Genomic DNA, 57671 nt, shown 5'->3' with positions numbered 1-57671 from the left:
TGTTTGGTTCATTTAAGAAATCAACTACTTCTTCTAGTTCTTCTTTGATTTCTGCAATTCCTGCAACATCTTTAAAAGTTACATTTGAACTTACAGCTACAATATCTGAATTTAAAACTTCATGTGATGTTTGTGCTCTTGACTTTACTAGTTCTTCATTGAAAGCACTATTTTTAACTGAACTTTTGCCTTTATTTTTCTCAATAAATTTTCTAAGTTTTTCTTGATTAAATTTAAGAACTAGTGCAAAAGCTAAAAGAATAAATAAGAAACCTATTCCTAAATAGTAAGAACTATTTTGTATATGTGCACTACTTTTGTAGATTGTATATAAAAAAAGTATTAATAAAACGATGGCAGAAATTGCCATCAACTTAAAGTTTTTATCTAAATTTTTATCTATCTTATTTGAATTTTGCGACATTTTTATTAGCCTTTGCTTCATAGTCATCTATGAAAATCCAATCTCCTACAATATCAACAGGAGATTCGACTTCTATTTGATTAAAAAATTGATCAAGCCCTATGTATTTTCCATTTTTTTCTTGTTCTATTAAAACTTCAAGTCTTTGCTTGTTATTTTGTCTAAAATCAAGATTTTTTTCTTCAATTATTTTAGTTAATTCGTTATAACGTAATTTAGCGATATCACCTTTTATTTCAGGTTTCATTGTAGCACTTGGTGTACCATCTCTTTTTGAGTATGTAAATGCATGAACATGAGTAAGTGGGAATCTATGAAGATTTTCCATAGCTTCTTTCCATAATTCATCAGTCTCACCTGGATGTCCAACAATAAAATCAGTTCCTAAAGCATATCCATTTTCTTTTAAGAATTCAAATAATTCTAAATCAGATAATACTTTATTTCTTCTATTCATAATCTTCAACATATCTTTTGATGTATGTTGCAGTGCAATATGAAGATGTTTTGCCATAAATGGTTCGTTTATGATTTCTTTAAATTCATCATCAATTTGAATAGGTTCAATACTTCCCATTCTAATTCTTCTAACACCTTTGATTTGTGACATTTTTTTAAGTAATTTGGCTAAAGAAGTATGTTGTTTTTTACCATAAGAACCTACATTTGTACCAGTTAAAATAAATTCTCCAAAACCATTTGCAGCTAAAGTCGTTACTTGCTCTAAGATTTTATCTTCTCTATAAGATCTTGCATCACCTCTTACATAAGGAATAATACAGTATGAACATCTAAAATCACAACCTTCTTGGATTTTAATAAATGCCCTACTTTTGCCAACAAATTCTTCAACAATCGTTTCATCAATATGTTCTAAATCACCAGCTTGGAAAAATCTCTCTTCTTGTTTTAAAAGCTCATTAATATTTTCTTTTTCTGAATGCCCAAATAGTGAATCAACTTTTTGCTCTTTAAACAGGCTTTCACCCTTTGTCCAAACACCACAACCTGTAAAAATAACTCTTGGGTCTTTTGGTAATTTTTTTAAAGAGTTTATATATCCTCTAGCAGTTGAATCAGCACCATTTGTAACTGTACATGAATTAATCACAACAACATCTGCTTCTTTTTCATCTTGTGTAATTTCAAAATCTTTTAAATTACTCATCATAACTTGAGTATCAAATACATTTGTTCTACAACCAAAAGTTTTAAAGTATACTCTTGGTTTATCACTTGTAAAATTCATTAAATATTGTTCCTTAATTTATCTTTTTATTATTGCATCTTCAAGTTCACTTGGCACAGTTTTTTTATGTACTGAAACTCCGTATGCATTATCTGTTTTATTAATATTAATTTGTTGAGTTGGATATGCAATATGAATATCATCTTCTTCCATAAATGCACTAATAATCTCAGGAGACATAGTACTTCTTAGCTGTAAAGCAGCATAAGAGTTTGTTAGATACCACCCTGAAATAACCATACCATGTTGTTCTGCAAAAGTAAAAACTCTTGGCTCAACACCTGTTGCTCTTAATTGATATTTATTTCTCATTTTTGATAACTGTTTTCTTGTAATATCAGTATAACCTTTTGAATAATGTTTTAAAATATCTTTTACTATCTTTTGCGCTTTTTTATGGTTTGAATCAAAAGTAATTGTAACATCAATACCATCCCAAACTGTTCTCAATCCTGAATGAGTATAGTTTGCTATCATTTCAGAAAAAATATAGTTATTTGGAATAAAGAAAATTCTACCTGTTCTTCTATTTACTGTATATGATGTGTATGTAATATCTTCTCTTATTGTAATTTTAAATAATGAAATATCAAGTACATCTCCAACTGCTTCTAAACCATTTCTAGTAACTTTGATTCTATCACCTACTTGAATAGAGCCAGATGTTACGATAACCATCCAACCAAATATTGACATAAACCAATCTTTTAAAGCAATAGCAATACCAGCTGATGCAAATCCAAGGATTGTTACTACATAAGATACATTATCAATATATGAAAAAAGTATAACCATAACAACTAAAAAAACAACTGTGAAATTTATCACTTTATTTGTCATATAATAACTCTCGTTTTGAGAGAAATATTTTTTTAGAGTAAGTTTTACTAAAAATGTAATAAGCCATAATAAAACAATAATTGCTAAAATAATTATGATTTTTTGAATTTGTTGAGATATTTGATCTTTAATTTCAAGTATTACTTGTTCTATTTTTCTTGTATAAACAATTTGTGTTGTTGATACAATCTCTAAAACCATATTAAAATCTTTTTTTTGTTTATCTAAAAATGTGATTTTATCTTTATAAATACTTTTTTGATCTAAATTAAAAAGCTCTAAATATAAAATCAATTCTTGATCTAATTTAACAGTTAAAGCTTCAATATCTTTTTCTAATTTCTGAAACTCTTTTTTATTATCTTCAAGCTTTTTAATATGAGATAAAGCATTTATAATCCCAAAAGGATTAGTAACATCTTCATATTCTTCAATTTCAGGAGGATTGATAAGTCCACCAATAGGTGAGCCTTTATACTCTTTGATTAGTTCAAGCTCATTTTCTTTTACTTTGATTTTATTATGTAATTGAAAAAGTTTCTCTTCATTATGAATTCTTTTTTTATATGCTAAATCTTTTTTTAGATTAGCTAATTCTGTAGAAATTTTACTATACGAAATATAATTTGAATATCTTTTTAATAGAATATTATCTTTTAATTCTAAATCAATTTTTTTAATTTTATCTAGTAAAACATTTATTTTAGCAAGATTTTGCATATCAATTTCTCTTGCTTTTTTTTCTGCTAATTCTCTTGCTTTTTTTGCTTCAAGCTCTTTTTGAGCTTCATCAAATCGTTCTTTTATTATCTTTTGTTCAATTTCATCAACAACAGCTTTATCTTCAGGTGCAATTGTACTAGATGTTTCTGTTACTTGTGAAAAAGAAAGAGAAAAAGCAAAAAAAGAAGACAATAATATTTTTTTAATCAATTTAAAAGTCCTTTAAAATCTCTATTACATCACTCTTACTAACTTCGTCTGTTATAACACAGTTTCCAATACCCTTTGGTAAAATAAACTTAATTTTATTATCCAATGATTTTTTATCTAAGAAAAAATGTTCATAAAAATCTTCAACATCTTTAATTTTATAAGAAGTTGGAATATTATATTTTTCAAGTAAATTCTTTACTTTTAAAGCCTCTTCTTCTTTCATAAGACCAACTTTAACAGCTAGGTTATTTGCCATAACCATTCCAATTCCCACAGCTTCTCCATGTAAATATGTATCGTAATTTGTTTCATTTTCTATTACATGACCAAAAGTATGCCCATAATTAAGAGCAGCTCTAATACCATGTTCTTTTTCATCTTTTGATACAACATCTGCTTTTGTTTCTACAGACTTAGCAATAGCAATTTTTATATTTTCATCATCTGTTAAATCATTTTGTTCTAACCACTCAAAGAATTCACTATTAAAAGTAACAGCCATTTTAACTATTTCTGCAACTCCTGCACCAAACTCTCTTTTTGGTAAAGTCTTTAGCATACTAGGATCAATAAGTACTGCTTTTGGCTGATGAAATGCTCCTATAAGATTTTTCCCATATTTATTGTTTATTCCCGTTTTTCCACCTACACTAGCATCAACTTGAGAAAGTAAAGTTGTAGGAACTTGCACAAAATTTATACCTCTTTGATAAATAGAAGCAGCAAAACCTGTCATATCACCAATTACTCCACCACCAAATGCAACAAGTAATGATTTTCTATCAAGCCTATGTTCAAAACAATGATTTAAAATCATATCAATAGTATTCATATTTTTGTATTCTTCCCCATCAGGGATAGTTACAATACTTAATTCTTTTGCACTTAAGTGTTTTTTTAAATACTCTAAATGAAAACCACTAACTGTTGGGTTTGTAACAATTACAACTTTTGTATCAAAATATATATCGTTTAATTTATCAATCGTAATATCATAAGATGTACTATCTGGTAAAGTAATATTTACTATCATATAAAATCCATTTAATCTAATTTGATAGATTTTATCTAAAAAAATCTAATTATAGGTTTAAAAGTTCTATAAAATCGGACTTTATTAACTGTCATTTAAGATTCATTTGTTAGTGTAAAGAAATAATAATTAAATTTTTTTAGGAGCAATAATGAATATATCAAGTTTTGGCTTTTTTAAAGGTATGAATAAAAATATGTCTGTATTTACTATGCTGATAATTTTAATTGCAGTTTTCTTAACAGGTTATTTTCCTGTAAAAAGTTCTGAGATTTTTGTAACTATAAGACAAGTTCTTAATCCTTTTTTAGAATGGTATTATGTTTTAATTGTTGCATTTTTACTGTTTTTTATGATTTGGCTTGGAATGGGAAGATATAAAAATGTAAGATTAGGTGGAGATTTAGAGCAACCTGAATTTACTTTCTTTTCATGGGTTTCTATGCTTTTTGCAGCAGGTACTGGAGTGGGTATACTTTTTTGGTCAGTAGCACAACCTATCATTCAGTTTCAAAATAATCCATTTACAGGAACACAAATGACCCCAGAAGCTGCTATTACAGGAATGAGTTTAAGTTATTTTCACTGGGGTTTAAATGGATGGGCGATATTTTCATTTATTGCTATTACAATGGCATATTTTTCATTTAGACATAATTATCCTTTAACAATACGTTCTGCACTTTATCCTATTTTAGGAAGGTATACAGATGGTATTATTGGAGATTTTGTTGATGTGTTAGCAGTAATAGGTACTATTTTTGGTATTGCTACAACTCTTGGTTTAGGTGTTGAACAAATGAACTCAGGATTAAAAGAAGTTCTTAATATAAACACTTCAACTACACTACAATTAATAGTTATGGCAGTTATTATGTTAATTGCTACTATATCAGTTTTATCAGGTGTAAATAAAGGTGTTAAATTACTCTCTGTAGGAAACTTTTGGCTAAGTATTATTGCATTAGGATTTTTATTGATTTTTGGTCCTACTCAATACCTTATTGGATTAACAGTAGAATCTACAGGAGATTATATTCAAAATATTTTAAGAATGACTTTCCATACTAATGTAACACATAACACAGATTGGCAAGCAGTTTGGACGGTATTTTTTTGGGGTTGGTGGATTGCTTGGTCACCGTTTGTTGGTATGTTTATCGCAAGAATTTCAAGAGGTAGAACATTTGGAGAATTTGTTGCAGGAGTACTTTTAACACCAACTCTTATTACTATTATATGGATTGGATTATTTGGTGGTACTGCTTTATATGAAGAATTATTTATGAATAAAGATATAGTAAGTGCAGTTAATGCTGATGTATCAGGAGCACTTTTTATAATGCTTGAAAATCTAAATCTTGGTATCTTAGGCAACATCACGTCATTTTTAATGATAGTTTTAATTGCTACATATTTAATAACATCAGCAAATGCAGGAACCCTAGTAATTACTACAATATTAGCAGCAGGTTCAACAGCACCTCCATCATTACATAGAGCTTTATGGGGAATTATCTTAACACTATTAACAGGTGTTTTAATTGTAGCTGGTGGCTTAGAAACTCTACAAGCAGCAGTTATTACAGCAGCATTACCTTTTTCAATTATTATAATCATCATGATAGCTGGACTACTAAAAAGCTTAAGTTTAGAAGAAACGCCTGTAAGATCAGGTAATGAATCTTTAAGTGCAAGAGAACCTTGGATATTAGAAAAAGATGTAGGAGAAAAAGGAACTATAATAGATGAATTAAATCCTAATGTAAAAAAACTAAAGGAACCTGAATATAAATAAGTTTGAAATAAAAGGCTATTTATTTCAAAAAATATAGATTATATGAAGCTAAATTATACACTAAATATAAAAATAATTTTGATGTGTTAAAATTAGCTTCTGATAGAAAAAATGGACAGTTAAGGATTTATATAATGTATGATAAAATTTAATCTTATTAAAACTAAAGGTATATAGTGAGTGTTTACTCTGAACGATTAGCAAAATTAAAAAAAGATATTAAAGCTATAGAATCTGCAAGAAAAAAGAAAAGATGGAAACCTAATCAAAAAATTGTTATTGACTTTGTAAATGGTGTTAGCAAAAATGCAGTGTTTTTAATAAATGATCAAAAAGTTATCTTAAGATTAGGAGATAACAAAAAAGGCTTCAAACATATAATAGAAAGACATTACTGCAAAGGTTGTCCTGGAGAACTTGAAACATTAGATATTATAAATATCACTGAAGTATTTTCAAGAGGATTAAAACTAAATAATATTGGTGTATCAAACACTAACTTAGAAGTATATCAACTAAATAAAAATGGGAAAATTTTAAAACTTGTTTTGGATTCTAAAAAAGATGGGGAATTAATAGTAACTTTTTACAATATATAATGGAAGCAGGACGATAACAGTATTCAACCATCGTGGGCTTACTAAACGCTCTGTATCGTAGCCCCGCTTCACTCTAAGCAGACATTTCTGTCATCAAATACACAATATATGTACTCTATGCCAAAAACAATTTATAAAATTATAGCAAATATCAAACAAATTTGTCAAGACATAATAATGTTTAATCGTCTTAGATTTACTAAGTTCAATAATAAACCCTTATTAAAAACTATCTCTTATTGCCTTAAAATTTATTAATGAGTTTTCAATATTTTCAATAATTTCATCAATTAATATTTCAGGTTCAGACAAGTTTTCAATATCTATTAAGCTATCATCTTTTAACCAAGTTATATCTAAATTGGTATCATCTCTTAATAATATTTCATCAATTTTGTATTCTCTCCATCTTCCTATGCTATTCTTTTCATCCCATTTTTCAGTAGTATTATTTCTATCTTTTAATTTATAGCAATTTACAAAATTTTGGAGATCTTTATATTTTAGAGGATTAGTCTTAGGGGTGTGCCTTACATTTGTTCTATAGTCATAAAACCAAATAGACTCTGTTTTAGGCTTTTGTTTATCAAAAAACAATACATTTGATTTTACACCTTGAGCATAAAATATACCATTTGGTAATTTTAAAATAGTATGGAGATTATATTCTTCTAATAATTTTTTTCTTATTATTTCTCCTGCTCCACCTTCAAATAATACATTATCAGGTAATACAACAGCAACTCTTCCTTTTTCATTAATCATTGTCATTATATGTTGTAAAAATGCTAATTGTTTATTACTTGTTGTTGTAATAAAATCTTTTCTTAAAAAGTAACCATCTTTTTCTGACAACTTAATATCCATAGTAGGAATATCACTACTACTTCTTCCAAAAGGAGGATTTGCTAAAACAATATCTACTTTTTCTTTTACTTCATTTTTTAAACTGTCTGTTACTTCTATAGAGGGAGTATCTTTTAAATTACCAATTCCATGTAAAAATAAATTCATTAAACAAAGTCGAGCTGTAGATGTTTCTATTTCCCAGCCTTTAAATGTTTTAAATTTTAAAAATTGTTGTTGCACTTTTGTTAATTTGTTTTTTGATATATGCTCTAGCGCACTTAAGAAGAAACCTCCAGTACCACATGAAGGATCAGATATTGTTTCATTGGGTTTTGGATCAATACATTGTACTATTGCTTCAATTACTGCTCTTGGTGTAAAGTATTGTCCAGAACCACTACTTTCAGCATTTTTTTGTAGTAATGATTCATATATATCACCTTTTATATCAGAATCACTTGTTGTCCAATTCTCCTCATTAATTAATAAAATAAGTTTTTTTAGTTTAAATGAATCATGGATTTTATTACGGGCATTTTTAAATATTTTAGTTAACATACCCCCTGATCTTCCAAGTGTATTTAAAATAACTTCATATTGAGTTATCAGTTCTCCTTTTTCTAATCCAAGCAACTCTTTCCAATTACATATTTTTGGTAAATCATATTCATTTTCTTTTTCATCTGCCATTTTAAGAAATAATAAATATGTTAGTTGCTCTAAATAATCGCCATATCCTAAGCCATCATCTCTTAAAGTATCACAATATGACCATATTTTTGTTACTAATGTATTTGTTCTCATTTTAATTTCCTATTCACTTATGCTGTACAGATTAAATCTTCTATCCAACTATATTCTCTTTTACCCATTATTATTCTACGTGCAAATACAGATAATTCACTTGATGGTTGCATAAATCTTTGTAAATCACTTTGCATTGAAGGAGAAGGTTCTAAACCAGGATTTTCTTCTAAAAATAAATTAATTTCATCAATCTTTTTATATATTTCTAAAGCTAGATCATTTCTTTTTGTTACAAGTAAATTATGATCTAAATGATAAAGTTTAATAGATTTTAAAACACGTTCTTTTTTTTCATCACTAATATTGGATTTAGGACAAGGTAACCCTTGATATGTAAAGTCTAATAATTGAACATCATTTATTTTACATGGATCTATTAAAATAGGTTTTTCTAATCTTATATTATCCACTTCTCTATAAGCTCTTTTTGTTTCATCTATAAGAGGAAACTCATCACCCTTTCCTTCTGTTTCATTTGTATCAGGATTTTTTCTTTTGCTGTTACAAAATGTACAAGAATAACGATAGTTATTGTAGTCAAAAGCCAACCAAGTATAACCATTATGCTCAGGGTCTGTATTTGCTACACGATTTTTGGGTCGAAAGTGATCTACTGCATTATCTGAACGCTCTTGTTTACATTCACAGTACCAGCATTTATCAAAAGAAAGTTGAGCTAAGTTATCTTTTAATTCCCTCCATACATCACTTAATTCATTAATTTGTTTTTCTCCTGATTCGACTTTTCTTTTAGCTTCAATTGCTCTGTCTTGCCAATTATCTGGAAATATTAGATGTATATTATCTATATATCTCATGATTTTATTTTACTTCTTTTCTTAAATTTTTCTTTTAAACATTCTTCAATATCAGGAAAACGTTTATCATAATTAAGTCCAAAACTCTCTAATTCATTATTTATGTCTTTTAATCTTTCTCTTTCTTTCTCAGTTAATTTTCTGTCTATTATTGTTATTTCCATTTTTTCATTTATTAGTGACATAGTATAAGGATCTAAAGTTGTAGATAATCCAAATAATTCACTAGTTAATATTCCTGCAACTCCTAATCCTCTAGGATCTATATCAGGCTCTACAGTTTCTATTATTCCATTAATATTTTTAAATATTCTTACTTCTTCTTTAGTAAGATTACCGATAACTAATGGATCATGTGTATTAATAATTATTTGTGTTGAATTATGATTTTTAACAACTTTATCTAAAAACTCAAAATATTGCCATTTCCAAAGAGGGTTTAAGTGTGTATCAGGCTCATCTAAAAGAATTAAAGAATCTTCATCTTTAGTAAATTTTAATAATCCAAGAACTGTTAATAGTTGCTGTTCACCTTCACTTAATTCTTTGAATGTAATACTTCCATCAGTATTCTCTTTTTTTACTTTTATTCTTACCTCTTCCATAAGCTTTGAGATATACGTACTTTCTAAAGCTTTAAAAAATTCAGTATTTGATTTATAATTATTGGCTAGCTTCTTTAATTTTTCTTTTGAACTAATATAAAGATACAATCTATCTTGTTTAGTTTCTTCTCTAAAGTCAGTTTTTATTGGTTCTTGATGGTATATTGGGGCTAATGAATTTTCCCATAAAAAATTTAAAAAATTTCTAACTAAACCATTTGCATTCCAAAATCTATCATTAGGATTGTCTTTATCTCTATCTCCCCATGTTGGTTTTTTTAAGATAAACAATATAGATTCTATATCTTTAATATTTAATACTTCACTTAAAAACTGAATTGATTCTTTTTCTTCTTCTTCAAATGAAAAATATGCTAACAAAACAAAATAAGAATGTACTAATTGAACATAAAATAGTTTTCTTAAAGAATCTAATTCTTTATCATTAAAATTTTTATCAATGATTTTTTCATAAAACTTCTCTTGATGATCCCAAAAATGTTCTTTTAATCTATTACTTAAACCAGAATAATAAGTAAATACATACTTAGGCTGAAATATTTTTTTTGACTCATCAGAAAAAAAATTTTTATATGTTTCATCTTTTGAATTATTGTTAATATTTATTTTATAGTTTTTATTTTCATGGTCACAATTAATATTAATTATATTGTTTTTTATTTCATAGTTAATTGTATAAGAAAATAGAGGAAAATCTCTTTTATTACTTGTACTTAAATCCAAAAATTTAAAAATTAAAAGTACAGCTTCTATAAAATTTGATTTTCCAGATGCATTTTGCCCTAATAATACTGTTTTCATTTTAGATTTATCAAAATTAATTTCAAAATCTTTAAGATTTTTAAAATCTTGTATAATAACTTTATTAATTCTCATTTTTTATCCTAATTAATGAATCTTTATTATTATTTTCAATAACTATTTTATCCTCTATTTTTTTTAGTTCAGAATAAAACTCTTCTATATTATTGTTATATTTTGATTGTAAAAATAAATCTTTTGCAAGTACACCATTATCTGATTTTTTAACAATTTCTAATATGGATAAATCTTTATTCACTGTTTTCCCTTTTTTTGGTTGCTTTTTAAGTTCATTTTTTTTCTCTTTAAGATACTCTTTTTTTTCATTTTGAATTTTCTCAAATAATAACTTTGCAGATTCTTGACTTTCTTCTATACTTATTAATTTTCCTTTAAATGCATTATCAAGTATTTTAATTTTTGTTAGTTTTAGCTTTTCCATTAGCTGTTGTACTGTATATTCTAAATTATCTATAATTGAAAATTTAGATTCAATTTCTTGAGTAGTAGTTTTTTGTTCATCTAAACTGTAATAAATAAAATCTAATTCAGAAAATTTAGTTTTATTAATTATAGGAATTGTTGTAGCAGATGTATTTTCTTTTATAAGCTGTTGGAAATCAAGTGAAAGAACTTGATAAAAAATAAATTCTGGAATAAATTCATCAGAAGGAATAATTGCATTAATTTGCTGATTAAAAGCTCCTTCCTTTTTTACTAAAGATACTTTTCCTATTGTACCAATACAAGTTACTAATATGGAATTTACAGGCACTTTTTTTGAAGTTAAGTAACCCTCGTTTGATAACATTTCATTAGATTTTGAAATTTTATCACCCCAATTAAAGTCTGAAGGTTTATAAAAATTATATTTCATTCCATATAAATTGGAATCAGATTTTGTAGGTGTACTTCCTGTAAGAATATTACCTAAATCTTTTATTTTGATTATTTTTCTACTATTGGACTTTTTAGTAAAAATTTTATGAAGAAATGAATACTTATAAATTTCTAATTTTTTTAAAATATTATTTATTTCTTTTTCTTGATGTTCAAAAATAATAAATAACTCATTTATTCTATTGACAATTTTTATCTGTTCATTTAATGGTGGTAGAGGAAAAGGTAATTTTGAGAATTTTTGCGCAGATAATTCAAGAAAAGTAGTTCCACTTGCAATTTTTTCGGCTAATGGTTTTAACGTCTTAAAATAGTAATACACATATTCACTATTTAAAGATTTTGTAGTAACTAAATTTTTAAATCCTTGATTTGTTGATAATTCTTTTTGTGCAATAGCTGTATACCCAATTGGTGCTCTTGAAGAAAAAAGTACTGTGCCTTTAGGTAATAATTTTGCAGAAGAATTATTTAAACCTTCTATTGTAATATTTCTTTTACCTTCTGAAATAAATTTATTAGTATATTTTGATAAATCAGTAGGTGTAATCCAAGATACTTCTCCTCCAAAATATTCTGTTTTTTTTGTAGAAGGTGTTCCTCCACTCATAACTATACCAATCTCACCTATTGTCGTTAAAAACCAGTTACTTGGCAACACATTCTTTTTAATCAAAATTTAATATTTTCCTTTATTCAAATAATTGGAATTATATCTAAAATCTCATATTTTAACTTTAAACATTAATAGTTTTTTTAAGGAATTACCCTTTAAATACTGCTATTTATTTGAAAAGAGTATTTGAATCAAAAAAATAATCAAATAGTGAAAACTTCATTATCAAAAACATCTTTATAGATACATTATAATAAAAACCACAATTTAAAAGATAATATTAATATACATAAAGAAACATAAAAAGATTACTTTATCAAATTTGCCTATCCTAATTACTCTTATGACTAATTATAATATATGCCTACTAGCATTATTAGCTATTTCTTAAAACCTAAAAAATAATATTTTAAAATATATAATGAAAGATTATTTGCTAATTCTAGTCTTTAAAATCTACTTAGATTTAGTATTTACCAAGATATAACAATTAAAGCAAGACTAATTCTAACAAAGATTTGTAATATTTATTGAATTAGTAAATTAAGTTATCTTTTATTGAGTAACTTAATAAATTGTATAAATGAAGTAAAATTGAAAAGATTTAAAATAAGACGAAATAGTTGGCGACCCCAGTGTGATTCGAACACACGTCTTCAGGAGGAAATCCTGACGTCCTTGGCCACTAGACGAAGAGGTCATATTTTGAGAGTGCAATTATATTCAAATTATTATTGAAGTATTCTTAAAATTTATATTTTAATCTAAATTGTTTATTTTTAAGAAATTAGCAGATCTTTGATGACCTAATGCTTTTGCTTTTCTAAGCCATATTGTAGCTTCATTTTTATTTTTTAATACTCCATAACCATTATAATAAAAAAGGCCGACATAATACATAGCTTTTGTTCGACCTTTTTTAGCTGCTTTTAAATAATACTTAAAAGCTTTAGAATAATCCTGAGCTACATCATTCCCTATTCTATATATATCAGCTATTTTTAATTGTGCGTTTATATTTCCACTATTTGCTGCTTTTGATAATAAATCAAGTGCTCTATCCGTATTTTTTTGGATACCATCCCCTACTAAATAAATAACACCTAAATTAAATTGTGCAGCTTCATTATTTGCTTTGACAGAACGTTCATACCAATAAATAGCTTTTTTTATATTTTTTTTTACACCTTTACCATAATAATACATTGAAGCTAAATTATTTTGAGCTATTATTACTCCTTGTTTTGCAGCTTCTTTATACCAGAAATATGCTTCTTTTAAATTCTTTTCTTTTGGAGACAATTCATAAAGCATAGCAAGATTTAATTGTGCTAAAGCATAACCTTGTTTTGCAGACATAAGATAATACTCTTTAGCTTTATGTTTATCTTTTTTTACACCCTTACCTAAAAAGTATATATGAGCTAAATTATTTTGTGCTTGTGGATTTCCGTTTTTAGAAGCTTTTTCATACCAAAAAACTGCTAAATCATAGTTTTTTTCTACACCTAAGCCTTTATAATTCATAAGACCTAGGTTGTATTGTGCCTGATGATTGTTATTCGCAGCTAATATTAAAAGTTCCTCATAAGCTTGAAAATATTTTTTTTCTTTTAAACTTTTAGCAGCATCATCAAAAGTAACTGCATTAAGATTTATAAAAATGAATATTAAAAAAAATAAGAGTTTTTTCATTTTAAATGCCTTTATAATATTTACTCTTTTTTATTATCTTTTATTATCTCTTCAGTTGTTTTTATCTTATCTAATGTTGTATCAATATTTTCATTGACTTCTTTATTTAGTTTATCAATTTCAGAATCAATAATATCTAAACTTTTTTCATTAATTTTTTCATTTAAACTATCTTCTTGCAATAAAATATCCGTACTTGTATCTTCTTCAACACTTAGTTCAATATCTTTTGCTAAAATATCATCTCCATATTGATCTATATTTCTTACTTTCATTTTATCAGCAAAAGATATATTTTTTAACACATCATATTTATTTGGAGTAACTTTATCCCAAAGATCACCATCACACATAGCAGAATCTGAAACATTGTATTCATTACAAGTTGGCCAATTTTTATTTAATCCAAGCATAAAATCAAGTCTTTTCCAAAAGAAAATATATAAGTCTTTTTTGAAATATTTTGGTTCATTTTTCTTAAAATCTACTATTCTTTGTATATGTAATTTTACATGTGTCTCTTTATTTTTTTCTTCAACTTGTATTGACCAATTATCTTCTGTAGTATAAGCATCAAAAATATTTACAACAAGTTTAGGTTTGATTATATGAACACTGTCCCTATATGAATCAATAATAAAATCTCTATTACCTGAATACATAAAAATTTTTTTAGAAGCTTCTAAAATTGCATCTTTATTTATATCTTTATAGACTCTTTTTGTATATTCTTGTCCTTTATTCAAATTTTCACTACTTACAGAACAAGCTGTAAAAAATAAAACTATAAAAAAAACAAATAAACTTCTAAAATTTTTAATATTATTTACTAGTACCATACGCACCTAACCTATCTAATAATTCATAATCTAAATCTAATTTAACACTATCTGCTATTATATTTATATTATGTAATTGACCAAAAATTAAAGTATTTTTTACTTTATGTTTTTTTACCACATCATTAGCAAAACCTGTCGTATAATCCTTATGCATTCTAATATAAGTTATAGGTAGATTTTCTAATTGTTCTAAAGGATACTCTTCATTTTTATATCTTTTTAAAATAGTATTTAGCTTCATTTCATTTGCACTAGTTATAAATCTTATAAAATCGGCTTTATGTAAATATGCACTATATGCCGTAATACTAAATACAATCTGCTCTCGTAGTATTTTATTTTCTTTTGCATATTCATCTAACCATTTCATAAAATAATCATCTTTTATTGAACTAAAAGATAGATTTACTGCTAATTGATATGTACAATTATTTGACTCAATATATTCAAGAGCCTTTCTTATTACTTGTTTATCAAACTCTTTAATAATTCCAAGTTTTTCTGCAACAGACACAAAAGAACCTATTAAAAGTTTTTCATTATTATGATCAAATAATTGAGGAGAAACTTCTTTCATTATAATTTTTTGTGGGTCTTCAAAAGAATAAGTATCTAAAACAAAATCAATATCAAAATTTGACTTTTCAATAATTTCTTTTACATTATTATCAATTTTTTCATAGTTTTTAGCAACATCTTCTTCTGTAATAACATAAAAACTATTTAGTCCAATTTCTTTTGATTTATCATAAGCTTCATTAGCAGAATTTAAAACACTTTCAATTGTTCCATAAAGATCAATAGAAGTTGTACCAACTTGAATAAGTTCATTTGGAACATCAAAGTTCTTAGACATTTTTTCCACAATATTTGAAACTAAAGCCTGAGATATTTCCTTTGCTTCATTTGCATCAATATTCTTAGAAATTACAGCAAATTGAGAGCCATAAAATCTATATATTTTATTTTCTGATTTACTATGAGAATAAACTACATTTTTAATAATACTTGAATAATGCTCTATAAAATTATTTACATAACCTGTATCATGCTTTTTACTTATTGAAGCTAAGCCATCAATTTTTATTAAAAATATATACCCAGGAATTGTAGTAACAAACATATTTTTCAAATCAAAATCAAATATTTTTTTATTAGGTAGTCCCGTTAAAGTATCTGTAGAGACTTTTAATTCAAGAGATTCTTTATTCATATTTAACTCATTAGTTAAAGAAGCTATTTTAGAAGACATTTTTGATACTTTTTTAGTCAATTCTATAATCTCAGGAGTTCCTTCAAATCTATTTTTTTCTATATTAGAGTATTTATTTCCAATAATATTATCAAGATATTTATTTAAATATAAAATTGGTTTATTAACATATTTTTTAAATACATAATTATGATAAAAACCTACAACAAAAACAATAGGAAAGGTCATTACAATAGTAAAAATAGCAAGTTTAAATAAAAATATTTCTAACTCTTTTTTTACAAAATGATTATTCATTTCATAAGTAACTTTTGCTATTTTATTATTTTCAATTATTAAATCATAGGTTTTATTTGAAAAATTTAAATCTATTAGAGAATCTATGCTTGAAAAAAACGATTCATCTTCTTTTTTATCTCGTTTTAGTAAAAGGTTAGAAAAATTTATTTGAGTTAAAAAGTTTTTAATTTCACCTTTTTTATAAAGCTGAAATCTTATTTGTAAAGGAGTTTCTTGATTAAAATTATTTGAAGGAATAAATTCAAAAAAAGAACTATTTTGCATTTGTTTAATTGTTCCATAATTTATATCAACTAAAGTTTCTGTAATTTTCCACGATTTATCATTAAAAGTACTTATTGATTCAATTAATGAATTCTTATCAAAAATAAACTTATAATAATCAACTTTTATTTTATTAAATAATTCTATATTTACAGAGTCATCTATCATTCGTATAGTATTTTCTCTATTTATAAGAAGATTATCTTTAAAGTAATTATTTAAAAAATTTATATTTAAAGTTAAGTTATTTTTTGTTCTTTCAACCAAATTATTTTTGTAGTTTTTATAAAAAATATATGAAGAACTAAAAAAAAGTATAATAAATATTAATGATAATATTAAAATATTTCTAATATTGTTATTTGAATATCTATTTAAAACTTTTTTCATGATTTTATTTACCTAGCTTTTCAATCTTAGGATTAAGCTTTGGATGTATCCCCTCTGTAGCAATAACAGCTTCCTCACTACTTATAAACTTATCATAATAAATAGTTGTTGTACTTATATTTTGATTTAAAATAACTTTAGATTTATCTAATCCATATCTATGAATAAACCAAGTCACTTTATTACTACTTATAGTTCCTAGATTTATAGTGTACTTATATTTTGCTTTTTCTTCTTCAAGCTTTCTTTGTTCTTCAAGTCTTGCTTGTTCTTTTGCTTTTTCTTCTTCAAGTTTTCTTTGCTCTTCAAGTTTTGCTTGTTCTTTTGCTTTTTCTTCTTCAAGCTTTCTTTGCTCTTCAAGTCTTGCTTGTTCTTTTGCTTTTTCTTCTTCAAGCTTTCTTTGTTCTTCAAGTCTTGCTTGCTCTTTTGCTTTTTGTTCTTCAACTGTAGTTTCTTCTAATTTCTCTTCAAATAATACTATTTCTTCTTTTCTTTGTTCTTCTAAATTCTGTTTTTTATTAGCCAATTCTTTTGCTTCTTTTATAACTTTTAATAATTTATTCGAAGTTTCATTAGAAGAGTCTTTTTCATTGATTTCAGTGCTACTATTATCTTTTAAATTATTTTTTAAGTATGACTCTTGTGTTCTAAAAATCTTTTGTATTATTGGCTTATTTCTTAAAATAAACTCTGGTAAAGAAGCTTTTTTATTTTTTGCGATGTCTAAAGTTTCATAAATTCCATACATTATCATAATTTTTCCACTATTAGATACAACTAAAATTGTCTTATCTTCTATATTATTTTTTTCGACATATTCTCTTGCTAAAGACATATTTTCAAATGCAGCAATATTTAAACTATAGTAATTTCTATTTGCAGATAAAAACTCTTTTGTAAAATCTGTTTGAGTTTCCAAATTAATATTATTTTTGATATTTTCTTTTGTTTTGATATCTTTATCTTTAATATCTACTACTTTTTTATTTACATATTCATATTCAACTTCTTCTTTTTTAGAAATATTAAACTCTTTATTCTCATTATAAAGTTTAATCACCGAGTTAGTATTTTGTATAACTGGATAAATATTTTCACCTTTTATTCCAGAATATTGTAAATAATCTTGAGCATTTTTATAAGTATCAAAAATTCCATAATATACTTTTATTAATTCTCCATTATCTCCTGCTCTAAAGAAAAAAGTATCTTTATAAATTTTATTAGTTTTTACTATGTTTTCAACTTCTTGTAATTTTGTAAAAGTACTTACATTAATTGTATATTCATTATTTTTCAAAGCTAAAAATTTATCTTTAAACTCTTTATTAGTAGTAAAAATTTCTTTTTCTTTTGGCTTTAAAAACTTCTCAACAACTTTTACTTTTACCTTTACCTCAGGCTTAGGTTTTTTGATTTCAAGCCCAGATAAATAAGCTAAATAACTCTCTTTTATATTTGAAACTTTTTTAATTTCAGTATTTCTATTAATAAAGTTTGCTTTGTTTTTTATTAAATATTGTTTTGCTTGCTCTTGTGTCTCAAAATTGTTATGAGCAATTTTAGTCTCAATTTTTAAATTATTTATAACATCATAAACTAAAGAGTTATCTTCAATATTATTTTCTTTTATAAAAGAAAAAGATTCAAATAAATTTTTAAAACTACTTATCTCAATCATGTAACTATTTTCATCAAAATTATTAAATTTCTCAATAAATTCTTTAATTTTATCTTCAAGTGATTTTTTAACTTCAACTAAAACATCTTTTTTAGGTTCTTTTATTTCTAATTCTTGTTTAGTTTTCTCTTTCTTTTCTTTTTCTAATTTATTAAAATCTAACCCTGGGGAACTAACATCTTTTTTAGGATAAATAGTATCCATATAATCACTTTTTGAAAAATCAATAAATTTTTGACTTGAAGGATCTATTTCAAAGAAACTTGAAAGATCTCCAGTAAGTTCTAAAATATCAAAAAAGTCCGTAACTTGTTGTTTTTCAAAATTTACAAGTTCAGTTTCAGCTGAATTTAGCAGTCTTTGTCCTTGAAGAAGTGTTGGTAAATCTTGCTCACCTAGTTTAAAAGCATCCCAATATGAACTAATCATTTTTCTTGAAGCAATAACTTCTTCTATCGTACTTTCTAAAGCTTGTGATACCGATTGTACAGAAGTATATAGTTTAGATAAATTCCATTTAATCTTTTTCTTTTCTTCTTCTAATTTATAATTATACTCTCTAATAGCACTATTTACCTCTAAAACTTTATTTTGATCTTTTCCACCATTATAAAGATTATATTTTAACTTTATTTTTCCATTATAATAAGATTCGTGCTCTTCTAAATCTTCTTTATCATTAACTTTTTTATATGACATTTCAAAATCAACTGTAGGTTTAAAAGCAGATTGTGCACTTTTAATTCTATATTTTTCAGCATCAATTGATTTATAATAATTAATCAACTCTTTATTATTATTTATTGCTCTTTTAAATAATTGATCAAAATCATCAATTTTTACATCAAAACTTTTCTCAAAAGGTAATGTTTTCTCAAATCTTGTTCCAACAATATATTCATAGTATCTTAAAGCCTCTATGTATTTAGATTTCACTTTTACAAGTTTCGTCATTGCATTAGCAACACTTGCTTTTATTGATGTTAAATCTCCAATAGAAGCAGCACCATTATCATATTTAACTGTTACAATATCAAGAATTTTTCTTAATTTTTTCATATTTCTTTCATTTACAAGAACTGAACGTTTTGTAAATACAACTTGAAAATAGGCTTTTATTGCTTTTTTGATTTCTGAATCTAATGAAATTTCATATTGATTTTGAGAAACTTCTAGCTTTTTTACTAAATTATTAACATCATTAGTAATTTTTCCACCTGAATATAAATTTTGTCTTAATACAATTCTATAATTATTATCTTTGTATTCTTTATATAATTTGTTGTCTTCTTCACTAGGCTTTTTTAATGTTTTACCATAATTATATTCTAAGTCTATTTTAGGATAATTTTCAGCAAAAGCATTTTTAACTTTTAATTCATTTTGAATTACTTTTTCTCTTTTTGCCTTTAAGATTTCACTTCGTGATATAGTTTCTAATACTACATCTATTAGCCTTACTTTTCTATATCCTTTTGTATCGATAGCATCTTTATACTTATCATTTTTCTCTTTTGTTTTATCAAGTTTTGTATCATCTAAATCTTTTTTTACTAAATCAATATTTGACTTAATACCCTCAACTATATTTAGTTTTTTAATTTTTTCTAAATTTAAATTTGATTTTGCGATATCTTTATTTGTTAATTTAACTTCTTCATCATTTTGAGCAGCAAATAAAGAGGAAACACTCAACAATATTAAACTACATCTAAATACTTTTTTCACTATCTCTTAATCCTAATAACTAAATATCCATTTTGTTTATCAATTTTTTCTTTAACTTCTGTACTTGCTAATAAATCTATTCTTACATCTTTTTTATCATAACCAAATTTTCTAATAAGATTTCTAGTTCCTAAAGATCTTGCTAGTGATATTTGTTTTGCTACTGTTGCACTTGCTTGACCCTGAACATCTGCTGCTGTGATAAGAATCTTATGATTCTTATATTTTTTCTTAATATCTAAAATAAATGATTTTAACTCTTTTGCGATTTTATTATCAAGAAAAATTTCATTTCCTTTATAAGTTATAATAAAATACTCTTCATTTTGTAATAAAACTTGTTTAGAGTCATTATCATCATCTTTTACATCAGCAACATCAACCCCTCCTGATTCAATTTCAGCTTCTTCTTTTTCTTCTGCTTTTACAGTTCTTTCTTCAACAATTTTTCTTAATCTTACAATTTCCTGTTGCATTTTTTGGATATTTTGAGTTTCTTTACTCTCTTCTTGTTCTTCTTTCTTTTCAAGAATTTCATTTATTTTTATTTCTTTAGGATTTGTATTTAGAATTAATTCATCTGTTGCTATCGTTCCTGTATATGAAATTTTAAATTTAAATTGTGCGTAATATCCTAAGTTTACTAATAATACTAATAAAAATAGCAACATAACCAAAATCACTGATGAAAAAATATCAACAAATGATGGCCATGGGTTAAACTCATCTTCACACTTTCTACTCATTTAAAATCCGCTACTTTTTTTCTAATTTATCAATTCTATTATTTAAAGATTCAACTAACTGCAATAATATTCTATTGCTTTCTTCTTGTAGTTCTAGGTTTCTTTTCATTGTTCTATGTTCTGACATAATAACATTAGAAATTTCTTGTAATGATTCCTCCATCATTGATGCATTTGAAAATTGATTTACATTTAATTCTCTTAAATTATTTACAATATCTTCAAGTAACATTGTTTCTTTTTCATCATTTTTATTACTTGAAGATAAGTTATCATTGATGATTTTATACATCTCTTCTGTTGTAGAGTTTGACTTTTCAAGTTTTTCAGTAAAATTACCCATTGTGTCTATAAATACATCTAAAAAGCCAGCCCCTGGTGATGCAACAGCATTTGATGAACTTCCTTGATTTACTATCATTTGAGGTAATCCACTCTCTTCTAAAGCTTCAGAAGATTGCGATTCGATTATTTTACCTTTCATCCAATCTTCAACATCATGTAAGAATGCCGCTTGATTTCTTGTAAGAATATATTGCATTACATTCAAAATAACTGCTGAAGCAACACCAAATAAAGATGAAGCAAATCCAACTGACATACCACCAAGAGGACCTGAGAAACTTGTCATAACTTCACCTAAATCTATATCATCTCCACCAAATGATAAAATAATTGCACCCATTTCATCAATCGCTACAAGTAAACCTGTAAATGTACCAAAAAGACCAAGCATTAATGATGTTCCAACAAAAAAGTTAGTATAACCTTTTTGATTAAAAAACTGATCAGCTAACCAATCACTAACATCTTTTGCTTCATTTTGTGTAAAATAAAGAACACCTTTTTTAGCTCTTTTATTAAACATGTGAGCAATAGTTGCAGGAAATACACCTGTAATTCCTTGGAGATAAAACTCTAAAGCTTTACCTTTTTTATAAGCTAATATACCAAATGTACCCGAAAGCATTGTAAGTTTTATAGCTGCTTGATATAAAATCAATAATCCAATTGAAAAGATTGTAAGAATCGCTACGTTAAAAGTAAGTGTAGCAAAAAAGAAAGTACTAATTAACTGAATATTAGAAAAAACAAGGAAAACTAAAAATAGTAAAAAAATGAAATAAATCTTTAAAATTTTAATACGTCTCATCAGCTAACCTCTTAAAACATAAATAATAGAATTGAAATAACTAAACCTAAAGCAACTGTTGTTACAGTCTTTGTCATTTTATCTACAATATTTACAAAAGAACCACTATTAGCAACTGTTTGACCTATAATTACAACACCTATTACATTTCCATTAAGATCAGAAACTTCTCTAACTGATCTATAAAACTGATCATCTACAGAATAACTTACATCCATCATTTTTGTAAATTCTTCTTTTCCATTTTCAATAATTTTTGCAAAAAACTGTCCATCATATCTAGCTTCTTCAACATATAAATCATTAACTACTTCTCTGTATTTACCATTTCTTGCTTTTATTGATAATTTGTTTAACATTCTACTTTCAAGTAAAAATAAAAAAATCGAATCTTCTTTTGTATATACATCTTTAAAAACATGTAATTCTTCTTTAAGTTCTAAAATACCAACGATTTTATCTTCTAAGATTATAGGTTGAATATAAACTAAATATATTCCATCAAATAAAACTTCCAGTCCAAAAGTTTTATTTTTCGTTGTAATTACTGAATTGATTGTATTTCTATATTGGTTTACTTGATTAATTACTGGGTAAAAACTAAGTTGTAAAGTTTCAAAACCACTATCTTTAAAGCTTTTATTATACTCTTCTATGTTATTACCTACGGCTATTAAATTATTAACTTGAATTTCATTTATAAGATTTTTGTTAGAATTAACAGATAAAAGTATTTTTTTAAACTCTAATTCTTTTTCATAAAACTTATTTTTTAAGTTTTTATCATACGATGAAGCAATATTTGTATAAACTTCTTTTGAAGCATTTTGTGTCATGTGTGTTAATAGATATAAGGAAAGAAAAATACCTGTAATTGATAAAACAGCTAAAACTGTAAACCACAAACCTTTATTTTGCTTAAGGTTTTTAATACTATTTTGAATAAACTTAAAGAAACTAAACATTTAAACCTCTCAATTACTACATAACAGATATGTTACACTAAATAAACTTTTAATAAAATAAAGATTTATTAACTTTTAAATAACTATTATCTTTTATTTTTCACTTAGTGCATTTTTTCTTATATCTTTTAAGGGTTTTATTATATATTCAAGTATTGTTTTTTTACCTGTTAATATATTTACATTTGCTACCATCCCCGGTAAAATAGGTAAATCTGGTGCAAATTGGTTTGTCTTAGCTTCAATTTTCCCAAGATAATATACATTACCATTTCTATCTTCAAAAGAATCAGCAGAAATTGAAGTTAACACACCTTCAAGTAAGCCATATTTAGAAAAATCATAGGCTGTAACTTCTATTGAAACACTTTGTCCCTCCCAAATTAAAGCTCTATCTGATGTTTTTATCTTAGCTTCAATTGTCAAAGAATCCTCAAGTGGAGTTATTTCAGCCATTTTATCTCCAGGTTTTACTATTCCACCTATAGTATAAAAATATAATTTATTTACAATACCATTTACAGGAGAAATAACTTCTTTTCTAAGTTCTCTATCTGTATTAGCTTTATTTTTTTCAATTAATTTATTTATTTCAGTTTTTATAGTTGAATATTTATTTAAATATTTACTTCTTTGTTCTGATTTAACCTCTTCAATTCTTTTTTTTGCTTCTTCAATTTCTTCTTTTATAATAGGAATACTACTTCTAGTATCAGAAAGCTTTGTAACTATATTTTGTTTTTTTGATAGTTCACTAATGTACTCTTTTTTTGATACTGCATTTTTTTTGTATAATTGCTCCAAAATTTTCATATTAACTTGAGCTAAATTTAGTTCAATAGATAAGTTTTCATATTTTCTTTGAGCTTCTTTTAGTTTTAATCTCTTTTGATTTAATTTGTCTTTATAAATATTTATTTTATTTTTGACATTCATTAAATCTTCATCAAATAATCTTTTTTCATTTTCAACTATATCAGGAATTTTTTCTATAAACTCATCTGGAAAATTCAACTCTTTTTCTTCATTTATAAAGGCTTTTAATCTAATTTCACTTGCTTTGTAAGCCAATAAATCAATCTCTTTTGATTTTAAATCTGCCTTAAAAAATTCATTTGACAAAGTATAAATTACTTGTCCTTTTTTAACAGTTTGTCCTTCTTTTACATTTATAAAAGAAACAATACCTCCTTCAAGATTTTGAAGTACTTTTGTTTGACTTGAAGGTACAACTTTTCCAACACCTCTTACAACTTCATCAATTTGACTAAAAGCTGCCCATGAAATAAATGCAACAATAAAAAGCATAATTGGAACTACTGATACATAATAATTCCATTTTTTTTCTTCAAAAAATCTACTATCCATAAAATCCTACTTTTTTTGTTGCAGAGCAGCTAAGACTTGGTTTTTAGGTCCATCTGCTACTATTTTTCCATTATTTAAAACAATCACTCTATCTACTAACTCTAAAGCTGCGAACCTATGTGTAATAACTATTAGTGTTTTTTCTTCTAAAAGTTTTTTAATATGAGTAATTAAAGTCTTTTCTAAACCAATGTCCATACCAGTAGTAGGCTCATCTAAAATTACAACTGATGGGTCATTTAAAATGGCTCTTGCTAAAGCAACAAGGTGTCTTTGACCTACTGATAAATTAGTTCCTCTTTCCCCTACTTGAAGTGCATCTCCTTGACCTGATTTTTTCACTAATTCATTTAAACCTGTAAGTTTAATAATTGACATCAATTTTTCTTTACTTATTGGATTTGATAACTCAATATTTTCTTTTAAAGTTCCTGAAAATAAAAAAGGTTCTTGAGGCATAACACCAATATTCTGTCTTACTTCAACAGGATGAATTGTAGAAATTTCATGATTATCTAAATATACACTTCCTTTAGTTGCTGTATCAAGTCCAGTTAAAAGTCTCATAAAAGTAGTTTTACCTGCACCTGTTTGTCCAATAATACCTACTTTTTCTCCTGCATTTATTTTTAAATTACATTCACTTATAGAAGGATATTTACTATTTTTATAAAAAAATTCAACATCTTTAAACTCAATTTCACCTTTTAATTTTCCAAGACCAATATCAGGTTTTTTCTCATTTTCTAAGGGAAGATGCCAAAACTCATTTATATTATTAAGAGACTCTTTAATCTCTTTAAATTTAATAACCATCATAGAAGTTTGAATAACAGGAACCATAGCTCTACTTGAAAGTATTGTAACTGCAATAAGACCTCCAACTGTTAAGTTTTTATTAGCAATTTCAAAAACTCCCACAACAATTACAGCCATTGTTACAAATTGAACAACTGTTTGTGATAAATTCATTGAAAATACGTTTAAAGACTGTATTTTTTGAGTAATAGAATCAGTTACAGCAACTAAATTTCTCCAATTAAATAGTTTTGTTGATGTTGCATTTGATAGTTTGATAATCTCACTACCTTGAATAGTCTCTACTAAATAGCTATTTTTTGATTGAATATTCTCAACATTTTTCTTACTTAAAGTTGATATTGGTATTTGCATAAAAATATTAAATATTACAATTAAAATAGCAACAATAATAGGTACTGCTGCAACTGTTGGAGAAATAAGAAATATTACAAATACAGCTATAAAGAAAAATGGTAAATCAATTACCTGTAGTATAGATTTTGTAGCAAAAAAATCTTTTATCTGGGCTAATTCTCTAAATAAATTTGCTTTTGAACCTACAAGTGTTGTATCATATTCAGATTTTATAGTAAGCATTCTTTTCATAAGCTCTTCTTCTAAATAAACTCCAAGCTTTTTCCCAACTTTCTCTATAATATGATTTCTAACACTTTTAAAATATACATCAAAAAGAAGTATTATCACAACTCCACTAGCTAATACAAATAAGGTTTCTGTTGCATTATTTGGAACTACTCTATCGTAAACACTCATTGTAAACAAAGGAACAGCTAATGCAAAGATATTTATAAAAAGTGTTAAAAATCCAACTTCAATATAAGACCGCCAAAAGGTTTTTACAGGATTCCAAAACCAACTTTTATCTCTTGGCTTTTCTAGAGTCTCTTTTTTATTTGGGTTTCTAAAAACAAGTATTGCTTTTTTAAAATTTTTTAAAAAAACAGGAGATTCTTGAACTTGTTTTTGTGTTATTGGGTCAAAAAGATAAACGTCTCTATCTTTTTTTAAATATATATAAGGCTTATCATTTTCATCTATGATAATACATGGGAAAAAATGATTTGGGATATCTAAAGCATTTATATTTTTATATACAGCACTAAGCCCTACTTCATGAATGACATCTATTGCTATTTCTTCTGTAAATCCATTTGAACTAGTAGCACAAAGATTTAAAATAGTATCAATAGATATTTCACCAAAATAAAAGTCTAAAATATACTTCAAAGAGTAAAGTAAAGGATACTCTTCTCTTTGACTTATTTCATTATTATTTTCTATATTTTCATTTGTATTTAAAGTCTCTTCCAATTACTTACCTATAACTAAACTTTTATTTTAAAATTAGAAAAAAGTTTATCATAAATAGACTGAAATACGCTATCCCATACTCTATTTGTTTTTTGTCTAAATAGTTTTGCACTTGGATACCATAAAGATTTTTCACCTTTATTTTGCCATCTCCAATCAGGTATTTTTTGTAGTGGAACCCAGATTGGTTTATTTAAAGCACCAGTTAAATGAGCAACAGAAGTATCAGAAGAGATTACTAAATCAAGTTCATTTATCAAACTAGCTGTTTTAGAAAAGTCTGTTAACTGTTCTGTTAAATCTATAATATCATTTTCAAAGCCAAGTTTTTTAATATCTTCTTTTTCAGGCCCCACTTGAAGTGAGTAAACATTTACTTTTTTACTTTTAACAAGCTTTTCTAAATAACTTAAATCAAAAACCTTTCCATCATAACTCTCACCTGTTACAGAAGCACTCCAACAAATACCAATATTTAAAGTTCCTTTTTTCTTTGTAACTTTAAAAGTATCATCTTTTTTTGCTTTTAGGTATCCTTTGTGTTGTTTTAACTCTTTTATATTTTTAATACCTAATACATAAGGCATACTCATCATAGGTAAATGATAATCAAATGAAGGTGTATTTTCACTTCTGTCTGTTAAAATATCAATCTCTTCTAAACACTTAAATAGCTCTTTTAACTCATCTCTACATTTTACAGCTATCTTACAAGAAAACTTTTCTTTTATATCAGCTACAAATCTAATAAACTGTAATGAATCACCAAAGCCTTGCTCAGAATGAATTAAAAGTGTTTTATCTTTTATATCTTCTTTACCTGTAAACATAGGCTTTGAGAAAATATCTTTATTATTAAAAATATGACTTTTCATCTCATCTTTTTGAAATCTATACTCATACTCTTTAAAACCATTTTCATAATCACCCTTTGCTAAATACATAGTTGCTAAATCAAAGTGAGCATTTACAAAATTTGGGTCAAGTTCAATTGCTTTTTTATATGACTCTATTGCTTTATTTGCTTGGTTTAAATATTTATATGAAGTTCCTACATTACTGTAAGCATTTACTCCATTGGGAGCTAATTCAATAGATTTTTCATGTAACTTTGCAGCTTTCTTATACTCATGGATTTTATTGTATACATTTCCTAAATTTGTATAAGCTCCTGCATTTTGTGGGTCTTTTTCTATTGCTAAGTTTAAAGAGCTAATAGCTTCATCATATTTTTTTAGTTTATTTAAACAAGCTCCAATATTACTATGTAATTCATGATAGTCTTTATCTATATTTAGTGCAATTTTAAATATTTGTATTGCTTCTTCATACTTTTCTTGTTTATAAAGTATTACTCCTATATTATTTACAGCTTTTGAAAAGTTTGGATTTATTCTTACTGCTTCTTTATAGGCCCATATTGCTTTGTTTTTATCGCCTAATGCTTCAAAAGTAATTCCTAAGTTATTATAAGCACTTGAATTTTTTGGATCTCTTTTTATACAATCACTAAAAGCTTGAATGGCTCTTTTGTAATCTTTTATATCTTTTAAAGCATTTCCTAAATTATTGTATGTCAAAGCATTATGAGGGTTTATTTTTATTGCTTTGATATAGTAATTTATAGCTTCTTTACTATTTCCTAAGGCTTTTGAGACAACTCCTAAATTTCCTAGTGCATCTTCATTGTTTTCTTCAATCTCTAAAACTTTTAAATAAAATTTTTTACAAGCTTCAAGATTTCCTTTTTTATATTCTTGTAAAGCTTGGTTTGTTAAATCTATAACTTCTTTATTTGACGAAATAGTTTTAAAACCTTTTGAATTTCTAAGAAGACTTATAAAAGTAAGTTTTGATATTTTTTCATCTGCTATTTTTATAGGTAGTGAGCTTTCATGAAGTTGTTCAAATCTTAGCTTTAAAATTTCATGGATATTTACTCCATTATTTTTCCAACCTTTATTTGTTGGAACTGCACTTATTTTATTATTTAATACATAAAATAAAGCATCTTTTTTTAATGCTCTTCTAATCGTATCTATTTCCATTTGAGGAGATAAACAATGTTGTAAAACCCAAATACTATATGAAGCATCAAATCTAAAGCCTTTAGCAATATTTACTTCCAAATCTTGTGGAGATATAGCTTTAAAATTTTCGCTATTTACATACTCTTTTGCCATATCTCTCATAGAATTAGAAATATCAACTCCTATTACTTTACAAGATGTTTTTTCAATAAGACCTTTAGCTACTCTTCCTATACCACAACCAAAATCTAAAAGTGTCATGTTTTCATTTACTTGTAATTTTTCTATAATATCATTTACTATGAAAGGTGTCTCTTTTTCCCATCTTTCTTCACTTTTTAAATCACCCTCATTTGTAAGGATGATTTTTTTCGCTTTGTCAATATTTTCTTGTTCAAAAATATTTGGATTATAAACTATTTTACTCATTATGCTCCCTATTACACATCTATTAAATCAATTGTTAAAGTTGTATCACCTAAATCATACGTTTGATTATCAGTTACTGTATTTGCATTTCCATCATAAACTATATCATCTCCTGTACCAGGAGTATTATCTGCACCAACTGCTGTAAATTTGATTTTATCTGCTTGGGCACTATTTAATTTTAAAGTTAAATTATTACTTGCATCTGTCCAAGACTTGATAAGATCATCTGTTAATTCAAACTCTACATTTGTTCCTGTTGTATTTAAAGTTAAGCTAGAAATATCTAAAGCTTCAATATTACTAAAGTCATTATTATCCCCTAATAAAGTATCACTTGATATATCTGTTCCAGTATTACCTGTTAAGTTAACTTCATCAGTATCTGCACCACCATCAATAGAGAATGAGTCTAAATTACTAAAGTCAAGTGAAAAGTCATCATTTCCACCATTTCCATCAATAATATCAGAAGTTCCCTCAATAGCTTGTGCTGTTTCACTTCCTAAACTAACTGTATCAGCTCCATTAGCAAAATCTACTCTATCAAGATTTGAAATATTTGTGAAATCTAAATCAGTTATTGTTCCTGAATCATTAAATGTTAAAGTATCACTATCTCCTACTCCAAAGTTAATATTATCAGCACTTGTTAAATCATCAATATCAATATTTATATTATCACTTCCACCAGCTAAATTAATACTATTATAATCATAAGTTCCTAAATTCATAGTATCACTTCCGGCTGTCCCTGTTACATCTACAGAATCACTAGCATGGAATGAAATACCTGAATTTGCTTCTGCAACACTTACACTTAAAGAGTTTGAAGTAGAATCAACTACATCAACACCTTGTGCATATAAAGCACTTAAATCAGCTCCCTCAATAGTGCCTTGTGCATCAGATAATGTTACTGTATCTCCTGCTGTAAATGAAATACCTTTTGTTGTATCATCAACACTTACAGTTAATACATTATCAATTGCATCTACTGTATCAACTCCAATATCAACCATATCTTGGAATGTTACACTTCCTATATTTGCACCTGTATCATTAAATGTAACATTATCACCTGAATCAAAAGATATTCCATAAGTTTTAACATCTGTAACTTGTGTTTTATCTAGTGTAATTGTTCCGGTACCACTTGCATTGATACTATCTATATTTGTATTTAATGCTGAATAATTAGCCGAACTTAAATTTGAAACAGAATCGATTAATGTTACATTATTTGAACTAGTAAAGGCAATACCTGCTGTTGTTGCTTGAGCAACATTAACATTTAAGCTTCCTGTATTTGAATCAATAACTACATCGTTTGTACTTAAATTTGAAAGATTAGTAAAGTTTGCACTTTGAATATTTGTTGCACTATCATTTACAGTTACAGTATCACTTCCATCAAAACTAATTCCATAAGTATTAATATCACTTGCTTGTGCAGTTGTTAAACTAACTGTGTTATTAGATGAATTAATAGAATCTATATTTGCTCCAAGAGAAGAATAATCAGCACTATTTAATACAGCTGCTGTATCAACTAAAGTTACAGTATTCCCTGATGTAAAGTCTAAACCTGATGTAGCTTGAGAATATGAAATATCTAAGTTATTATCAGTTGAATTTACAGTTGTAATACCAGCACTTACAAAACTTGTAAAGTTTGAAGCTTCTAAAGTTGCTTTTGTATCACTCACTATTACTGTTGTATCTACAAACTCTAAACCTGCAAGGGCTTGAGTTGCATTTACTGTAATAGTTGAAGAACCACTTACATCTACTTTATCTACATTTTTAGAAACTAATGAAGCAAAATCTACTCCTGTAATATTCCCTTGTGTATCACTAAGTGTCACTTCATTTGAAGCAGTAAAAGAAATACCAGCAGTTGTTGCTTGAGACACACTTACATTTAAAGTAGTGTTTGTTGAGTTTATTATATCAACACCTGCATTTGCTAAATTTGTAAAGTTAGCAGCTTCTATAGCTACTTGTGTATCACTAAGTGTCACTGTAGAGTCTACAAAATTTATTCCCGATAAAGCTTGTGCTGTATTTACAGTAATAGCATCAACACCTGAAACATCAACTAAATCAACTCCTATATTTTGAAGTGTTGTAAAGTTTGCACCATTTATGTTTGCTTGTGTATCTACTACTGTTACGTTATTTCCTGCTACAAATTTTGTATTATTTGTATTTAATGTATTTGCTTGGGCTACACTTAAACTTACATTTGTATCGCTTGCATTTAATTCATCTACGTTTGCTCCATAAGAACCTATATTTGTAACTATATTATTTGCTGTATCTACTACTGTTACTGCATCACCTGTTACAAAATCAATTCCTGCTGTTGCTTGTGTTGTATTTATATTTAATATATCATTATTTGAATCTACTATATCTACACCTGCTGTTTTTAGTGCTACAAAGTCTGCATTTTGTATTGCTGTTTGTGTATCACTTACTATTACTGTTGTATCTACAAACTCTAAACCTGCAAGTGCTTGAGTAATATCTACAGTTATTGTAGTTGCTCCACTTATATCAACTTTATCAATACCTTTTGTTTTTAATGCCACAAAATCTGCTGTATTTATATTAGCTTGTGTATCTGTAAGAGTTACAACATCTCCTGCTACAAATGATATTCCTGCTGTTGAGGCTTGTGTTAAACTTACATTTAATATATCACTTGTTGAATCTACAATATCTACACCTTTACTTACTAAGTCTGTAAAGTTGGCTGCTTCTATTGCTGTTTTACTATCAAGTACTGTTACTGTTGAATCTACAAATGTTAAACCTACATTTGCTTGTGCAACTGTTACACTTATTGCATCAACACCTGAAACATCAACTGAATCAACTCCTATATTTTGAAGTGTTGTAAAGTTTGCACCATTTATGTTTGCTTGTGTATCTACTACTGTTACGTTATTTCCTGCTACAAATTTTGTATTATTTGTATTTAATGTATTTGCTTGGGCTACACTTAAACTTACATTTGTATCGCTTGCATTTAATTCATCTACGTTTGCTCCATAAGAACCTATATTTGTAACTAAGTTATTTGCTGTATCTACTACTGTTACTGCATCACCTGTTACAAAATCAATTCCTGCTGTTGCTTGTGTTGTATTTATATTTAATATATCATTATTTGAATCTACTATATCTACACCTGCTGTTTTTAGTGCTACAAAGTCTGCATTTTGTATTGCTGTTTGTGTATCACTTACTATCACTGTTGTATCTACAAATGCGATATTTGATAAAGCTTGTGATACATCAACAGTAATACTATTTCCTGTTGATTCATCAACCCTATCAATTCCTTTTGCTTTTAATGCTACGAAATCAACTCCTACAAAATTAGCATTTGTATCACTTAGAGTGATATTATCACCAGTTGTAAACTTCATAGCTGATGTAGCCTCTGCTACTGTTACATCTAAGTTTGTATCACTTGCATCTACTGTATCAACACCACTTGCTAATAATGAGATTATATTTCCTTCAATATTACTTGCTGTATCTAAAACAGTAATTTCAAAACCATTTTTAGTGATATTTCCGTTAAATTGGTTTACTTGATTTACTGTCATAGTTGTATCTGCACTTAATGAAATACTCGTAGCATCACTTAAATCATTTGATGTGATATTTCCATTTACATTAGTTAAAGCAATATTATCATCACTTCCTTTTGTAATATTTGAACTTCCTAAAGCATTGTATTGAGCTAGCGTCATTGTTGCTGTAATAGAAGAAGAACCATTGTTATTATTTACATCTAAACTATTTACATCACTTAAATCATAAGCACTTAAATCATTTGTCGCTTGAATATCTAAAATCTCTACATTTGATAAAGAACCTATTGTAGCTGTAGTAGTTACATTTAAAGTATCGCTATTTCCAGCACCACCATTAATCGATGTAACGTTTTGAGCTAAATTAATAGTATCATTACCATCTGCTGTATCTACACTATCACTTCCACCTGCATTTAGATTAACTGTTTCTGCTGCATTTGTACCTGTAATAGTATCTGTATTAGATGAGTCATTTATTGTTAAAGTACCTGTTAAGTTATTTGTAATAGAACTTAAATTTGTAACACCACTTGCATTAACTGTGATATTTCCAGCTCCTGTAATAGTTTGATTATTTAATTGACTACCATCTAAAATCAATGTTCCTGAAACAACTTCAATAGTATCTGTGTCTGAAAGTGTACCACCTGTAAAGTTTGTATTTCCACTAAACCTTGCTGTTTCACTTCCACTAACATTTAAGCTTGTTAAATCTGTATTATTACTTCCACTTGTCATAGTAATTATTGCATTACCTGAACCATCAATAGTTTTTGTACCCATAATAGCATCAGAAACTGTTAGAGTAACTCCTGTATTTACAGTAGTTGATACTGTATCATCTAAAGTACCTGTAAATGTTAAAGATTCATTTACAGTTACAGTTGATAAAGCATTTCCTGCTATTGTTGTTAAATCTGCATTATTTTGACCTGCTGCGTCTATTAATGTAACATTTAAAGTACCACTATTTATTTGGTTTATTTCTTGTCCAGTTACAATATCAGCTGCTGCTATTACTGAAACGGCATTGATTGTAGTTACAACTGAATTTAAATTACCTGTAAAAGTTTGATTTTCAGTTATTGTTGCTTTTTGACCTGCTGTTCCATTTATAGTTGATAAATCTGCATTTGAATTTGCTGCTGTTATTTCTATTTCAACTTCACCTGTAGTTCCAGTTTCATTTATAGTAAAGCCTGTTAATTTTGAATAGTCTGCACTTAAAGTAGCTCCATCATCAACTTGAATAACTGTTCCACTTGCGAATGTTCCTGTAAAATCACTATTTGCTGTAACTGTTACTACTTTTGTACTTGAATTAAGATGTGTTAAATCAGCACTTGAGTTACCATCCATTAATACTTCAACTTCACCTGAACCATTTATTGTTGTAAATGAAACTGCTTGCTCATCAGTGATTACTAGTCGTGAACCACTATTTACAGTTAATGTTTCAATAGCATTAATAGTTTGTGAACTCATATCTATAGTTCCTAAACTTGAAGCAACAACTAATGTATCATTATTTGCTCCCCCATCAATACTTGTAACTGCATGGTTAATTGTAATAGTATCATTACCACCTAGTGCATTTATTATATCACTACCTGCGCCTGTTACATTGATAATATCATCAGAAGTTGTAGTTGTAATATTATCATCAAGTGCTGAATCATTGATTGTAAAGTTACCTGTAATACTATTTGTTAATGAACTTAAATCTACTGTACCAGAGGCATTTACTGTCATGTTTCCAGCACCACTAATTGTAGTTGTTTTACCATCTAGTTTATCGCCAGTTGTTACTACTGTAACACCTGAATTAATATCTATATTTGAATCAGCAAAATTCCCTGTAAATGTAGAGTTTCCTGTAAACTTTATTGTTTCATTTGTATTATTATCTAAAGCTAAAATAGATGTAAAGTCTGTAGATGTATCTGAATTTACCTCAACAACTGCACTTCCTGCACCACTTACAACAACTGTACCACTTGTAACTTGTGTTTCACTTAGTGTTACAACTCCGCTTGTAACTTCAATACCATCTATGATATTGTTCACTCCATTTATATCATGTCCTGTTAAATCAACACTTTGATTTACTATTAGATTTATAGTTCCATTTCCTACTTTAGTAATTGCATCAAAATCATGATCAGCTGGAGTATCTGTAGCAATGATATTTAGAACACCAGTATTATTTGTATTTATTGTAAGGGTTTCATCATCTAAGTTTGTTGCACTTATTGTTGCTGTGTTACCATCTTCAACTGAAATGTCTTCAAAATTAAGTAGTGTAACACCACTTAAATCTACACTACCTGATAGAGATAAGCTATCTGTACCAGCTCCTGCATCAAGAGTATCTATATTTGGAGAGCCTGTATAGTTATATGTATCATCACCATTTCCAGTTTTGATAACCTCAACACTTGTAAGTGTATCTGTATTTGTTGTATCACTTACAGTTATAGGATTAGTGCCATTAATAGTTACTGTTAAATCTGTATTATCTGTAATATTATAATCAATAGTATCACTACTTCCTGCACCATCAAAAGTAATATTTGAAACAGCAGTAGTATTTAATGTATCATTTTGTGCTGACCCTTCAAAATTTTCAAAACTCTCAAATGTATCTGTACCAATACTAGAACCTGTTGTTGTTCCGTTTTTATTTATAGTATCTGTTAAATCAATAGTTACATTACTAGTTGCGTGAGCTACACTTAATGTATCATTTCCATCTCCACCTATTAAACTATTATTATAAACATTACCTTTTACAACATCATCACCATCTCCCATTTGAAGATGTTCAATATTTTCAATAGTATCATCTCCATTACCAGTGGCTGTTTTATTTGCTAAATCCACATTAATGTTAATATTATTTGGTGTATCACTATAGTCTAACCAGTCACCTGTTGTATCATTTCCACCATCTATATTATCAATTCCACTTCCAGCAAAGATTCTATCATTTCCAGCTCCACCTTGAAGGTCATCATTTCCTGCTTCACCTCTTAGAGTATCATCTCCTCCAAGTCCTTCTAAAGTGTTGTTCTCACTATTACCTTGTATTGAATCTCCTTGAGTATTTGAACCTCTTAGGTTTTCAATTTCTGTTAAAGTATCAGTTCCATCAATACTTACAGTTGCATCTCCACTTGCTCCTAATGTAACATTTAAAGAAGCATTTACAGAACTATAATCAACTGTATCACTATCACTACCACCATCTATTACATCATCTCCAGCAGTTGTAATAAATGAATCATCTCCAGTTCCACCATATAACTCATCATTTCCAATACCACCATCGATATAATCATTATCAGCATCACCATAAATAGTGTCATTTCCATCTAGTCCATAAAGACTATCAGAACCTGAATTTCCTTTTATCTCATTTTCTCCATCTGAACCATAGATAGTATCTTGACTTGTAGAACCTATAACATTTTCAAAACCACTTAAAGTATCATTTCCTTCGCCTGTTGCAGTATTTGCAGCAATTCCATCATGAGCTGATGTTGAGTCTATATTTATTTTTACACCTGTTAATGAGCTATCATAAACAACCCAGTCATCTAAGCTTGTATCAGTAGTATCATCACCACCAAACATAATATCATCACCTAATCCACCTTCAATAGTATCATTACCATCTCCACCTAAAAGATAATCATTTCCTGCTAAGCCTTCTATAGAGTCATTACCTGATAATCCATTGATTGTATTATCAGTATCTAAAGTTTTAGTTCCTATGATTCTATCATCTTTATCACTACCATTTACATTTTCAATACCTAATAATGATTGATTATATTGTGTTCCCCCTACGCTGAATACAGCATTATCTTGGTCTTCTAAATCAATATTATTATCAATTACACTATCATTGGCTGTTCCATCAATTGTAATTTCAGAGAAGTCAATTAAGTCTTCACTTCCACTATCACCTTGAATTTTATCATCCCCTATTGAGATATAGAAAGTATCATCTAAATCTCCACCAATTAAAGTATTTTCAGAATCATTACCTCTAAATGTATCATTAAATGCTGTACCTGTAACATTTTCAATATTTCTTATAGTTTCTGTATTTCCATAAGAATCAGTTGAGGCATTAGTTGTTCCATCTAAATCTACAACTACACCTTGTGTTCCACCAACATAGAATAAATCATCTATTTCAGTACCACCATCTATTACATCAGCTCCATCTTCATTATAAATAGTATCAAGACCAGAATCACCATTTACATCATCATTTCCTGTTCCTGTATAAATAATATCATTACCTGAGCCACCACGGATATTATCATTATCCGCACCACCATTAAGATAATCATTAGATGAACCACCATTTATATTGTCATCACCATTTTCTCCATAAATAGTATCATTATCTGATTCTCCATTAAGTGTGTCAGCACCTTCTCCACCATAAATTAAGTCAGCTCCATTATGTCCATCAATTCTATCATCTCCACCCATACCAAGAACAATATCATTTCCTTCATAAGCCTCAACATAGTTAGCAGCTTCATCACCAACCATTGTATCTGCTCTAGTAGACAAATAAAATTCTTCAAAGTCTGATGTTAAATCATTTTTTTGATAAATATAATCAGTAAAACCTCTTCCATCTGTAATTTGATAGAATGTATAATCTCCATTGGCTAAAGTATTTAAACCTTCTAATGTTAAAGTTGTTGTAGATGAAGTTACACTTAAATCACCAACATTATCATTATTTGTATCAATATTAGCATTTTGTAAGATTATTTTTGCCCCTTGTGTTGAACCAAAATGATTTCTATAATCAAGTCTATCTGTACCATCACCACCAATTAAAGTATCATTTCCATAATTAGCTGATGCTCTATCATCTCCTGTTCCTAAATCATAAACATCATCACCTTGTCTACCTAAAACATGGTCATTACCATCATACATGATAAATGTATTATCAACTGTTGATCCCCACACAGTTCTATTAGAGCCTGTTTGTTTATCTAAAATATTTTCAATATTATAAATACCATTTGAACCTGAGTTTAAATCAACATTTACTATATAATATTCTAAGCTTAACCAGTCACTTCCTTCTTCTCCATCTACATAGTTATTTCCTATAGAACTAGAATGGAAAATAGTATCATCCCCTTCACCTGCTAAAATAGAATTGTCTTCACCATTTTTTCCACCTAAAATATCTGCGTGATCTGTACCGATAATATTTTCGATTTGTGAGATTAAATCAAAATCTGTAGGAGTATCATTGTTTATAACTTTTGTATATGTTCCATCTAAAGTATCATTTGCACTATCTAATACATAAGTTGAATTAGCAACATTTCCACTTAAATCAACAGTAATAGCACTTGATGAAGTAGAATAATCAATCCAATCTTCCTCCACATCACTTCCACCTGCAATATCACCAAATAAAACAGCTTTATCAAAACTTCCTATAATAGTATCAACACCTTCTTGTCCAAATACTACATCTTCACTACTATCATCTGTATCAGTACCTGAATAAATTCTATCTGTTCCAGTTCCACCATAAATAGTATCAAAACCACCTTGTCCATTTATAGTATCATTTCCACCATAACCATAAATAGTATTGTTTTGATTATCACCTGTTAAATTATCATCATGGTTTAATGTACCTACAATATTCTCTACATCTGTAATTGCACCTGATTCTGTATTTCCAAATCCATCATCATTTACAGTTGAACTTGATAAGTCAACATCTACAGAAGCCCCTACATTATAGAAACTAATAGTATCATTATCATCTCCCCCATCATAAGTGTCAATTCCATCTCCACCTATTAAAGTATCATTTCCTGTATTTCCAAGTAAATGGTCAGATCCTGCTCCTCCATCTATTACATCATTACCACTATTTCCATCAAGTGAGTTATTATTTGCATCACCTGTTAAAGCGTCATTTAGAGTAGTTCCATATAAATTTTCAATTTCTGTAATATTTGTAGTACCTAAACCACCTGTGATAGTTCCATTTTGCATAGCTGCATCAACTGCTGTTCCTAAAGCTTGGAAACTAAGCCAGTCTCCACCACCTACACCAGTTGTATTACCACCACCATCAATTTCGTCAGAACCTAATGTAGCTATAATAGTATCATCACCAAGTCCAGATTTAATAGTATTAGTATTTGCATCACCTTTAATAGTATCAGCGTAACTTGAACCTATTACTTTTTCAACATCAGTAACTTGATCTTTTGTTCCAAAACCATCTTCCATTACTTCATGAGTTACAGAATTGTTATCTTCATCTGTACTATCTAAGAATACTTTTACTCCTGTATTTGCATCAGCAAAATCAATTGTATCAGCTCCTGCTCCACCATCAATACTATCATTACCAGCTTGACCTCTTAGTGTATCTATTCCATTTCCACCAAATAAGGTATCATCTCCAATACCACCATAAATACTATCTCCTGAACCATTTCCATATAAAGTGTCATTATAATCACTTCCCTGATCAGTTCCGTTATATCCTAAAATAACATCTGCATTTGTAGAACCTTTGATGATTTCTATATGATCACCTAAAGTATCTGTATTAGCTCCGTTTACGATAGTACCAAAGTCATTAGAAACTCCACTTCCAAGATTTACTGTAATACCATTTGCTGTAACTTGTTCATAAGTTAAAGTATCTATATCAGCGCCACCTGTAATAGAGTCATCTCCTTCACCTGAATAAATGATATCATCTCCACTTCCTGCATCAATAGTATCATCTCCATCACCTTGAAGTTTTTCTATTTCATCATTTCCTGCTCCACCATAAATAGAGTCATTTCCTGCTCCACCTTGTAGAACATCATTTCCATCTTCTCCTAAAAGTGTATCTTTTTGAGAACCACCATATAAACTATCATTATTATCTCCACCTTCAAGTAAATCAGCACCATCAGCACCTCTTATAGTATCTTTACCACTTCCACCTATTAAAGTATTTGCTTCACTACTTCCTATTAACTCATCATCACCATTAGTACCAATAACTACTTCTATATCTGAAACTATATCAACTACAGCTGTTCCTGCATTTCTATATCCATCATCAGTAACTTGTCCTAAACCTAAATCAACAATTACAGCATTTCCATCATCATCAGTTGTACCAGTTGAAGCATTTGTATCAATCTTACTAAAGTCTAAAGTATCAATACCATCTCCACCTATAAACTCATCTACACCTTTTGAAGCAATAAATGAGTCATTTCCTTTATAACCATCAAGTACATTTACTTCATTGTAATCATCACTACCTTTTAAAGTATCATCATTTTTTGTAGCAACAATATTTTCAATACCTTCAACACTATCAGCATTTGTAGCATTTCCAACTTCTTTGATTTCTGACTCATTATTTGTATCATTATTTCCATCATCCAATGATAAATCAGCATTTATAGCAGTTGTACTTGTGATATAACTATAATCAACTGTATCAGTTCCATCATCTGTATGTGTAGTTCCACTTAATGAACCACCATAAATAACATCAGAATCTAAGCCACCTAAAATAGTATCATTGTCATTTCCACCTATTAATACATCAGCTCCACCTGAACCAATTAGTAAATCATTTCCACCTTGACCTAAAAGTGAGTTAGTATTTTCATCTCCAACTATAGTATCAGCAAGATTTGAACCTATTACATCTTGAATATCATATAATCTATCAGTACCTTCACCAACAGCTGTTTGTGTTCCTAAAGTAGTTGAAGTTTCTCTTGAAAGCTCAATATTACTATCTGATGAAGAAAGATTTAATAAAATTGAATTTGAAGCACTTGTATAATCAACAACATCTCTACTAGAATCCGAACTTGAAACTAATGAGTCATTACCATAAATAATATCATCACCTGCTCCACCTTTAAATGTATCAGCACCTGTTTGACCTACTAAAATATCTTTTCCATCTCCACCTGAGATAGTATCATCATCAGAACCACCATCTAGTAAGTTGTTATTATCATCACCTGTAATAATATCTTTTGAATTAGTTCCTATAATATTTTCAATACCATCAACAAACTCTTTATTCCCAAAACCATCATCTTGAACTCTATATGTAGTGTTGTCATTTATATTTTGTGTAGTACTAAGGTTAATATTAATACCTTGTGTACCATCACTAAAGTTAATTGTATCAGCAGTTCCTTCACCACCATCTATATAATCAACTCCTTGTAAACCTCTAAATGTATCATTGTCTTCACCACCAAAAAGTGTATTATTGTTTTCATCACCTGTGATATTATCAACTCTACTTGTACCAATTACATTTTCAATATTTTTAAGAGTATCTGTTTTACCATTTGATAAAGCAGTACCCTCAGCTGTATTTCCAATATTATTATCTGTATCTAAATCAACAGTTACTCCATAAGCTAAATCAGAGAAGTCAGCTGTATCTTCATTATCTCCACCATCAATTACATCTGCATCAGCTCCACCTCTAATAGTATCATTTCCTGCTCCTGTAATAATAGTATTTGATAAAGCATCTCCATAAATAGTATCATCACCAGCACCTGTGATAATATTTTCAACACCATCTAAGAACTCTTTATTTCCAAAGCCATCATTTTGCACTCTATATGTATCACTACTTCCATCTGTTTGAGGAGTATTCATATTTACTATAACTTTTTGAGAACCTGCTGTAAAGTCAACTGTATCAACTCCACTTCCACCAATAAGTTTATCAGCTCCATCAAGACCTACAAGATAGTCATTTCCTGATCTTCCTTCTAATGTATTATTAGAATTATTTCCAGAAATATAATCACCTTTATTTGAACCAATTACATTTTCAATATTTGTAATAGTATCAGTTCCATACTCATTATGAATTCTTTGAGCATTTGTATTAGATAAATCAACTTCTATACCTAAATATGCATCAACACCTGTCGTATCAATACCAGCGCCATCTACATCTCTAGTATCACCTGTATCATCATTTATTGAAATAGCATTGTAATTTAAAGTATCAGAAGTACCATTAGTAGTTCCAGAGTCTGTATCATCTCCATCAATAATATCATCACCAGCACCTGCTGTGATATAATCATTTCCAGCTCCACCTTCAATAGTATCATCTCCACCCATTTCAGAGATTGTATCATCTCCTGCTAAACCTTTTAAGATATTATTTCCATTATCCCCTGTAATATCATCACCAACACCACCTAAATTTGTTCCTGTAATGTTTTCTATTGAATTAAAGATATCTGTTCCTATAGATGTACCAATAGCAAAAGAACTTGAAATATTTGCTTGAACTGTTGAGCTTTCATTACTATAATCAGCTGTATCTCCTATAGTCTCACCTGTAGTACCTCCAACTAAATTATCATTTCCAGCTCCACCTATTAAAGTATCATCACCTGAACCACCTTCGATTCTATCATCACCAGATCCACCATCTAAAGTATCATTTTGTTCATCACCATAAAGTTTATCATCATCATTTCCACCTAAGATATGATCAACACCTTCTCCACCATAAATAGTATCTAATCCAATTCCACCTATTAATGTTTCTGTGCCAGTAGTATTTGCTCCACCTTCTATATAGTCATTTCCACCAGCACCATCTATATAATCAGTCCCATCATTACCTAATAAACTATTTGCATCTTCATCACCTATTATATTATCAGCTAAAGAAGTACCATATATATTTTCAATATTTACTAAGGTATGATTATTTGCATTTGAGTTAACTGTTACATTTGCTATAGTTGAGTTATTTAATGTTACATCAATACCTGTAGTCATACCTGATGTATTTAAATTACTATAATCAACTGTATCACTTCCTCTTGATGAGTCATCTTCATTTCCTCCATCAATAGTATCACTTGTAAAATCATCACCCTTAAATAAATCATTTCCTGATGAACCAAACATTTTATCAGCACCAGCTCCACCTGTGATAATATCATCATCTGCTCCACCATCTATGTAGTCATTTCCACCAGCTCCTAATAATTCATCATCTCCTTGACTTCCAAGTAATGTATTATCTAAAGAGTCCCCAGTAATTGAGTCATTTCTTGAACTTCCTGTAACATTTTCAATATTTCTAATTTGATCATTTGAATCGCCATTTATATCTACTGTTGCTAATGTTGATCCATTTAATGTTACATTTATGGCATTATTTCTTGAACTATAATCAATAGTATCACCATTTGTTTCATTTGTATTTGTAGTTCCACCATCAATTACATTTGAAACTCCTGTTGCTGTTACAAAATTATCATCATAACTTGAACCTAAAATATTTTCAATAGAAGTTAAAGTATCAACAATACCACCTGTTTCGGTTGCCATGTTGTTTTCTAAGTCTACACTAATACCTGCACCATTGTCATAATCATATCGAACCTCATCTATACCATTTGCACCATTTAAAGTATTTTGTAATGCACTTCCTGTAAAAGTATCATTTCCTGCTGTACCTATTACATTTTCAATTCCATTGATTGTATCATCATCACCTGTTAATACATCAACTGTAGTATCTCCTGTAGCAGCTAGTTCAACAACAATTTTATTTGAATTGTCAGTGATTATACTGTAGTCAATAGTATCATTATTCGCTCCACCAATAATAGAATCACTTCCATCACTTGCAGAAGTAGCTATGAAAGTATCATTACCATCATTACCTAGTAATCTATCATCACCTTCATCTCCATAGATAATATCATCACCTTCATCTGCATTAATACTATCATTGTCAGCTCCACCATGTAATTGGTCATTATCAGCTCCACCATAAAGTGTATCATCACCTGCTTCACCATAAATAATATCAGCTCCACCATTACCACTTAAAGTATTTGTTACATTATTTCCAGTGATATTATCAGCTTCTAAGTTTGAACCTGAAATATTTTCAATTCCATATAATTCATCATTACCTTGATCTGCACTACTTGCTGTTCCTTTTGCATTACCATTAGCTAAGTTTACAGTCATTCCTTTAATAGCTTGTGAATAATCAACTGTATCAACCCCACTATCTGCTGCTGCATCTCCACCATAAACTATATCAATTTTATTATCTGCTTGCTCAAATGAGATAACATCATCACCAGTTCCAGCATAGATTGTATCTGCACCTAAACCACCGTTTATATCATCATTATTTGCTCCACCATAAATGATATCATCTTCTGATTCTCCACGTATTACATCAACACCATCTTCACCATAAATAGTATCTTTTCCTGTACCACCTCTTAGATCATCATCTCCATCACCACCTCTAATAAAGTCATCTCCTGCTTTACCATCAATAGTATCATCACCCGAACCTGCACTATTTTCTTCTTGAGCACCACCATATAAGAAGTCAGAACCTGCTTGACCATAAATTTCATCACTTCCACCCATACCTTGAACTCTATTTAGATTTGCATCTCCTGTTAGAGTATCAACTTGGTTTGTTCCTATTAAATGCTCAATTCCATTTAAAGTATGTGTTTGTCCATTTATTTCAACTGTTACTGTTGAACCTGATTCTAAATCAACTGTTACACCACTTCCTGAAATACCACTATAATCAACTGTATCAAAATCAGCTCCACCAATTATTTCATCACCACTATTTGTTATATCACTATCATCTACAATAAATAAATCATCTCCACTTGAACCTTCAAGTTTATCAGCTCCTTCTTTTCCTTGTAGAGTATCATTTCCAGCATTTCCAATAAATGTATTGTTTGAAGCATTTCCTGTTAATTCATCATTATTATTTGTAGCTTTAATATTTTCTATATCGTATAATCTATCAGTATAAACATTTGAATCATTAGTATTTAATAAAATATTAGCATTACTATAATCATTTGTTCCATCATTTGATGTAGTTGTTAAATCAACAATAAGTCTATTATTATCATTTATAGTATTACTATAATCAGCCATATCTCCTGATGTATGGCTATCTGTATGTAATCCAGCATTATCTAAAGTTCCTCCATAAAGGAAGTCATTTTGAAGAGAACTTATAAAAGTATCATCTCCTCCTGCACCTTGAAGTTTATTTATTTGTGAACTACCTGTGATTTTATCTGCAAGACTTCCACCAATAGCATTTTCAATGCTCACTAAAGTATCACTATCATTTGCATCAATAATAGCTGTACCTGCACTTAAATCAATAACAGCTGATTTTGAAGTTAAATAGCTGTATGTAACAGTATCATACTCTACACTTGATTCACTTTGTCCTTTTTTAAATCCATAAATAGTGTCAATACCTTCATTACCAGATAAAGTATCAGCTCCTGCTCCACCTTGAAGTTCATTTACAGTACTATTAGCAATAATAGTATCATCACCTGCTCCACCTATGATGTTTTCAACATTTTTTATAATATCATTATCACCATTTGTTACACTTACTTCCCAAGAGTCATTTCCTCCAAGTCCATCAAAGTCATGAGTTGCATTAGTACTTAAATCAATACTAATTGCATTTGATGAACCTAAAGCTGAGTAATCAACTGTGTCATTCTTATCTCCACCATCATAATAATCAACTCCATCATTTGCATTTGTAGAAACAATAGTATCATTTCCTTTTCCTGTAATTACAGTATCATTTCCACCTCTAGCTTCAATATAATCATCTTCAGCTTGACTTGTAATAACATTTTTAGAACTATTTCCATAAATAGTATCTTTTGCAAAGTTTGAACCTATAATATTTTCAATTCCATAAAGTTCATCTATTCCTTGACCTTGTGCTCCTGTAGAACCTACTGATTTTCCTTCAATAGAACCATCAGCAGCTAAACCACCAGTTGCAGCTAAGTCTAAGTCAATAGTTAAAGTTTCTAGGGCATTTGTATAATCTACTGTATCAACTCCACTATCAGAGTTGTCATCACCACCATAGATTTTATCACTTCCTAAACTTCCTGTTAATGAGTCATCTCCAGCTTCTCCCATAAGTGTATCATCACCTGCTCCACCTAATAGGGTATCGTTATCATTTCCACCATAAAGTCTGTCGGTTCCACCTTCACCTTCTAAAATATCATTTCCATCATTTCCAACTAAAGAGTTGTTTTGAACATCCCCTTTAATTGAGTCATCATCTTGTGTACCTTTGATATTTTCGATATTTAAAATTCTATCAGTTGAACCACCTTTTACAGTTACATTTTTGGGATTTGCACTATCTAAAGTAAGTGAAATACCATTATTTCCACCATCATTTTCAATTATAGAGTAATCAATCCAATCTTGTGTACCTGCTCCACCATCAAAGTAATCAGCTCCGTCATCACTCCAAGAATCAATTGTTCCGTCATTATCTACATCAACACCCGCAATAATAGTGTCATTTCCTTCACCAGCTTTTATTGTGTTAGCTAAAGATGAACCTATAAACTTATCATCATTTGAAGTTCCTATTATATGTTCTATATTTGAAATAGTATCAATATCATCATCACTTACATTATCAACTACTGTTTGTGCAAGTGTTGTACTTAGGTTTACATTTACACCATTTGATGTGTAATTAACATAAGATATTGTGTCATTAACACTTCCTTTACCATCAATAATATTATCAACATTATCTTCATTCATAATAAAAGTATCTTTTGCTGTTCCACCAATGGCATTTTCAATACTTACTAAAGTATCTATTTGAGTAGATGTTGAAGCTTCATTATTTTTAAAATCAACTTTTACTGAAACTGATTTATCTTCATAAGTTACTGTATCACTACCAGTTCCACCATCAAGGTAGTTATTAGATTCTTTTCCACTTAATAAGTCATCACCTGCTAAACCTTTTAGAGTATTGCTATCGCTATCACCTGTTAAAGTGTCATTTCCTGCACTACCTGTTATATTTTCAATATCTTTTAAATAATCAGTTGTAGTAAGTACTCCGTCTTGATAAATCTGTGCAGCGAAATATCCATCTGAATCTGGTGTACCTGATAGATTTACAATTACTTTATCATTTGCTTCATCATTTGTATCTACATTTACATTTTCATAAGAGATACTATCTCCATTTGTTTCATTTCCTGAACTACCATCAAATTTATTTGAAACATCAAGTTTTGAAACAAAAGTATCATCATAAGCAGAACCTATTGCATTTTCAATTCCATATAAAGTATCAGTTCCTTCACCTGTGGCTTGATTATTTACAAAATCAACAGTTACTCCATTTGCAGCGTTTTCATAAGTTACAGTATCATTATCTCCATAAATTGCATTATCATAATCTGTATTTCCCGAAATACCACCATAAATTTCATCATTATTAGCTCCTCCACTTATAGTGTCATTTCCATATCCACCATAAATAGTATCAGCTCCATCTTCACCATTGATAATATCATCACCATCATTACTACTATTTAGTGTATCACCACCATGAATTATATCAGCTTCACTTCCACCTGAAATTCTATCAGCTCCACTTCCACCGTAGATTAAATCTTCTCCAGCATCACCTCTAATATTATCATCATCAGCTCCACCATAAATACTATCTACTCCTGAACCACCTTGAATGATATCATTTCCAGCTTCACCAAATAAAGTATCTTTTCCATCATCTGAACCACCAATAATAGAGTCATTTCCAGCTCCACCATAAATAGTATCAGCACCTTCTCCTCCATCTAAGTATTCATAAATAGTTGAAGATGTACTATTATCTGTATTATCTCCACCATTTATTATGTCATCATCACCTTCACCATAAATAGTATCAGTTCCATTTGCACCACTTAAAATATTTTTAGAAGTATTACCTCTTATAGTATCTTCACCAGCAGTTCCCGTTATATCTTCAATATTTCTTACAATATCACTATCAACTGAGGTATCATCACTTGATTGCTTGATTACTAATGAATTATTTGATAAATCTGCATCTAAATAGTAAGTGTTAGAAATAGCACTATAATCTATCTCATCTCTTAAACCATCATTTCCAGCAGATGTATCCCCTTCTATTACATCATCGCCATTATTTACACTTGTGATTAAGAATTTGTCATTCCCTGCTCCACCAATAAGTGAGTTATCACCAGCATTACCTGTGAAAGTATCATTTCCATCAGTTCCTTGTACATGCTCAATATTGATTAAGTTATCTGTAACACTTCCACCAATTACTACAGTTCCAGCTGTTAAATCTGCAACAATTGTGTTTGTAGAGTCAGAATAATCAACTTTATCATTTTCATCATTTGTATGCTCAGAATTTGGGTTTGAAAGATCAGTAATACCACCGTTAAATGTATTTGATACAGTATTGTTACCTTTAAAAGTATCTGCTTGTTGAGAACCTATTACATTCTCAATTGAGTTTAAAGTATCTGTTCCTGCACTTGCACTAATAAACTGTGCAACACCATCTAAACCTAGATTTACATTTACACCATCTAATGAACTTGAATAATTTACAGTATCTCCTGCAACTGTGTTAAGTCCACCATCGATGTTATCATCTCCACCAGCCCCATCAATAATATCATCACCTGCTCCACCTTTTAGAATATTATTCTTAATATCTCCTGTTAAAGTGTCATTCCCATCACTTGCTATAATATTTTCTATTGATGTAAAGCTATCATTTGCTGTTGTAGGTGTAGTAGATGAACTACCTGTAACAGTAGCTCCACTCATTGTAGCAACAACTTTATCAACTGTTGCGTCATCAACATCTAATGAACTGTAATCAACTGTATCACTTCCTGTATTACCATCAAAAGAGTTATCTTTATTATAATTTGTTTTGAAAGAATCATCATGAGTTGAGCCTTTAACATTCTCTATACCAATTAAAGTATCACTTCCTTGATCTGCTCCAATTGCCTGAGCTGTTCCATCAATACCTAAATCTACAGTAATACCTGCATTTGCGCTTGAATAATCAGCTGTATCAATATCACCTCCACCATCAAGTCTATCATTTCCAACTCCACCTGATAAAATGTCGTTTCCTAATCTACCTTCTAAAGTATTATTTGAAGCATCACCAGATATTAAATCACCTAATTGTGTTCCTATTACATTTTCAATTTTAGAGATTGTATCGTCATTTCCACTTCCACTCACATCTACTGTTGTAGAGTTAGAACCAGATAAAGTAACTGCTATTGAATTTGAAGTTAAATTACTATAATCAATAGTATCAATATCATCTCCACCATCAATATCATCAGAACCATCTGTTGCACTTGTTGCAACAAAAGTATCTTTTCCATCACCACCTAATAAAATATCATCGCCATCTTTGGCTTCTATATAATCATCACCATCTAAAGCTTTTATATAGTCTGAACCAGAATGTCCTAAGAAACTATCATGACTATTAGTACCTGTAGCAGTTGTAATGCCATAAAGTCTATCAGTTGAAGTTGAATAGTCATTATCATTTAATAATGAGTCCGATTTATAAGCTTGAGCATAAGTATTACCATTTGCATCTGTAAAAGTATTACTTAAATCAACAAATACTTTTGCTACTGTACCTGCTCCATCGTTATAATAATCAACTTTTCCAAAATCACCTAAATCATTATGAATATCATTTACTACACTTCCTGAATAAAAAGTATCATTTCCTGCTGAACCATAGAATTTATCATATTCATCTCCACCAACAAAAATATTGTCATTTCCATCACCTACAAATGAATCTTGATAATCTGACCCAATTACTCTTTCTATAGAGATTAAATTATCTGCTCCACCATCTCCATCTTGAGTTACCTCAGAAGCAGTATTTGTCATATCAACTATTACAGCACTTGCTGCACTTGTATAATCAGCTGTATCAATACCTGAACCACCATTTAGAGTATCATTTCCTTGAGCACCATATAAGGTATCATTTCCTGCACTACCATCTAAGATATTAGCACTTGAATCACCTTTGATAATATCAGCACCAGCACTTCCTATGATGTTTTCTATATTTTTGATATAGTCATTTGAACCATTGTTTACGCTAACTGTTGTAACATCTGTAAAGCCTGCTGTGTCAGATGTAATTGATAAATCTACATTAATATTGTGAGTATTATCAAAAGCAGAGTAATCTAATGTATCTCCATTATTATCCTCTTGACCTTCTTCTCCATCATAATAATCAACTCCATCATCACCACTTTCTAAAGTTTTATCTCCATTCTCATCAAGTCCAGCCTTAAAAGTATCGTCACCATCTCCACCGATTAATGTATCATTTCCTTTGGCACCAACTAGTGTATCATCTCCAATATTTCCTTTTAATATATTCTTGTCATTATCTCCACCAATATAATCATTACCAATAGTTCCTGTGATATTTTCTATATTTTTAAGTTTATCTTGCTCTGTTCCAAGTGAAGCTGTTGCATAGTCATTTGCATCTGTATTCATTAAGTTTACATCTACAAAAATAGATTTTGAAGAGTAGTTAATAGTATCTCCACCATTTGTCTCTTCTCCTTCTCCTCCATCAATAGTATCATTTCCATCACCACCACTTAAAAGATCACTTCCTACTCCACCATAAAGAGTATCATCATCATCTCCACCTGATAGTTCATCATCTCCATCTCTTCCATAAATAGTATCATCACCTGCTTCACCATTTATAGTGTCATCACCTGTGTTTGACTCAATAGTATCTTCATCATGAGTTTCATCTCCACCATAAAGAATATCGTTGTTATCACCACCTCTAATGAAGTCATTATCTGCTCCACCTTTGATAATATCATTACCACTATCACCTCTTAAGTCATCAGCTCCAATTCCACCTTCAATAGTATCAGCAGAAGCTCCACCTTCAATAGTATCATCACCTGCATTACCAATAATAGTATTTTTAAGTCCATCACCTACTATATTATCATCACCTGCTCCACCAATAACATTTTCAATATTTTTAATAGAGTCATTTTCACCATTTGTAATACTTACAGTAACACTTGAATCTGTATCTAATGAAACATTTATTCCTTGATTTGAAGCAAGAGAAGAGTAATCAATAATATCTTTACTACCACTACCTCCATCAACACTATCTTCACCATCATTTGCACCCATAATAAAGCTATCATTACCAGCCTCACCATTTAATACATCATTTCCTGCAAGTCCATCAATAATATCTGTACCACTACCACCATTTATAGTATTAATATCACTGTTTCCTACTAAAATGTCATCAAAAGTAGAACCTGTAAGATTTTTAAAGTTATTAATAGTATCTGTGTCATTTGTACCATTTGAATCTGCGTCAGTTGCTGTTGAGATAGCACTATTAGAACTTAACGTTTGTGTATCATAAGTATAATCACTACTTGAAAGATTTACATTTACACCAGAACTTACACTTGTAAAAGAAACTGTATTATTTCCAGCACCACCATCTAAGAAATCATCACCATCAGCACCATCAATTGTATCATTTCCACCAAGTCCTAAGATAGTATTTACAGAACTATTTCCCGTTAGATTATCAACTGCACTATTTGAACCTGTAATATTTTCAATGTTTGCTATAGTATGATTTGTTGTATCAACTCCAACTTGAACAGTTGTATTTGAACCATCTTCTTCTAAATTTACAGTAATTCCTGAAGTTACTGCACTATAATCAACTGTATCACCACTTGTTTCATCAGTATTTCCACCATTGATTATGTCATCTTTAAAATCACTACCTTTAAAAGTGTCATTTCCTGCACCACCTTGAAGCTCATCGGCACCTGCATTTCCTGTAATTTCATCATCACCTCCTTGTCCATCAAGGATATTTGACTCTGAGTTTCCTACTAAAATATCATTATTATTTGTACCTTTGATATTTTCTATATTTCTTAAAGTATCACTTTGATTTACTGTAATACCATCAGTAACTATTGCATTTGCTGTACTTGTATTTGATAAATCTACATTTACATAGTTTGCTCCACCAATAGAGCTAAAATCAACTTTATCTTTATTTGAGCTATCATCTGTATCTGTTTGTGAGTCTACATAACCATCAATAATATCATTTCCATCGCCTAATTTTACAGTAAAAGTGTCATTTCCTAAACCACCATATAAGAAGTCATTTCCATTTGCACCATCAATTACATCATCTCCACTAAGTCCTGAAATTGTGTTTGTATTTGCATCTCCTGTTAAATTATCTGCTAAATTAGAACCCTCTAAGTTCTCAAAGTTTTTGATAGTATCTGTTCCATCACTACCTGTATTATTTGTTTCAACACCTAAGTTTACAGTAACACCAGCAAGAGCATTTTTATAAGTTAAAGTATCAACTCCATCACCACCATCTAAGATATTATCACTTACATTACCTTCTATAGTATCGTTGTTTGAAGAACCTATTACATTCTCAATAGAATCATATCTATCTGTATTTCCATAACCATCTGTACCAATTACATTTCTTAAGCTAACATCAATAGAGCCTGTATCAAGAGAATAAGAAACCGTGTCATTTCCTGTTCCACCTATTAAGCTATCAGAACCCTCACCACCAACTAAAATATCATCATTTGCTCCACCATCAAGTGTATTATCTCCACTATCACCTACAATAGTATCACTGTTTACACTACCTTTTACATCATCAAAATTTGTAATAGTATCTGTTCCTGTAGTAGCTCCTACTGCTGTTGTAGCATTGATATTATCAGCTGTACCATCACCTGTAATATCACTTGAAATACTTGAACCTAAGTTTACATATACAGAACTTGAAGCATTTTCAAAAGATAAAGTATCATTTGTACCTGTATGGGCGTTTAAAATATTATCAGCATTATCTCCTTCAATAGTATCAGTTCCTGATGTACCAATGATATTTTCTATATTAGATAATTGGTGATCATTTGAAGAGTTAGCTACTGTAACCCCTGCTACTCCTGTATCGTTTAAAGATACTTTTATTCCATTTGCATCACTTAAAGCACTATAATCAACTGTATCACTACCTCTTGAACCATCTGTGTTACTACCACCATTTATAACATCTCCTGTAGTATCTCCTATAGTTTGAATAAATGTGTCATTTCCTTCATTTCCATAAAGATTATCAGCTCCTGCATTTCCTGTGATTTTATCATCGCCTTCTTTTCCTTTGATAATGTTTCCTTGGTTATCACCAATTAGACTATCTGCAAAGTTTGAACCTTCTAAATTTTCAATACTAACTAAAGTATCACTACCTAAGTTACCACCTACATTTTGAGCATTTGTATCTGATAAATCAACTGTAACCCCCGAACCTGTTGCATCTAAATAGCTTGCAGTATCATTTCCAGCACCACCATTTATATAGTCATCACCAGCTCCACCTGTGATAGTATCATCATCATTTTCTCCATAAAGACTATCATTTGAGCCTCTACCTTTAATAATATCATTACCATCACCACCTTTTAAAGTGTTTGAAGCTCCATCGCCTATAAAGTTATCAGCACTATCCGTTCCTTGGATGATTTGGATATTTTCTAAAGTATCACTTCCACCTGCTGTTTTTGTAACTTGTTGGGCATTATTTAAATTTACATTTATGGCTGAACTTTGGTTTGAATAATCAGCAATATTTTCAGTTCCATTTCCACCATTTAAAATATCATTTCCAGCACTTGATTTTAAAATATCATTTTCATCTGCACCAAATAATGAGTTATCTTTATTACTTCCTGTAATATCATCAGCTTCGCTTGAACCAATAACATTTTCTATTGAGTTTAAAGTATCTAATTGTGAGTTATCACCAAATACATTTTGAGCTGTATTATCTGATAAATCTACTGTTACAGCTTTAGAACCTGAGTAATCAACTGTATCATCTCCTTCATCTCCTATTAAAGAGTTAGAACCTGCTCCACCTATAAAAGTATCATCACCAAGTCCACCATCTAAATAGTCATCACCACTTCCACCATCAAGTGTATCATCTCCATCATTTCCATATAATTCATCATTGTCAGCTCCACCTGATAACTTATCAAAACCTGCACCACCATTTAAAATATCCTCACCAGCAGCTCCATCAATAGAGTCATCACCTGCAAGACCATTTATAGTGTTATCTGAAATATTTCCAACAATTACATCTTCAATAGTATTATTATCACCGTCATTGTAATTAGTAGCATTTATATTTTCAATATCTGTTAAACTATCACTATCTCCACCTTGAACAGTAACATCACCTGTAGTTAGATTTGCATTGATTTTATGTCCATCAAAATCACTTCCACTGTAATCTACAGTATCAGTATTTACTCCACCATCTATAGTATCATTTACAGTATCATCAAGATCTTCATTACTTGCTTGGAAGTTTGCAGTAATGATATCATTACCAGCCCCACCATCAATAACATCATCACCAGCATCACCTGATAACTTATCATTATCATCTCCACCTAATAACTCATCATCTCCTGTTCCACCAAATAAAGTATCTTCTCCAGATTCACCACTTAAGGTATCATCACCTGCATTACCTCTTAAAGTATCATCTCCACCTCTTGAGATAAATATATCTTTTTGACTGTCACCAGTCATAGTATCATCAAAGTTTGTAGCAATAATAGTTTCTGTATTTTTTACACTATCAGTTCCGTTTGAGCCTTTACTTACGCTATATTCATTTGTACCTGTGTTTGTTGTAAGTATGATCTTTTGAGTTTGATTTGAGTAATCAGCTGTATCATCATGAGCTCCACCATCAAGAATATCATCTCCTGCACTTGATTTTAAAGAATCATCTCCATCTGCACCAAATAATGAGTTACCTTTAATATTTCCAGTTATTTCATCAGTTGATGTAGAACCAGTTACATTCTCAATTGAACTTAATTTATCATTTTGAGTACCATCACCAAATACATCTTGTGAAGATAAAATAGATAAATCAACAGTTACAGCCTTAGAACCTGAATAATCAACTGTATCAACTCCATCATTTCCTACTAGTGAGTTTGAACCTGCACCACCTTTAAGTGTATCATTTCCTGCTCCACCTTCTAAGTAGTCATCATTATCTCCACCATCTAATACATCATCATCTGCATTTCCATATAGTGAATCTTCTCCTGTTCCTCCAAGAATTAAATCATTTCCGGCATCTCCGTATAGTGTATCATTATCTGCTCCACCATCTATAGTATCATAGCCTGTTCCACCTCGGATAATATCGTCATTATCATTTCCTACTAGTGAATCATCTCCTGCCATTCCATTTATACTATTGGCTTTATTATCTCCTATGATAATATCATCTATTGTATTTATATCTGAATCATCATAGTTTGTTCCTATGATATTCTCTACATTTGTTACAGTATCACTATCTGCTCCATCTGCTGTGATTGTATTTGTTGACAAGTTCGCATTTATCTTATGACTATCAAATTCACTTCCACTATAATCTATTGTATCATTATTTGCTCCACCATCGATAATATCATTTATATTATCTGCATCTTCTCCTGATGTTTGGTAGCTTGCTATTATCTTATCATTACCTGTTCCACCTTGGATATTATCATCGCCTTCATCTCCATAGATTACATCATCATCTGCTCCTGCTGTGATTGTATCATCACCTGCATTTCCATGAATTATATCTGCTCCTGCTCCACCATCTATTGAGTCATCTCCTGCATTCGCATTTATTACATCTGCTCCTGCATTTCCTAAGAATGTATCTGCATTATCACTTCCTGTTAAGTTATCATCACCTTGTGAAGCACTAATAATCTCTATATTTTTTAACTCATCTGCAAAGCCTTGTCCATCATTCGTTACTTGATTTCCATTTGCATCTGGTGTTTTTAGATTTACTGTTATTGCATTTGCTTGATTTGAGTAATCAGCTATATCTTCAAGTCCATCTCCACCATCTAAAATATCATTTCCGGCATTTCCTATTAATGTATCATTCTCAGCTCCACCAAATAGTGAGTTATGGTCTGAATCACCTTTGATAATATCTTTTTGGTTTGAACCAATTACATTTTCTATACTATTTAAAATAACATCATCATCTGCTGTACCACCAACATCTTGTGCTGAACTATTTGATAAATCTACATTAATAGTTGTAGTTGCATCTTCGAAACTTACTGTATCTGTATCAGCTCCACCATTTAATTCATCTAATCCCTCAGTTGTACTTCCAAATAAAGTATCATCTCCTGCTTCTCCTAATAATGAATCATCTCCTGCTCCACCTTTAAGTGTATCATTCCCTGCTCCACCATCTAAGTAGTCATCATTATCTCCACCATCTAATACATCATCATCTGCATTTCCATATAGTGAATCTTCTCCTGTTCCTCCAAGAATTAAATCATTTCCGGCATCTCCGTATAGTGTATCATTATCTGCTCCACCATCTATAGTATCATAGCCTGCTCCACCTCGGATAATATCGTCATTATCATTTCCTACTAGTGAATCATCTCCTGCCATTCCATTTATACTATTGGCTTTATTATCTCCTATGATAATATCATCTATTGTATTTATATCTGAATCATCATAGTTTGTTCCTATGATATTCTCTACATTTGTTACAGTATCACTATCTGCTCCATCTGCTGTGATTGTATTTGTTGACAAGTTAGCATTTATCTTATGACTATCAAATTCACTTCCACTATAATCTATTGTATCATTATTTGCTCCACCATCGATAATATCATTTATATTATCTGCATCTTCTCCTGATGCTTGGTAGCTTGCTATTATCTTATCATTACCTGTTCCACCTTGGATATTATCATCGCCAGCTTCTCCGCTTAAAGTATCAGCTCCTGCTCCACCTTCAATTAAATCCTCGCCAGTTCCTCCATAAAGTGAATCATCACCATCTTGTCCTTGTAAAGTGTCATTTCCAGCTTCACCTCTTAGAGTATCTGCTTCATCTCCTGCAATGAAAATATCATCATTAGAACCACCTGTCATAGTATCTTTGTAATCAGTTCCTACAACTTTTTCTACATTTGTTAAAGTATCTGTTCCATCTGTATCTTTATCTACACTATAGTCAGTTCCTGATGAAGTAAGAATGATTTTTTGATTTTGATTTTCATAAGACATTTGGTCATTATTTGCTCCACCATCAATATAATCATCTCCAGCACTTGCATAAATAGTATCATCCCCATCTAAACCTTTTAGAGTATTTCCACCTGCTTGGTCATCACCTGTAAGAATATCCTTGAAGTTTGAACCCTCAGCATTTTCTATATTTTTGATGATTAAATCAGCATTTCCATCGCCATTTGTATCTTGTGCAGTTGTTTTTGATAAATCAAGTGTTACACCTGCTGTTGGATTATCTGCATAGCTTACATAATCTTCATCAGTTAAACTTATACTTCCATCGGCGTTTTCACCACCATCAAGATAGTCAGTACCTGTAGTAGTACCTCTTGCAAATAAAGTGTCATTTCCTGCATTACCAATAAGAGTATTTGCTTTGTCATTACCTTTTAATATATCATGACCAGAACCACCAATAACACCTTCAATATCTTTAAATGTATCTGTTCCTTGAGATGTACTAATAAATTTAGTTCCATCTTCAATATCAACATTTAAGTCTTCACTTGCTTGGCTATAATCTACTGTATCATTGTCTTCTCCACCATCAAGGTAATCATCACCTGCACCACCTCTTAAGGTATCATCTCCATCATTAC

21 protein-coding genes and 1 tRNA gene (2 of these 22 running past the window's edge) are annotated in these 57671 nt (G+C 29.2%); 2 read left to right on the top strand and 20 right to left on the bottom strand.

All coding sequences use genetic code 11. From position 1 onward, the window contains the following. The 4 genes in view from ACH5BK_RS00965 to aroB are tightly spaced (at most 18 nt apart) and all read right to left on the bottom strand, a layout consistent with a single transcriptional unit that may run on beyond the window. A protein-coding gene (locus ACH5BK_RS00965) for an AAA family ATPase (protein ID WP_404303887.1) crosses the window boundary here: on the bottom strand, positions 1–424 show its 5' portion. It extends 1064 nt beyond the left edge of the window; only the first 424 of its 1488 coding nucleotides appear in the window; the start codon lies at positions 422–424; its stop codon lies off the left edge, out of view. Continuing rightward, on the bottom strand, positions 405–1673 hold the full coding sequence (gene mtaB / locus ACH5BK_RS00960; protein ID WP_404303886.1) for a tRNA (N(6)-L-threonylcarbamoyladenosine(37)-C(2))-methylthiotransferase MtaB: 1269 nt from the start codon (positions 1671–1673) through the stop codon (positions 405–407). The genes ACH5BK_RS00965 and mtaB overlap by 20 nt, the downstream gene beginning before the upstream one ends. 18 nt (positions 1674–1691) lie before the next feature. Then, positions 1692–3446: a mechanosensitive ion channel domain-containing protein gene (locus tag ACH5BK_RS00955; RefSeq protein WP_404303885.1), complete on the bottom strand. Its 1755-nt coding sequence runs from the start codon at positions 3444–3446 to the stop codon at positions 1692–1694. A 1-nt stretch (position 3447) separates the two neighbouring features. Continuing rightward, positions 3448–4482: a 3-dehydroquinate synthase gene (aroB, locus tag ACH5BK_RS00950; RefSeq protein ID WP_404303884.1), complete on the bottom strand. Its 1035-nt coding sequence runs from the start codon at positions 4480–4482 to the stop codon at positions 3448–3450. Between the two features lie 151 nt (positions 4483–4633). Here aroB and ACH5BK_RS00945 point away from each other — a divergent pair, with 151 nt between their 5' ends. Both ACH5BK_RS00945 and ACH5BK_RS00940 read left to right on the top strand, forming a co-directional pair. Next, positions 4634–6280 (top strand): BCCT family transporter, encoded by a 1647-nt coding sequence (locus tag ACH5BK_RS00945; protein WP_404303883.1) that lies wholly within the window; start codon positions 4634–4636, stop codon positions 6278–6280. Positions 6281–6456: 176 nt separating this feature from the next. Continuing rightward, the gene (locus tag ACH5BK_RS00940) at positions 6457–6879 is read left to right on the top strand and encodes a hypothetical protein (protein ID WP_404303881.1); all 423 of its coding nucleotides are present in this window, start codon (positions 6457–6459) and stop codon (positions 6877–6879) included. Between the two features lie 222 nt (positions 6880–7101). On the opposite strand, the gene ACH5BK_RS00935 is transcribed toward ACH5BK_RS00940, so the two are convergent. The 16 genes from ACH5BK_RS00935 to ACH5BK_RS00860 all read right to left on the bottom strand — a co-directional run. After that, positions 7102–8532: an N-6 DNA methylase gene (locus ACH5BK_RS00935; protein ID WP_404303879.1), complete on the bottom strand. Its 1431-nt coding sequence runs from the start codon at positions 8530–8532 to the stop codon at positions 7102–7104. Positions 8533–8549: 17 nt separating this feature from the next. Continuing rightward, positions 8550–9353, bottom strand: a complete 804-nt coding sequence (locus tag ACH5BK_RS00930; RefSeq protein WP_404303877.1) for a hypothetical protein — start codon at positions 9351–9353, stop codon at positions 8550–8552. After that, the gene (locus ACH5BK_RS00925) at positions 9350–10855 is read right to left on the bottom strand and encodes an AAA family ATPase (RefSeq protein ID WP_404303875.1); all 1506 of its coding nucleotides are present in this window, start codon (positions 10853–10855) and stop codon (positions 9350–9352) included. The genes ACH5BK_RS00930 and ACH5BK_RS00925 overlap by 4 nt, the downstream gene beginning before the upstream one ends. Next, positions 10845–12356 carry a restriction endonuclease subunit S gene (locus ACH5BK_RS00920; RefSeq protein ID WP_404303873.1) on the bottom strand — a complete coding sequence of 504 codons (1512 nt, stop codon included), beginning with the start codon at positions 12354–12356 and terminating at the stop codon, positions 10845–10847. Before ACH5BK_RS00920 ends, ACH5BK_RS00925 begins: the two co-directional genes overlap by 11 nt. Before the next feature lie 564 nt (positions 12357–12920). Further along, positions 12921–12996 (bottom strand) — tRNA-Glu (locus ACH5BK_RS00915). 59 nt (positions 12997–13055) lie between these two features. Beyond that, positions 13056–13991, bottom strand: coding sequence for an SEL1-like repeat protein (locus ACH5BK_RS00910; protein WP_404303871.1), 936 nt, complete (start codon positions 13989–13991; stop codon positions 13056–13058). Between the two features lie 20 nt (positions 13992–14011). Then, entirely contained in the window at positions 14012–14830 is an 819-nt protein-coding gene (locus ACH5BK_RS00905; RefSeq protein WP_404303870.1) for a hypothetical protein, read from the bottom strand. Continuing rightward, a complete protein-coding gene (locus ACH5BK_RS00900; protein ID WP_404303868.1) occupies positions 14814–17000 on the bottom strand; it encodes an EAL domain-containing protein in 2187 nt (728 codons plus the stop codon). Before ACH5BK_RS00900 ends, ACH5BK_RS00905 begins: the two co-directional genes overlap by 17 nt. Before the next feature lie 4 nt (positions 17001–17004). Beyond that, a complete protein-coding gene (locus tag ACH5BK_RS00895) occupies positions 17005–20409 on the bottom strand; it encodes a TolC family protein (protein WP_404303867.1) in 3405 nt (1134 codons plus the stop codon). Further along, on the bottom strand, positions 20409–21155 hold the full coding sequence (locus ACH5BK_RS00890; RefSeq protein ID WP_404303866.1) for a hypothetical protein: 747 nt from the start codon (positions 21153–21155) through the stop codon (positions 20409–20411). The genes ACH5BK_RS00895 and ACH5BK_RS00890 overlap by 1 nt, the downstream gene beginning before the upstream one ends. Before the next feature lie 10 nt (positions 21156–21165). Beyond that, positions 21166–22308, bottom strand: coding sequence for a hypothetical protein (locus ACH5BK_RS00885; protein WP_404303865.1), 1143 nt, complete (start codon positions 22306–22308; stop codon positions 21166–21168). Between the two features lie 11 nt (positions 22309–22319). Beyond that, positions 22320–23273 (bottom strand): hypothetical protein, encoded by a 954-nt coding sequence (locus tag ACH5BK_RS00880; protein WP_404303863.1) that lies wholly within the window; start codon positions 23271–23273, stop codon positions 22320–22322. A 93-nt stretch (positions 23274–23366) separates the two neighbouring features. Next, positions 23367–24641 carry an HlyD family type I secretion periplasmic adaptor subunit gene (locus tag ACH5BK_RS00875; protein WP_404303862.1) on the bottom strand — a complete coding sequence of 425 codons (1275 nt, stop codon included), beginning with the start codon at positions 24639–24641 and terminating at the stop codon, positions 23367–23369. A 6-nt stretch (positions 24642–24647) separates the two neighbouring features. After that, entirely contained in the window at positions 24648–26774 is a 2127-nt protein-coding gene (locus ACH5BK_RS00870) for a type I secretion system permease/ATPase (protein ID WP_404303861.1), read from the bottom strand. Between the two features lie 14 nt (positions 26775–26788). Further along, the gene (locus ACH5BK_RS00865) at positions 26789–29233 is read right to left on the bottom strand and encodes a tetratricopeptide repeat protein (protein ID WP_404303860.1); all 2445 of its coding nucleotides are present in this window, start codon (positions 29231–29233) and stop codon (positions 26789–26791) included. 11 nt (positions 29234–29244) lie between these two features. Continuing rightward, on the bottom strand, positions 29245–57671 hold the 3' portion of the coding sequence (locus tag ACH5BK_RS00860; protein WP_404303859.1) for a hypothetical protein. 10528 nt of this gene lie beyond the right edge of the window; only the last 28427 of its 38955 coding nucleotides appear in the window; its start codon lies off the right edge, out of view; its stop codon occupies positions 29245–29247.

It is taken from the genome of Arcobacter sp. YIC-80, assembly GCF_044841725.1.
Classification (GTDB): Bacteria; Campylobacterota; Campylobacteria; order Campylobacterales; family Arcobacteraceae; genus Arcobacter_B.
The sequence above is the reverse complement of the archived record's forward strand: the minus strand, read 5'-3'. Positions and strand labels throughout refer to the sequence as shown.

Coding starts and splice junctions, on each gene's coding strand:
- mtaB (WP_404303886.1), bottom strand. CDS start 1,673: ATGAATTTTACAAGTGATAAACCAAGAGTATACTTTAAAACTTTTGGT.
- aroB (WP_404303884.1), bottom strand. CDS start 4,482: ATGATAGTAAATATTACTTTACCAGATAGTACATCTTATGATATTACG.
- ACH5BK_RS00945 (WP_404303883.1), top strand. CDS start 4,634: ATGAATATATCAAGTTTTGGCTTTTTTAAAGGTATGAATAAAAATATG.
- ACH5BK_RS00935 (WP_404303879.1), bottom strand. CDS start 8,532: ATGAGAACAAATACATTAGTAACAAAAATATGGTCATATTGTGATACT.
- ACH5BK_RS00930 (WP_404303877.1), bottom strand. CDS start 9,353: ATGAGATATATAGATAATATACATCTAATATTTCCAGATAATTGGCAA.
- ACH5BK_RS00925 (WP_404303875.1), bottom strand. CDS start 10,855: ATGAGAATTAATAAAGTTATTATACAAGATTTTAAAAATCTTAAAGAT.
- ACH5BK_RS00910 (WP_404303871.1), bottom strand. CDS start 13,991: ATGAAAAAACTCTTATTTTTTTTAATATTCATTTTTATAAATCTTAAT.
- ACH5BK_RS00905 (WP_404303870.1), bottom strand. CDS start 14,830: ATGGTACTAGTAAATAATATTAAAAATTTTAGAAGTTTATTTGTTTTT.
- ACH5BK_RS00900 (WP_404303868.1), bottom strand. CDS start 17,000: ATGAAAAAAGTTTTAAATAGATATTCAAATAACAATATTAGAAATATT.
- ACH5BK_RS00890 (WP_404303866.1), bottom strand. CDS start 21,155: ATGAGTAGAAAGTGTGAAGATGAGTTTAACCCATGGCCATCATTTGTT.
- ACH5BK_RS00885 (WP_404303865.1), bottom strand. CDS start 22,308: ATGAGACGTATTAAAATTTTAAAGATTTATTTCATTTTTTTACTATTT.
- ACH5BK_RS00880 (WP_404303863.1), bottom strand. CDS start 23,273: ATGTTTAGTTTCTTTAAGTTTATTCAAAATAGTATTAAAAACCTTAAG.
- ACH5BK_RS00875 (WP_404303862.1), bottom strand. CDS start 24,641: ATGGATAGTAGATTTTTTGAAGAAAAAAAATGGAATTATTATGTATCA.
- ACH5BK_RS00865 (WP_404303860.1), bottom strand. CDS start 29,233: ATGAGTAAAATAGTTTATAATCCAAATATTTTTGAACAAGAAAATATT.